Origin of the sequence: Streptococcus sanguinis SK355 (assembly GCF_000212855.1) — a bacterium.
Taxonomy (GTDB): Bacteria; Bacillota; Bacilli; order Lactobacillales; family Streptococcaceae; genus Streptococcus; species Streptococcus sanguinis_A.
Window position 1 is genome coordinate 2097939 of the sequence record NZ_GL890993.1, and the last position, 56675, is coordinate 2154613.

Annotated in this window: 59 protein-coding genes and 1 pseudogene (1 of these 60 only partly in view); 20 read left to right on the forward strand and 40 right to left on the reverse strand. The window is 42.4% G+C overall.

The annotated features are described in order from the left end of the window. Positions 1–56: 56 nt before the first annotated feature. The 7 genes from HMPREF9389_RS01350 to HMPREF9389_RS01335 form a co-directional block, all read right to left on the reverse strand. Entirely contained in the window at positions 57–332 is a 276-nt protein-coding gene (locus HMPREF9389_RS01350) for a hypothetical protein (protein ID WP_002931012.1), read from the reverse strand. Positions 333–503: 171 nt separating this feature from the next. Next, positions 504–1589, reverse strand: coding sequence for an Eco57I restriction-modification methylase domain-containing protein (locus HMPREF9389_RS11415; protein WP_002931014.1), 1086 nt, complete (start codon positions 1587–1589; stop codon positions 504–506). Between the two features lie 14 nt (positions 1590–1603). Beyond that, complete coding sequence (locus HMPREF9389_RS12185) at positions 1604–1846, reverse strand: hypothetical protein (RefSeq protein WP_002931015.1); 243 nt, start codon at positions 1844–1846, stop codon at positions 1604–1606. Continuing rightward, positions 1833–2996, reverse strand: a complete 1164-nt coding sequence (locus HMPREF9389_RS11420) for a DNA cytosine methyltransferase (RefSeq protein WP_002931016.1) — start codon at positions 2994–2996, stop codon at positions 1833–1835. Before HMPREF9389_RS11420 ends, HMPREF9389_RS12185 begins: the two co-directional genes overlap by 14 nt. Positions 2997–4079: 1083 nt before the next feature. Then, positions 4080–5348 carry an ABC transporter permease gene (locus HMPREF9389_RS01345; RefSeq protein ID WP_002931018.1) on the reverse strand — a complete coding sequence of 423 codons (1269 nt, stop codon included), beginning with the start codon at positions 5346–5348 and terminating at the stop codon, positions 4080–4082. Next, entirely contained in the window at positions 5348–6046 is a 699-nt protein-coding gene (locus HMPREF9389_RS01340; protein WP_002897232.1) for an ABC transporter ATP-binding protein, read from the reverse strand. Before HMPREF9389_RS01340 ends, HMPREF9389_RS01345 begins: the two co-directional genes overlap by 1 nt. Then, positions 6030–7193, reverse strand: a complete 1164-nt coding sequence (locus tag HMPREF9389_RS01335; protein WP_002931019.1) for an efflux RND transporter periplasmic adaptor subunit — start codon at positions 7191–7193, stop codon at positions 6030–6032. Before HMPREF9389_RS01335 ends, HMPREF9389_RS01340 begins: the two co-directional genes overlap by 17 nt. Before the next feature lie 209 nt (positions 7194–7402). On the opposite strand from HMPREF9389_RS01335, the gene gorA reads away from it, so the two are divergent. Next, entirely contained in the window at positions 7403–8752 is a 1350-nt protein-coding gene (gene gorA, locus HMPREF9389_RS01330; protein WP_032906617.1) for a glutathione-disulfide reductase, read from the forward strand. A 354-nt stretch (positions 8753–9106) separates the two neighbouring features. Here the strand turns inward: gorA and HMPREF9389_RS01325 are convergent, their stop codons facing one another. After that, positions 9107–9838 carry a cyclase family protein gene (locus HMPREF9389_RS01325; RefSeq protein WP_002931023.1) on the reverse strand — a complete coding sequence of 244 codons (732 nt, stop codon included), beginning with the start codon at positions 9836–9838 and terminating at the stop codon, positions 9107–9109. 471 nt (positions 9839–10309) lie between these two features. Between HMPREF9389_RS01325 and HMPREF9389_RS01320 the strand changes: the two genes are divergently transcribed. Further along, positions 10310–10855: a biotin transporter BioY gene (locus tag HMPREF9389_RS01320; protein WP_032906620.1), complete on the forward strand. Its 546-nt coding sequence runs from the start codon at positions 10310–10312 to the stop codon at positions 10853–10855. A 24-nt stretch (positions 10856–10879) separates the two neighbouring features. On the opposite strand, the gene HMPREF9389_RS01315 is transcribed toward HMPREF9389_RS01320, so the two are convergent. Beyond that, the gene (locus tag HMPREF9389_RS01315) at positions 10880–11092 is read right to left on the reverse strand and encodes a YdbC family protein (protein WP_002897227.1); all 213 of its coding nucleotides are present in this window, start codon (positions 11090–11092) and stop codon (positions 10880–10882) included. 90 nt (positions 11093–11182) lie between these two features. Between HMPREF9389_RS01315 and HMPREF9389_RS01310 the strand changes: the two genes are divergently transcribed. Then, positions 11183–11539 carry a hypothetical protein gene (locus tag HMPREF9389_RS01310; RefSeq protein ID WP_002899965.1) on the forward strand — a complete coding sequence of 119 codons (357 nt, stop codon included), beginning with the start codon at positions 11183–11185 and terminating at the stop codon, positions 11537–11539. A gap of 26 nt (positions 11540–11565) precedes the next feature. On the opposite strand, the gene HMPREF9389_RS01305 is transcribed toward HMPREF9389_RS01310, so the two are convergent. The 3 genes from HMPREF9389_RS01305 to HMPREF9389_RS01295 form a co-directional block, all read right to left on the reverse strand. Then, positions 11566–11889 carry a CHY zinc finger protein gene (locus tag HMPREF9389_RS01305; protein ID WP_032906622.1) on the reverse strand — a complete coding sequence of 108 codons (324 nt, stop codon included), beginning with the start codon at positions 11887–11889 and terminating at the stop codon, positions 11566–11568. A gap of 67 nt (positions 11890–11956) precedes the next feature. Continuing rightward, positions 11957–13243: a peptidase U32 family protein gene (locus tag HMPREF9389_RS01300; RefSeq protein ID WP_032906623.1), complete on the reverse strand. Its 1287-nt coding sequence runs from the start codon at positions 13241–13243 to the stop codon at positions 11957–11959. A 227-nt stretch (positions 13244–13470) separates the two neighbouring features. Further along, positions 13471–14400, reverse strand: coding sequence for a peptidase U32 family protein (locus tag HMPREF9389_RS01295; protein WP_032906624.1), 930 nt, complete (start codon positions 14398–14400; stop codon positions 13471–13473). A 130-nt stretch (positions 14401–14530) separates the two neighbouring features. Here HMPREF9389_RS01295 and HMPREF9389_RS01290 point away from each other — a divergent pair, with 130 nt between their 5' ends. Next, positions 14531–14833 carry a DUF3270 domain-containing protein gene (locus HMPREF9389_RS01290; RefSeq protein WP_002931029.1) on the forward strand — a complete coding sequence of 101 codons (303 nt, stop codon included), beginning with the start codon at positions 14531–14533 and terminating at the stop codon, positions 14831–14833. 118 nt (positions 14834–14951) lie between these two features. On the opposite strand, the gene HMPREF9389_RS01285 is transcribed toward HMPREF9389_RS01290, so the two are convergent. The 8 genes from HMPREF9389_RS01285 to HMPREF9389_RS01250 form a co-directional block, all read right to left on the reverse strand. Then, entirely contained in the window at positions 14952–15434 is a 483-nt protein-coding gene (locus HMPREF9389_RS01285; protein ID WP_002931032.1) for a YtxH domain-containing protein, read from the reverse strand. A 15-nt stretch (positions 15435–15449) separates the two neighbouring features. Then, positions 15450–15848, reverse strand: coding sequence for a DUF948 domain-containing protein (locus HMPREF9389_RS01280; RefSeq protein WP_002931034.1), 399 nt, complete (start codon positions 15846–15848; stop codon positions 15450–15452). Positions 15849–15905: 57 nt separating this feature from the next. Then, complete coding sequence (lgt, locus tag HMPREF9389_RS01275) at positions 15906–16691, reverse strand: prolipoprotein diacylglyceryl transferase (RefSeq protein ID WP_002931036.1); 786 nt, start codon at positions 16689–16691, stop codon at positions 15906–15908. Next, positions 16684–17619 carry an HPr(Ser) kinase/phosphatase gene (gene hprK / locus HMPREF9389_RS01270; protein WP_002894971.1) on the reverse strand — a complete coding sequence of 312 codons (936 nt, stop codon included), beginning with the start codon at positions 17617–17619 and terminating at the stop codon, positions 16684–16686. The genes lgt and hprK overlap by 8 nt, the downstream gene beginning before the upstream one ends. Positions 17620–17757: 138 nt before the next feature. Beyond that, positions 17758–18249 (reverse strand): NUDIX hydrolase, encoded by a 492-nt coding sequence (locus HMPREF9389_RS01265; protein WP_002931042.1) that lies wholly within the window; start codon positions 18247–18249, stop codon positions 17758–17760. A 205-nt stretch (positions 18250–18454) separates the two neighbouring features. Next, complete coding sequence (locus HMPREF9389_RS01260) at positions 18455–18730, reverse strand: PspC domain-containing protein (RefSeq protein ID WP_032906743.1); 276 nt, start codon at positions 18728–18730, stop codon at positions 18455–18457. Between the two features lie 138 nt (positions 18731–18868). Continuing rightward, positions 18869–19306 carry a SprT family protein gene (locus tag HMPREF9389_RS01255; RefSeq protein ID WP_002931047.1) on the reverse strand — a complete coding sequence of 146 codons (438 nt, stop codon included), beginning with the start codon at positions 19304–19306 and terminating at the stop codon, positions 18869–18871. Further along, a complete protein-coding gene (locus tag HMPREF9389_RS01250) occupies positions 19293–21425 on the reverse strand; it encodes a Tex family protein (RefSeq protein WP_002931050.1) in 2133 nt (710 codons plus the stop codon). Before HMPREF9389_RS01250 ends, HMPREF9389_RS01255 begins: the two co-directional genes overlap by 14 nt. A 178-nt stretch (positions 21426–21603) precedes the next feature. Here HMPREF9389_RS01250 and HMPREF9389_RS12170 point away from each other — a divergent pair, with 178 nt between their 5' ends. From HMPREF9389_RS12170 to zwf, 4 genes are all read left to right on the forward strand, one after another. Further along, positions 21604–21741, forward strand: a complete 138-nt coding sequence (locus tag HMPREF9389_RS12170; protein WP_002931053.1) for an SPJ_0845 family protein — start codon at positions 21604–21606, stop codon at positions 21739–21741. Then, positions 21738–22643 (forward strand): permease, encoded by a 906-nt coding sequence (locus HMPREF9389_RS01245; RefSeq protein ID WP_002931054.1) that lies wholly within the window; start codon positions 21738–21740, stop codon positions 22641–22643. The genes HMPREF9389_RS12170 and HMPREF9389_RS01245 overlap by 4 nt, the downstream gene beginning before the upstream one ends. After that, the gene (locus HMPREF9389_RS01240; protein WP_002914763.1) at positions 22640–23458 is read left to right on the forward strand and encodes a TIGR03943 family putative permease subunit; all 819 of its coding nucleotides are present in this window, start codon (positions 22640–22642) and stop codon (positions 23456–23458) included. Before HMPREF9389_RS01245 ends, HMPREF9389_RS01240 begins: the two co-directional genes overlap by 4 nt. Before the next feature lie 175 nt (positions 23459–23633). Continuing rightward, positions 23634–25094 (forward strand): glucose-6-phosphate dehydrogenase, encoded by a 1461-nt coding sequence (gene zwf / locus HMPREF9389_RS01235; RefSeq protein ID WP_002931057.1) that lies wholly within the window; start codon positions 23634–23636, stop codon positions 25092–25094. Between the two features lie 50 nt (positions 25095–25144). Here zwf and ftsY read toward each other — a convergent pair whose 3' ends face one another. The 9 genes from ftsY to yycF form a co-directional block, all read right to left on the reverse strand. Then, entirely contained in the window at positions 25145–26683 is a 1539-nt protein-coding gene (gene ftsY, locus HMPREF9389_RS01230) for a signal recognition particle-docking protein FtsY (RefSeq protein WP_002931059.1), read from the reverse strand. 3 nt (positions 26684–26686) lie between these two features. After that, positions 26687–27505 (reverse strand): Cof-type HAD-IIB family hydrolase, encoded by an 819-nt coding sequence (locus HMPREF9389_RS01225; protein ID WP_002931062.1) that lies wholly within the window; start codon positions 27503–27505, stop codon positions 26687–26689. Next, on the reverse strand, positions 27505–28299 hold the full coding sequence (locus HMPREF9389_RS01220) for a Cof-type HAD-IIB family hydrolase (RefSeq protein ID WP_002931063.1): 795 nt from the start codon (positions 28297–28299) through the stop codon (positions 27505–27507). The genes HMPREF9389_RS01225 and HMPREF9389_RS01220 overlap by 1 nt, the downstream gene beginning before the upstream one ends. Position 28300: 1 nt before the next feature. Continuing rightward, complete coding sequence (gene smc / locus HMPREF9389_RS01215; protein ID WP_002931064.1) at positions 28301–31837, reverse strand: chromosome segregation protein SMC; 3537 nt, start codon at positions 31835–31837, stop codon at positions 28301–28303. After that, positions 31828–32526: a ribonuclease III gene (gene rnc / locus HMPREF9389_RS01210; protein WP_002903151.1), complete on the reverse strand. Its 699-nt coding sequence runs from the start codon at positions 32524–32526 to the stop codon at positions 31828–31830. The genes smc and rnc overlap by 10 nt, the downstream gene beginning before the upstream one ends. A 121-nt stretch (positions 32527–32647) precedes the next feature. Then, positions 32648–33007 (reverse strand): YbaN family protein, encoded by a 360-nt coding sequence (locus HMPREF9389_RS01205; RefSeq protein ID WP_002931065.1) that lies wholly within the window; start codon positions 33005–33007, stop codon positions 32648–32650. Between the two features lie 91 nt (positions 33008–33098). Then, positions 33099–33899 (reverse strand): MBL fold metallo-hydrolase, encoded by an 801-nt coding sequence (locus tag HMPREF9389_RS01200; protein ID WP_002931067.1) that lies wholly within the window; start codon positions 33897–33899, stop codon positions 33099–33101. Between the two features lie 9 nt (positions 33900–33908). After that, positions 33909–35258, reverse strand: a complete 1350-nt coding sequence (gene vicK / locus HMPREF9389_RS01195) for a cell wall metabolism sensor histidine kinase VicK (RefSeq protein ID WP_002899938.1) — start codon at positions 35256–35258, stop codon at positions 33909–33911. After that, entirely contained in the window at positions 35251–35952 is a 702-nt protein-coding gene (yycF, locus tag HMPREF9389_RS01190; protein WP_002894937.1) for a response regulator YycF, read from the reverse strand. Before yycF ends, vicK begins: the two co-directional genes overlap by 8 nt. Positions 35953–36292: 340 nt before the next feature. Here yycF and HMPREF9389_RS01185 point away from each other — a divergent pair, with 340 nt between their 5' ends. The 6 genes from HMPREF9389_RS01185 (at position 36293) to HMPREF9389_RS01160 (ending at position 40812) form a co-directional block, all read left to right on the forward strand. Continuing rightward, complete coding sequence (locus tag HMPREF9389_RS01185; protein ID WP_032906625.1) at positions 36293–37054, forward strand: amino acid ABC transporter ATP-binding protein; 762 nt, start codon at positions 36293–36295, stop codon at positions 37052–37054. 14 nt (positions 37055–37068) lie between these two features. Further along, positions 37069–37881 carry a transporter substrate-binding domain-containing protein gene (locus HMPREF9389_RS01180; RefSeq protein ID WP_002931069.1) on the forward strand — a complete coding sequence of 271 codons (813 nt, stop codon included), beginning with the start codon at positions 37069–37071 and terminating at the stop codon, positions 37879–37881. Between the two features lie 12 nt (positions 37882–37893). Continuing rightward, a complete protein-coding gene (locus tag HMPREF9389_RS01175) occupies positions 37894–38574 on the forward strand; it encodes an amino acid ABC transporter permease (RefSeq protein ID WP_002906090.1) in 681 nt (226 codons plus the stop codon). 10 nt (positions 38575–38584) lie between these two features. Beyond that, positions 38585–39244, forward strand: coding sequence for an amino acid ABC transporter permease (locus HMPREF9389_RS01170; protein WP_002912899.1), 660 nt, complete (start codon positions 38585–38587; stop codon positions 39242–39244). Positions 39245–39352: 108 nt separating this feature from the next. Further along, on the forward strand, positions 39353–39751 hold the full coding sequence (locus tag HMPREF9389_RS01165; protein ID WP_002931071.1) for a hypothetical protein: 399 nt from the start codon (positions 39353–39355) through the stop codon (positions 39749–39751). 332 nt (positions 39752–40083) lie between these two features. Next, complete coding sequence (locus HMPREF9389_RS01160; RefSeq protein ID WP_002931073.1) at positions 40084–40812, forward strand: TraX family protein; 729 nt, start codon at positions 40084–40086, stop codon at positions 40810–40812. A 279-nt stretch (positions 40813–41091) separates the two neighbouring features. On the opposite strand, the gene HMPREF9389_RS01155 is transcribed toward HMPREF9389_RS01160, so the two are convergent. Continuing rightward, positions 41092–41469, reverse strand: coding sequence for a carboxymuconolactone decarboxylase family protein (locus tag HMPREF9389_RS01155; protein WP_002931074.1), 378 nt, complete (start codon positions 41467–41469; stop codon positions 41092–41094). A 77-nt stretch (positions 41470–41546) separates the two neighbouring features. On the opposite strand from HMPREF9389_RS01155, the gene HMPREF9389_RS01150 reads away from it, so the two are divergent. Beyond that, positions 41547–41909 (forward strand): MerR family transcriptional regulator, encoded by a 363-nt coding sequence (locus tag HMPREF9389_RS01150; RefSeq protein WP_002931078.1) that lies wholly within the window; start codon positions 41547–41549, stop codon positions 41907–41909. Between the two features lie 54 nt (positions 41910–41963). On the opposite strand, the gene thrS is transcribed toward HMPREF9389_RS01150, so the two are convergent. The 6 genes and pseudogenes from thrS to ccpA all read right to left on the reverse strand — a co-directional run bounded on the left by thrS (position 41964) and on the right by ccpA (position 48923). Next, positions 41964–43907, reverse strand: coding sequence for a threonine--tRNA ligase (gene thrS / locus HMPREF9389_RS01145; RefSeq protein WP_002931080.1), 1944 nt, complete (start codon positions 43905–43907; stop codon positions 41964–41966). Beyond that, positions 43904–44545 (reverse strand): ATPase AAA, encoded by a 642-nt coding sequence (locus tag HMPREF9389_RS01140; RefSeq protein ID WP_032906626.1) that lies wholly within the window; start codon positions 44543–44545, stop codon positions 43904–43906. Before HMPREF9389_RS01140 ends, thrS begins: the two co-directional genes overlap by 4 nt. Before the next feature lie 260 nt (positions 44546–44805). Next, a pseudogene (locus HMPREF9389_RS01135) lies at positions 44806–45287 on the reverse strand (hypothetical protein). Between the two features lie 71 nt (positions 45288–45358). Next, positions 45359–46681: a glycosyltransferase family 4 protein gene (locus HMPREF9389_RS01130; RefSeq protein ID WP_002897194.1), complete on the reverse strand. Its 1323-nt coding sequence runs from the start codon at positions 46679–46681 to the stop codon at positions 45359–45361. Position 46682: 1 nt separating this feature from the next. Then, on the reverse strand, positions 46683–47681 hold the full coding sequence (locus HMPREF9389_RS01125) for a glycosyltransferase family 4 protein (protein WP_002931086.1): 999 nt from the start codon (positions 47679–47681) through the stop codon (positions 46683–46685). A gap of 237 nt (positions 47682–47918) precedes the next feature. After that, a complete protein-coding gene (gene ccpA / locus HMPREF9389_RS01120; protein ID WP_002894913.1) occupies positions 47919–48923 on the reverse strand; it encodes a catabolite control protein A in 1005 nt (334 codons plus the stop codon). 162 nt (positions 48924–49085) lie between these two features. On the opposite strand from ccpA, the gene HMPREF9389_RS01115 reads away from it, so the two are divergent. The 5 genes from HMPREF9389_RS01115 (at position 49086) to HMPREF9389_RS01095 (ending at position 54175) form a co-directional block, all read left to right on the forward strand. After that, entirely contained in the window at positions 49086–50168 is a 1083-nt protein-coding gene (locus tag HMPREF9389_RS01115) for a M24 family metallopeptidase (RefSeq protein WP_002931087.1), read from the forward strand. Positions 50169–50614: 446 nt separating this feature from the next. Next, positions 50615–51661 carry a FecCD family ABC transporter permease gene (locus HMPREF9389_RS01110; RefSeq protein ID WP_002931088.1) on the forward strand — a complete coding sequence of 349 codons (1047 nt, stop codon included), beginning with the start codon at positions 50615–50617 and terminating at the stop codon, positions 51659–51661. A 1-nt stretch (position 51662) separates the two neighbouring features. Further along, a complete protein-coding gene (locus HMPREF9389_RS01105; protein WP_002931089.1) occupies positions 51663–52418 on the forward strand; it encodes an ABC transporter ATP-binding protein in 756 nt (251 codons plus the stop codon). A gap of 55 nt (positions 52419–52473) precedes the next feature. Beyond that, the gene (locus tag HMPREF9389_RS01100; protein ID WP_002931091.1) at positions 52474–53502 is read left to right on the forward strand and encodes an ABC transporter substrate-binding protein; all 1029 of its coding nucleotides are present in this window, start codon (positions 52474–52476) and stop codon (positions 53500–53502) included. Continuing rightward, a complete protein-coding gene (locus tag HMPREF9389_RS01095) occupies positions 53483–54175 on the forward strand; it encodes an alpha/beta hydrolase-fold protein (RefSeq protein WP_002931092.1) in 693 nt (230 codons plus the stop codon). The genes HMPREF9389_RS01100 and HMPREF9389_RS01095 overlap by 20 nt, the downstream gene beginning before the upstream one ends. 109 nt (positions 54176–54284) lie before the next feature. Here the strand turns inward: HMPREF9389_RS01095 and HMPREF9389_RS01090 are convergent, their stop codons facing one another. The 4 genes from HMPREF9389_RS01090 to HMPREF9389_RS01075 all read right to left on the reverse strand — a co-directional run. Next, on the reverse strand, positions 54285–54788 hold the full coding sequence (locus HMPREF9389_RS01090) for a methylated-DNA--[protein]-cysteine S-methyltransferase (RefSeq protein ID WP_002931093.1): 504 nt from the start codon (positions 54786–54788) through the stop codon (positions 54285–54287). A 36-nt stretch (positions 54789–54824) separates the two neighbouring features. Then, positions 54825–55682 carry a VOC family protein gene (locus HMPREF9389_RS01085; protein WP_002931095.1) on the reverse strand — a complete coding sequence of 286 codons (858 nt, stop codon included), beginning with the start codon at positions 55680–55682 and terminating at the stop codon, positions 54825–54827. A gap of 232 nt (positions 55683–55914) precedes the next feature. After that, entirely contained in the window at positions 55915–56367 is a 453-nt protein-coding gene (locus HMPREF9389_RS01080; RefSeq protein ID WP_002931101.1) for an Rrf2 family transcriptional regulator, read from the reverse strand. A 55-nt stretch (positions 56368–56422) separates the two neighbouring features. After that, positions 56423–56675: the end of a metallophosphoesterase family protein gene (locus HMPREF9389_RS01075; protein WP_002931113.1), read on the reverse strand. Its footprint extends 596 nt past the window's final position; 253 of the gene's 849 nt are visible here — the last part of the coding sequence; the start codon falls outside the window, past its right edge — the gene reads right to left on this strand; its stop codon occupies positions 56423–56425.

The window sequence follows — 56675 nt, forward strand, 5'->3', positions numbered from 1 at the left end:
TTTTAAATAGAGTTAACACACTATTCTTGAAAAATATCCCTTTTAACGGCTAGTTTTTAATCTATTATTTCGTCATATAGTTCTTTACAATTTATCCTTCCAAAGCAGCCTTTATAACCAGCAGTTAGATTTCTCCTAACTCCTACAGGCATATTGGGATCATCGTCTTTTATGATGAAACGTTTTTCACTCCCCCATGCTCCCTGTTCTTCATTGTGCTCAAGTACAGTAACAACATTGCTTGAACTTTTTAAATAATTAATAGCCTCTATTTTTTCTGATTCATCTAAAAATTTCACTTGATCTTTTTTCCCATAAGTTAATTTAGTCATATTTTTACCTCATTAAATTTTTAATTTCCTAAATAATAATTGGTAATGATAAACTCCTTTTTTATCAAATTCTCTTATAAAGTTATTCCCCCCCTTTTATGACTCACTATCTCTTACTATTTTATCATGAAAACTCTCAAAAATCTATAAAAATAAGTGATATAAAAAATATTACTTATAATAGAGACCAAAAAATTTAACAGAATTCTTATCAATGTTTAAACTTCGTGTACTATAGTTTCGTGCAATTGAATAAAATCTTTCAAAAGTTTCGCTACACAGGAAATCAATATGCTCTTTTTTTATTTCTAAATTGGATTTGTTTATTAAAACTGCAACTGATCCATTTATTAAAGTATTTTTCGGTTTTTTAATTACTCTTGGGTAATACGTCATGTTTGGACTCAAATAAACATCTTCCCTTTCAAAATATTTTCCGACAGCATATTTCTCTATCTCATTTTTGTCAATAAAGCTATCGTATCCGTTAATTGAAATAATAGAACTTCCATCTCGTAAGATATTTCTACTTTTTATAACAGGAACTTCTCCAGAAATTTTTAATATAGAATTAGTCAATTGTCTATCTCTGAAGACATCAAATATATCAAACTTCATTTTCGAAGCTATTTCATTAAAAAAATCATTTCTATAAAGTAACCAACTTGGAAACGCAGAACTCGTTAAAATTTGCTGATTTTGAACATTTTCAATGTCTTTAGTTAACGAATAACTTATTGTCTTATCAGCTTCATGTAGCATATCAATATATAGTGCAATAGTTTCTATCAATACGCCCTTAAAGCCTTTTTCTCCAAAATCTAAAATTCGTTCAATTTTTTTTGCTTTAGTTCTATTTCTTGTAACTAAAAAATCCGGAGCATTCAAAAAATACTTAGGTAAAATCATCACTACACGATCTGAAATATCCATACATTTTTGTAAAAAGAAACCAGATAAATTTGTTGTGTTATTATCATTGAAAATAATTGAGTAATCTAATAAACCATTTTTCTTGTTTAATTTTGTAAATGGAGGATTTCCAATTGCTAAATCATATTTCGTTTCAAAATTTGGAAAAGAAGAACTAAGAAAATCTTCATTTGAATAAATTATCTCGACATTGTCAGGTATATTTCTATGTTTATTTAGAGCTTTAAGAAGTTCAATACTTTTTCTATCAATATCATTTACTTGAATGATTAATTTCTTAGCATAAGAATACTTTTTAATAATAATTTCTAAGAAATTTCCCACACCCGCAGATGGTTCTATAATTTAATTACCGATTTATTTATCTTAGGTAAATATTTCTCTATTTCAGTTAGAATTGAACCATCAGTATAGTAAGCTGATGTATTTATCCGACCATTGTTAACAAGTTCCGCAATTCTAGAAAGTGCTTGAAGATCTAAATCATCAGGATTCTTATTAATAAATTCAATAACATCCTCTCTATGATTCAAATTATGGTCATTGATAATACGTTTTATTTGTTGTTCAGTTAATTTCATTTAGAGCATCTCTCAAATTTCTAGCAATTTTTTGAATGATTATTGTTGGTATAGCTTCTCCTATACTTTGTCTAATATTCATCTCATGTTTTTTTAAGTATAGTTTTTTTTCTTCGTAGCTCATAGCATTTAACTTTTTTTCAGGAATAACTGACCATTTAAATGTTTCTGGAATGTTCATCATCTTCATTAATTCTCTGATACTAAATACTCTATCGTCTTCAGGATGAACTGTGTTTTGACTGGCCATAATATCGTTTCTAGTGTGAATGCATGGAGCGACTGCTTCCCACTTTTGTCTTGTGTATTTGCCTCCATTTTTCTGGGCGTTTTCTATTCTCTTACCATTCACTATTTTATGAGGCCTATTGATTGCCTCCTTATTTTCAAATGCTGAATGACCAGGTTTTACATTATGGATCCAATTTCTCATATCTTCTCGATACACTTTGAAATTATGGTATATATCATTTTGATCAATTTCACCCATATCTTTTAGCCTAGGTAAATCATAAATTATTTCTTTTAAAGTTTTTGGTTCTTCTCGCGATGGAAAAATCTTGTCAAGGACAACCGAATTTGATAAATCTCTTCGTACACCAATCACTAATGTTCTAGTTCTACTACTATTAGCTCCATAATCTTTAAAATTGATAATCCTTGACTCGAATATATAATCGGTCTCCAACCAATCGTCAAAAGCTTCTGAGATCTTTTTCTCTTCATTATGATCTATACATTTAGTATTCATAAATGATCTCACATTCTCAGCAATGAAAAATTTGGGTTTTATTTTATTTACTATTTCTAAAGCTTCAACTACTAATGAATTTCTTTCAATAGTTCCATCATTTTTTTTGTGGTTTGCAACAGACATACCTTGACATGGCGCAGTGAAAATAATTACATCAACTTCTTCTTGTTTTTTTCTTTTTTTGAAATTTTCTACAGCATCAAACAAATTTTGTTTAACTATTTCATCTGTTATATCTCCAAGTATATATCCATCATCATATTTTAATTTATTATTTGCTTTTTGAACTTCAAGACGTCGTTCAATAAGTTCTGAACTTGCAATACATTCAAACCCCTCTTCTTTAAAACCATAGCATCCAATACCAGACGAGCTAAACAAACTTATATAATTCATATCATTCCTCTCTTTTATATTTCTAATTTACTTTAAATCTAATTTTCACAAATTTTACTAAGAATTTCTATGGATGTCTCCTCATTTTCGAATAATTAAGAAAGTGTATAACTCATGATACCGAACTGAACTCTCAAAATAGTTTTGTTTAATTTCTTTTTATATACAAGACTCCATAACTTATATTAGCAAAAAATTATACTTCCACTTGAAGAGGATTTTGTACGAGTTTTATTATAACAGAATCAAAATTTTCTTACTAGTATTTAAAATAAATCTCTGAATTTTTATAGCGATAATGCCTAGATTTATAGAAGCGGATAGCAAAATAAAATAGCAATTAAAAAAAACTGTAAATTTTAATAAAAAGCTCTTTTGTATAGTTTATTCAATAGACTTGTTTGGAAACTAAAAATAATATAGTTAAGCAATAACAAGCATCTTTTTCTCTCATAAGATTAAGTCGTAATAACTGGAAATAATAATCAGGATCAGAAAAGGTATCTTTTAGGTCATACTTGAGTACATAAACTCACTTATAAGAGAGAGCAGCACAGAGGCAGTTACCCACAACGTTTATGGTTAATTTAGAGACAAAACAAGCTCGTCAGTTGGATGCTTCTGATGTGTATTTCCATTATTTAGCACTTTTTAAGGAGAGCATTGAAGATACATTACTGAAAGACTGCTTAATTTTTGTAGACTTAATTAATTTAAAACACCTTAAATTCGGATAATAGTTGTTCTAAACTGCATTCATTACCTTAGAACGAGAATCAGGTCACTTTTACCTTATTATCAACTCGGATAAAAGTAGAGTGCTTAAATGCCAAATTTAAAACTGATTATAAAGAAACATAGAAAAAGGTTTGATTAGCGAATCAAATTAAATTATGACATTATTAATTTTGAAAGAGATTAATTTTAAAAATTAAATATCTATAATAAAAATAACCTAACAAAATTAATTATATTTCCTAATTTTTTATTTCCTGAATTCTAGCATTTTTGTCTTTTTCATGTAACTATTCCATTTTTCTTCCAAATCCCAAAAAAGTCTGGTTCCCCAGACTTTTTGTTGTATTATTCATATCTCAGTGCTTCAATTGGATCCAGTTTGGAGGCCTTGTTAGCTGGCAAGATTCCGAAGAGGACACCGATAGTCGCTGAAAAGAGAAGGCTGATGATGCTGACTGGCAGGGATACCGTTACTGGTGTTCCTTCCAGCATTTGACTCATGGCTGAACCTAGTACAGACGCAAGTCCTGCAGCTAGAAGCAGGCCAATCAAGCCACCAATCAGTGTCAAAATCATAGACTCAATCAAAAATTGCATCAAAATATTTCCGCGTGTTGCTCCCAAAGCTTTCCGAAGTCCGATTTCTCGGGTTCGCTCAGTGACAGATACTAGCATGATATTCATAACGCCGATACCTCCGACAAAGAGTGAGATTCCGGCGATGGCGCCGATAACTCCTGTCATGGCACCATAAATATTTTGCACTTCCTGATAGAGGGCACTATCATCTGTCACTTGATATTCTCCCTGTTGGAGACCAGCAATTTCTGTTAATTTCTTGGCAACCTTAGGACCAAGTTCTGGAACTAAGCTAGTATCATTCACTCGAAGAACAATCTCTGAAATTTCATCAACTCCAAAGTTTGCAGCTATGAGAGTATTGGTCGTAATGGCATTACCACCATAGACCTGCATGGAGCCAGATGCAGCAGCAGTCTCAGGATCTCTATAAACCCCAATCACCCGATAGTTACTAGCCCCCACTGTCACAATCTTATTGATTGCTTCTTCAGCGGAAGAAAAGAGGTTCGCAGCCAGATCCTCGTCCAGCAGCACTACACTGGCAAAGCCTTGATAGTCTTGCTGCCTCAGAGCGCGACCAGCAATGATTTTGTATTTTTTCACCTGAATATAGGTCATGTTTGCACCGACAAAGTTAACGCGCTCAGCCTGCTTATTTTCGTAGCTAAAGGTTTCCATAGCTGAGTTGGTCACATAGTAGCCGTCCACTCCCTTGATATGGGTCAATTCCTTAACCCATGCTTCCTGGACCTTGGGTGGCTCCACCACTTCTTCGCTTTCATCTTCCACATTTACGGAATAGAGATCAGCCGTTTGCGTGTAGGAACCGTCCTTGCTCTTTTTAGGAGAAAAAACAAGACGCATGTTTTTCTGACTTTTGGTAAAACTTTCATTGACCCGCCGGGTAATGGAATCTCCTAAGGCCATGATAACCACAACTGAAGCCACTCCGATAATAATCCCAATCATGGTCAGGAAAGACCGCATCTTGTGTCCAAGAATGGAGCTAATGGCAAATTTCCAGTTTTGCATTAGGCTAGTCCTCCTTCCTTAGCGCTATCAGATGAGATGACACCGTCACGAATGACGATCTGCCGCTTGGCATAGGCAGCAATCTCAGGCTCATGGGTTACCATAATAATGGTTTTCCCTTCTCGATTGAGCTCAGTTAAGAGCTCCATAATCTGCTCACCAGTCTTGGTATCCAAGGCTCCTGTTGGTTCGTCAGCCAGAATCAGCGAAGGATTATTGACCAAAGCACGCGCAATGGCTACCCGCTGCTTCTGTCCTCCGGAAAGCTCTGAAGGCAGATGGTGCATCCGCGTGTCCAACTCCACCTTGGTCAGAAACTGCTCGGCCAAGGACTTACGTTTAGATAGACCGACACCTGCATAAATCAATGGCAGTTCCACATTTTGCAAGGCATTAAGCTTAGACAAGAGAAAGAACTGCTGGAAGACAAAGCCGATTTGCTTATTCCGAACCTTGGCCAGCTTCTTATCACCTAGCTTAGCTACTTCTTCGCTTCCCAGATGGTATTCACCAGTGGTCGGACGATCCAGCATCCCAATGATATTCATCAGAGTAGACTTACCAGATCCAGACGGTCCCATGATGGCAACAAATTCGCCCTCTTCAACCTCCAGACTGATGTCTTTTAATACCTGCAGTTCCTGGTCTCCATTGCGATAGCTCTTATTAATATTTTTTAACTCAATTAGCTTCTTCATAAGATTTCACCTCTTGACCGTCTTTCAAGCTATCTGTCGGATTGATGATAACTTTACTATCCTTTGTCAAACCAGATGAGATTTCTTGATTTTCAGCATCAGCATTTCCGAGCGTCACTTCTGTTTTCTTGGCAACTCCTTTTTCCAAGACCCAAACATAGTTCTTGTCTCCGTCCATTACCACACTGCTTACTGGAACAATGAGTCCCTGAGTATTGTTTTTAACTTCAATATTGACTGAGAAGCCTTGCTTGAGCTCACCAATCTCGCTGGTAATGTCAATTGTAAATGGATATTTGGAACCTGAAGCTGTTCCGCTGCCACCTGTTCCAGACGGTTGAGCTGCTGCCTGCTGGCCGTCTTTCGGATAGTTGGAAATGTAGCTGATTTTACCAGTCCATTTCTTATCTGGATAGACCTTTGATGTAATGGTCACTTCTTGACCGACAGACAAGTTAGCCAAATTGTATTCGGATAATTCACCCTTAATCTGCAGATTACCATTGCTGACGATGTGAACCAAGGTTTGAGTGGCACCTGTTGTTGATTTTGAAACATCGCGGTTGACTTCTACGACCGTACCATCTGCTGTGCTGGTCACTGTCAAGGCATTAAGAGTAGCTTGTGCTTTATTCATATTATCAACTGCATCAGCTCGAGCATCGCGCAAGTCAGCTGCCTGAGACTCCACAGAACGCTGAGCCTGAGCTTCAGACGCCCCATCAGCTTCTTCGTCGCCAGTTGTATTTACAGTCACACCATTGGTTTGCAAGTCATGCAATTGACGATCGGCTTTGCTAACCGCCCGAGCAGCTGCATCGTAAGCTGCCTGAGCCTCTGCACTTTTATAAGTTACCAAAGCTTGACCGGCAGTCACCTGGTCACCGACATTGACCAACACATTTTCCAAGTCACCCTTGGTGCTGTCATAGTAGATGTACTGCTCGTTGCTGGCTGTGACATTTCCTGTCAGTAAGACTGAAGAAGCCACTGAGCCTTCCTTGGCTTTCTGAACCAGCGGAGTTGTGTCAACAGGCATCTCAGAAGGATTCCCTCCGTTTAGAAACATGAAGAGAATTGCTCCTGCAACAACTGCAATCGTAGCTCCAATAATGCTAAATAATTGCCATTTCTTTAACTTTTTCATCTTTTTTCCTCCTCTTGATGAAAACGATTTTCTTTTGTTATATTATATCACAAGGCTATCATAATTCTTCTAAAAAAATTTACAGTTTTTCACAAATGGTTGCTATTTTATCTCAGATAGTCGCTCCACTCAAATCCGTAGCAGATTTTTGCATTCACCTGCTAAAAAAGGTACAATTACCTCATATAATAGAAGGAGATTCTAACAAGATGAAAGAATTTGATATGATTGCTATTGGCGGTGGCAGCGGGGGAATTGCTACCATGAATCGGGCCGGCGAATACGGTGCCAAGGTTGCCGTTATTGAAGAAAAGAAACTGGGTGGCACCTGTGTCAATGTCGGCTGTGTCCCAAAGAAGATTATGTGGTACGGAGCTCAAATAGCTGAAGCTATCCAGTATTATGGACCAGACTATGGCTTTACCTCTGATAATCAGGCTTTTGATTTTGCTACCCTTCGGAAAAATCGCGAAGCTTATATTGACCGAGCACGTTCGTCCTACGATGGTAGCTTCAAGCGGAATGGTGTTGAGCTGATCGAAGGCCGTGCCCGCTTTGTTGATGCAAACACTGTCCAAGTCAATGGAGAGCTAATCCGGGCCAAGCATATCGTTATCGCGACAGGTGCTCATGCTGCTATTCCAAATATCCCTGGCGCAGGTTACGGAGAAACTTCCGATGATGTCTTCGCTTGGGAAGAGTTACCTGAATCTGTTGCCATTGTCGGAGCAGGCTATATAGCAGTTGAGCTAGCCGGAGTGCTCCATGCTCTGGGAGTTGAAACAGACCTTTTTGTTCGTAAGGACCGACCGCTACGCAACTTTGACAGCTATCTGATTGACGGTCTGCTCCAAGAAATGGAAAACTCTGGACTCCAGCTTCATACCCATAAGATTCCGCAAAAGCTTGAAAAACTTACTGATGGTCAGCTCAAGCTCTATTTTGAAGATGGCAGCAGCCACACAGCCCAGCATGTTATTTGGGCCATCGGCCGTAAGCCAAATGTTCAAGACCTCAATCTGGAAGCAGCTGGCGTAACTCTCAATGAACGTGGCTTCATCGCTGTCGATGAGTACCAAAACACTGTGGTTCCAGGTATCTATGCTCTAGGCGATGTAACAGGTGAAAAAGAATTAACTCCTGTTGCTATCAAGGCTGGACGAACTCTGTCTGAGCGTCTTTTCAATGGTAAAACAAATGCTAAAATGGACTACTCAACTATTCCAACTGTTGTCTTCTCCCATCCCGCTATTGGGACAGTCGGCCTGACTGAGGTAGAGGCTATCAAGACTTACGGAGCTGAAAATATCCGTGTCTATACATCTAGCTTCACATCCATGTATTCAGCTGTTACCCAGCACCGCCAACAGGCCAAGTTCAAGCTCATCACTGCCGGTGAGGATGAAAAGGTCGTTGGACTGCACGGCATTGGCTACGGAGTAGATGAGATGATTCAGGGCTTCGCTGTCGCTGTCAAGATGGGCGCTACCAAGGCTGACTTTGATGCCACAGTTGCTATTCACCCGACTGGCTCCGAAGAGTTCGTGACCATGCGATAAAAAATTCAAAATCAGAAGAGGTTTGGTATTCCAGCCTCTTTTTGACTTCTGCTACCATTTTATAATAAAGATCATGACCATTCCATAACTTAATCTTTCATTTTACAGACGAATCTTACATTTTTGTAAGATTGTAAATTTTGGCTATTTCAGATTCATTTGATATTCCTTTCAAATATCAGTCTAATGGAAGAAATTCAGATTTTTTTCAGACCATAGATTTCTGCATCCCTATTTTAAAGGGTAAATTGTCAAATATCCATCAAGAAATTCCAAAGATTATAAAAAGCGATCTATTTATTAGTTATTATATGAGACAAGGAGCCTGAAATGAAACCTCAGACTCCTTTTTCACTATGGTAAAATAGCTACAGCCCTCACTGGTGAACCGCTGGCTTGATGCCAGTTGGGAAAGCTAATCGAGATGAGAGCACCCTTAGCCGGCAATTGATCCAGATTGGTCATAACTTCTAACTGATAAATGTCCTGCTCCAAAAGATAATATTCATTGAGCAGTCCATGCTCCGCTGTGGGGATACCCGCATCAGTGTCAAACGTCTCATGACCCACAGCTTTGACACCACGCTCCTTTATTAGAAACTCAAGAGCATCTTGTCCCCACCCAGGCGTATGCTGAATCTCCTGATCATCCAGATTGCGCATGGCAGATTGACTTGGCCAACGCTTGGACCAGTCTGAGCGAAAGGCAACAAAGGTTCCCGGATCAATTTGTCCGTGCTCCGATTCAAAGTCCAAAATATCCTGCTTGCCCAGAATAAAATCTGGATTCTCTGCTACTTCCTTAGACTTATCAATAACCACCAAAGGCAGGAAAAGATCTTTTAGCTCAATCTCTTCCAACCAGCGACCACCCTCCACAAAGTGAATCGGAGCATCAATATGAGTCCCGTACTGGCCAACTACAGAAAACTGCTGAACATGAAAACCGTCTTTCAAAGTGAAAATATCTTTTTTCTCCAAGGCAGGTAAAGCTGGGAAATGCGGACTGTCTTCCTTAATCTGATGGGATAAGTTGACCCATTTTTTCTCTTGTAGTTCCTGATAAATTTTTAATAAATCTGTCATATGCTTCTCCAATCTAGTCTGTCTTGCTTTGGAAAGATGTTGATTACGCACCCACACCTCTAGCAAAAACTCTTATTTACTTTTGCATTATTATATCAATCAAAGTGTGCTGCTGCAATTCTTTATAGCTTTTTTAGATAATCCTTTTTTATTGATAATAATATAGTTTGAAGCTATAGCTATTTTTTCTAATGAATCCTATTCAAACATTGAAAATTTTGATATGATAGAACAAAGCAATCCAGAAACGAGGAAAACAGATGAGTAAAACGAAAAAGCTTCTTGCAGCCTTGGGCATCCTTTTCTTTAATATTTTTGGTCTTATCGCCTTCATCATCTTGCTCATCAGAAGCAAGAAACGGAAATAAGAATTTATCTGTCTAATTGTCTCGTCCGATTAAGAAGGGCTTGACTTTTTTTTATTTAGCTTTTAAAATAGTTACCATAAAAATAAAAAGAGGTTTACTGTTTATGAACAAGAACAAAGCATTTCTTCTTGCCCTCCCAGCTATCGGAGCTGCCTTCCTAGCTGTCCTGTCCCAATTAACTATCTCCATTGGCCCTGTTCCCATTACTCTGCAGACTTTTGCTGTCGGTTTGATTGCAACGATTTTCAAACCTCGCGAAGCGGTTTTGTCAGTCTTTATTTATCTGCTGCTGGGAGCTATTGGCCTGCCGGTCTTTGCTGGAGGAAGTGGTGGTTTTCAGGCTCTCTTTGGCCCAAGCGCCGGATATCTCTGGTTCTACTTACTCTTTGCATTTGTGACATCCAGTCTGACCCATAAGGACAGTCCTTTCTATATGATTTTTATAGCCAATGTATTGGGTGATGCTCTCGTCTTTGTCGGCGGTATCCTAGGACTGCATTTCTTGGGAGGACTTGATTTCTCTAAGTCAATCGCGGTTGGCCTAACTCCTTTTATCCTGCCAGACTTGCTAAAAATGGTTGCCATCACCATTATCAGCATCCCTATTTTTAAGAGTCTAAAATTCCATTCCTACTTTTCAGAGAAATAGAAAAAACTGATAGAGCTTTCTCTATCAGTTTTTAAATGCATCCACGAGAACTTGAAATTCTTCATTAGAAAGTGTAATTCCCTTGCCCATTTTGCTGTGGTCTGGACTCCAAGTCCGAATATCGTACTTAGCTGGTGCTCCGTTAAAGCTAACTCGGTTGAGTTCCTTGGTCCAGCCCTTGTCATTTTCAGACAGGACCAGAAGTTTTTCTTCGATTTCGAATGTAAATTCAGCCATATTTCACCTCTTGTTTTATTTTCCAACTAATAATTCGTAAAAGAATTTACAATTTAGGGAATTTTGTTATATAATATATTGTAACAAGTTATGGAGATTTTAGCTATGAAAAAATATCTCGAAATGATTTTACAAAGAGCCAACGAATTTATCAGTGGCAAAAAGAATGAACAGGGACCAGAGGACAGCGGCCGCATTCTGCGTACCATTGAACTAGCTCTGCGAAAACAATCTGGTGTCCACGTTATCTTCCTGGATAAAAGCTTCACCGGCGATATTGTCAAATACGATCGCGAGCGCCTGCAGCTGATTATCAAGAATTTCAAGAAAAGTATGACCACTATTATCCGCGTGCAGGACATCAAGCGAATCAGTCTCGTACCCAATAATATCCGTGAAGCCCAAAAGAAAGACATTCGCATCACCAACCGTCGTTTCAAAAGATAACTCTTCTATCCAGCTGGATGGAAGAGTTATTTATTTGTCTGAAAATAAATTGATCGATGCTTCTTGCATCCTTGATTAAAAGGATGAGTACAGATAGGACAGGCATCCTCACAGCCAAGATATTGAGAAATAGTCAACTCGGTCCTGCAATAGCCACAGAGAACTACTCGATCTTCTGACCGACTCATGGGATAGGCCAGAAAAGCATGGTCTTCGTAGCGGTCATGACAGAGAAAGCACGGATAATATTTCTGACAAACAAAGCACTTAAGGGCTATGATATCTCTCTCACTGTGATAATGCTGGCAGCGAGTCTCCTCATCAAGAATATCTCCGTAAACCTGAATCATGCTATTTCCTCTCTGAAAACCTGTATTCATAAAAATAGCTTTTAAAAAGCCGCCTATGAATAAAAGATTAAGCCCGGACGGTCACGCTAGTGCCATCTTCCTTATAAAGATTAATCAAACCTTCCTTACGAGCCCGCACCATATCGCCAGCCTCTACGGGCTGCTCCAAGTGAATGGTCAGGAGTTCCATCGGATTAGGAGCCCGATCAATTTTGTTACCATCAGCATCTCGGAGGTCTGTGATAAAGGTTTCAAAATGACGGAAGCCTGGTCCGTAAAACTCAACTTGATCCCCTTCATGGATAACGTTACGCTGACGAATAGTCGCTGTCTGACTGTCTGCGTCATAGGCTACTACTTCTGCTACAAATTTGTATTCTGGAATCTTGCGTCGCGCTCCGAACAGCTGCTCATTTTCAGTTGGAGTATGATAGTAGAATCCTGTGGCCAATTCGCGTTGAGCAACTTTCCACATCTCATCGACCAAATCCTGCTTGATAGCTTCGAACTTTTCAGGACTTTCTAGATAAGCATTCACAGCTGCTTTATAGCAGTTAGTCACCGTAGAAACGTAATGAATGGACTTCATCCGTCCCTCAATCTTCAAGCTATCCACCCCATTTTCAATCATGTCTGGTATACGGTCAATCATGGACATATCAACTGCGGACATAGAAAATTCTTCTGGAACTTCACCCTTCAAGCTCTTACGTTCTTGTCCGAAAGGCATGTCGTAGAGGTCGTATTTCCAACGACAGGATTGCGAGCAGCCTCCTCGATTGGCATCGCGCATACTCATGTGGTTGGACAGTGTACAGCGGCCAGAGTAAGAAATACACATGGCTCCATGAACAAAGGCTTCTATTTCAACGTCAGTCCGTCGGCGAATTTCAGCCAGCTCAGCCATAGAAACTTCGCGGGCTAGGACAACTCGAGTCAGTCCTAAATTTTTCCAGAACTCCAGCGTTTCATAGTTGGTCGCACTAGCCTGAGTTGACAGGTGGATTTCCAGACCTGGTGCTTCTGATGCTGCAATAGCAATCAAAGCTGGATCTGAAACAATGACAGCCGCAATCCCGATGTCCCGCAAACGGCGGAACCACTCACCAGCTCCCTCTTCATTGCCCTCGTGCATGACCATATTGGCCGCGACATAGACCTTAGCACCATAACTAGCCGCAAACTGAACCCCTTCTTCCATCTGTTCAAAGGTAAAGTTCCCAGCCCGGCTGCGCAGACCATAGGCCTGTCCGCCAATAAAAACAGCATCTGCTCCATATCGAACAGCTACTTTTAGCTTTTCCAAAGTACCAGCAGGTGATAACACCTCTGGTCGTTTCAACTTTCTTGCCATCATTTTCTCCTATTTGCAATATAAAAGTGTTGATGTCTAATCCTTATTATTTTATAGTAATTTACCCCTAAAAGCAAGGTCCTTTGAATTATTTTCACAATTCTAATTTTCGGATTTTTTCGAATTAATTCAAAAAATAGTTTGAAACATATATTTTTTAGTTCTATTTTATAAATATCAATTTTGTGCTCAAAAAGAACTCCTAAAAGGAGTTCTAATTTCGATATTTATTTTACCATATCAGGATCATAGTCATAAAATCCTGTATCGAGAAAACGATTTTTCGGATGCAGTTTATGAATCGCCTCATCCAGCACAAAGGCTTGATCTGAGCTAAACTTGCCTGCTTCAATCAAATCTCTTGCCTCTACAAAAATCTTAGCAATCTCAACAAAGTTGTGACCAGGTGTGTAGAGCCCTTCCAACTTCCAGTGGCAGAATCCATGGTCAACCAATTCTATTAGCTTGGTCATCAAATCCAAGTCATTATTGGCAAAAATATGAGTACCATGATTGTCCTCAAAAATCGAATAATGGCTCTGCGGGTCACTAGGTTCCGCCAGAAAGAGATCCCGTTCTCTAGTCTTCTCATCATCAATATGAGTAAAGTTGTAGTAATTTTGCAAGAGAGGACGCTTGGAGTGATGGATAACACTGGCCCCATAAACTAAGACTTCAGCAGGAATTTCCAGAATCTCTGGCATCTTAAAAAGCTCAGCAGAAGGAATCTCACGCGCCAAGACAGCTTCTGAAACACCAGCGTTCTTAGCCCAAAAATTAATCTGACGGCTGCTGGTAACCATGGTCGAAGCGTCGTAAATGGTTTTTAATTTGTAGCCATCTCGCTGCAGCACATAGAAAACACCAGCATCGCCAACGGTAATATAATCTGCCCCAATCTCCTGAAGAAAATCAAGATAGGGCTTGATCTTATCCATCATTTCTTGATGCATGAGAGCGTTCACCGCAACGGTCAACTCTTTTCCTGCTTGGTGAACCAAATCAGAAATTCGATTTAATTCGTTTGAACTAAAATTATGAGGTAAACGAAGGCCATAATTTTTCTCGCCAACATAAATTCGATCGACATTTGCCTCCAAAAGTTCCTCAACTTGCTCTATACTTTCAGCTGTTGCTGTAATAATTATCTTTTTCATAAAACCATTATAGCAAAAAAATATAAAGGAGTGGTTCTTCATTCGAATTTATTCGTTTTGTAACGTTTTTGTAATATATAAAACTGCAAAAAAATGGTAGAATTAGAGGGTACTGTAAGGAGAGAGAATTATGCATGTAAGAAAATACCAACAATATGATGACCCAACTGACTACTACTACCAAGAAATTGAATCTGAACAAACACCACTCTATCAAGAGTACTTGCCTGAAGCAGAAACATCACCAAGATTAAGCGAACTCTTTTTCTTCTTGAATATTGCTGTTTTCTGTGTCTTGACAGTTTTGTTTAGCTTTGTATTTTTGAGCTTAAAAATGAATACATTTATGTCTTTCGCTTTGGCCATTGCTTCCAGCCTGATTAGCATCCAATCTTATCGCCTGTTCGCAAAGAAACACCAAACTAACAAATAAACCAACCTTGTGATTCTACGATTTTAAAATATAAGAAAAAACCGAAGACACCTTATGTCCTCGTTTTTTTCATTCTAGCAAACAAAGAAGCTTAGCAAAATTGCTAGGCTTCTTTGTTTTATTTTTCTTCTTGATTATCAGTTTCAGCAGTCTTTTCTTCTTGACCTTCTGTCGCTTCTGCTCCGAAGTCAATGATGATTTCTTCTGAAGGTTCCTCTTCTTCCTCTTGGAAGATCACAGGCTCTTCCTCTGCAAAGCTGCTTTCTTCTTTATCAAATTTTTCTTTGATTTCGTTAAACTTATCTTGTGAGTAGTCAACGACTGATTTTGTCGTTTCTTTGACAGATTCAAGAACTGTTTCTGTCGTGATTTCGCCTTTCTCAACCTTTTCTTTGGTCTGTTGAATTGCGCTAACAGCTTGATTTGAAAAGTCTTTAGCAGACTGAACGACAGCTTCATGAATATCGTCAGGATTTTCTTGGTAATCCTTAACAAACTCCCGAACCTTGTCTGTCGTTTCCTTTCCTTTCTTACTGGTCAGGAAATAGGCAGCAGCTGCACCTGTAATGGCACCCAATAACAGTGATGAAAATTTTCCCATGGTAGACCTTCTTTCTTATTTTTTAAACAATTTTGAAGCAAAACGCAAAGCAGATAAACCAGCTGTAGTTTTGACGGTTCCCTTACCAGCAGACACTGCTTTTTTACTCAGTGTACGCGCCTGATCGTTTAAATCTGAAACGGACTCAGACAGGTCCGCAACAGCTGTAAACAAAGGATCAATGGTTGCGACTTTTTGATTGATGTCGTCAGTTAAGACATTGACCTTGGCCAGTAAATCATTGGTTTGGTGAAGGGTCACGTTGACATCAGAAGTCAAGACCTTGATAGTATTTTCTGTTTCATCTAGCATCTTACCAGCTTTCTCGCCCAGATTTTTGACAGTAATCGTCAAGTAAATCACGAAGATAATGAGGGCTAGCGCCAGTAAAGCATAAGCAATTTCAATTATCATATTTCTCTCCTTTCATTGCAGACATCTCTTACAAGAGTCAGCGGCTCTAAGCATTTCTTATTCTTGATAATAAGGAGCTTGCTTTTTTCTTTGGTAAATGATAATGCCAATTCCGACAAAAATAAGAATCAGCGACAGCCATTGGGAAACACGCAGACCAGCAAACATGAGACTGTCCGTCCGCATACCCTCAATAATCATCCGACCAAATCCATACCAGATTAGATAGAAGGCGGCGATTTCTCCCTGTCTCAGCAACTTAGGCCGACGGCGTAGAACAATAATCACGATAAAACCAAGTAGGTTCCATAGAGATTCATAGAGGAAAGTTGGCTGTCTGTAACTGCCTTCGATATACATATTCTCACGAATAAAGCTTGGTAGGTAGTTCAAACTCTTAACTGCCGCACCATAGGCCTCATGGTTGGCAAAATTTCCCCAGCGTCCAATACTCTGGGCAATCATCACACTTGGTGCTGCGATATCTAGAAAATCAACCGGATGAATCAGCCTTCTCCGACAGAAAAAGTAGAGAACAATGGCACCAGCTATCAGCCCGCCGTAAATGGCAATACCTGCTATTCCGCCATTCCAGAAATCAATGATTTTTATCAGATTCTTACCGTAATAATCCCATTCGAAGGCCACGTAATAAAGCCGGGCACCAACGATAGCTACGGGAAAAGCCACTAGGATAAAATCCAAAATATCATCAGGAATAATCTTCCGACGCGGAGCTTCTTTCATGGCAAGATAAACGGCTAAAACTAAGCCCGTGACAATACAGATGGCATACCAGCGAATACTGATAGGCCCTAGTTGGATAGCTACTGGATCAATCATGTTTCACCTCATTCCGGCTAATTAAATCGGTGAGGCGCTCTTCAAAGATCTTAGTAGCATCATAGCCCATTTGCTTAGCTCGATAGTTCATCGCTGCAGCCTCAATCACGACTGAGATATTGCGACCAGTCTTTACAGGAATCCGAATACGTGGAATTCTAACACCGGCAACCTCCAGCTCCTCTGTATCATTACCTAGACGGTCAAAAGTTTTTTGAGTATCGTAATTCTCCAAATAGACAGCTATCTGAACTTGAGAAGAATCTTTGACTGCACTGGCTCCGTATAAGCTCATGACATCAATGATACCAACACCACGAATTTCTAATAGATGTCGCAAGATTTCAGCCGGCTCTCCCCAAAGGGTCACTTCATCCTTAGCATAGATATCCACTCGATCGTCCGCAACCAAACGATGGCCACGCTTAACCAATTCAAGTCCTGTCTCACTTTTACCAATTCCACTGTCCCCTTGGATGAGAACTCCCATGCCATAGATATCCATCAGGACCCCATGAACACTGGTTCTCTCAGCCAGCCGAGAATCAAGATAACTGGAAATTTCTCCAGACAAGCGGCTAGTAGAGGCTTTGCTTCTAAGAATAGCAACCTGCTTCTCATCAGCCGCATCAATCATTTCTTTAGGAATCTCTAAATTTCGAGCAATGATAACCACCGGCGTCTCAGGCTGGAACATTTTCAGCAGTACTTGATGGCGATTATGAGAGCTCATCTTCATCAGATAAGACCACTCTTTCATCCCAATCAGCTGTATCCGCTCGGGTGTATAAAAATCAAAATATCCAGTCATTTCAAGTCCAGGCCGAGAAATATCTGAAGTTTTAATTTCTTTCTCCAGTAAAACTTTATCTCCGTACTCCTGAGACAGACGAGACATTTTTAAGAGGTCTTTGACCTTTACTGACATTGTCTTCTCCCTTCAAATTTGTCTGCTTCTATTATAGCAAATTTTTACCTCAAAAGAATCTTTAAGATTGATTTTAGGTCGAAAAAATATTTTGATTTAAATCAACTTTTTAGTAAAAATAGAAAAACAGCCATGGTCTTAGTCAAGCAGGCTGTTAAGAATCTTCTTTTGGTTATTAAAACAAGGATGGTTTTCTACAAAATCTGGGACCTCTTTCAGAGGCAACCAGACATGGGCATCTGTTTCGCCTTCCTGATAGCGGACTTGACTCTTATCGCCAGATACAACCACTTCAAAATAGTCGAAATGGCACTGATCTTTGATAGAGCACACCTGCTCCAAAAGTCTGATGCTGTCAGGAACCAAGCCTGTTTCTTCTTCTAATTCACGTAAGGCGGCTGTCAGACTATCCTCTCCAGCCAGCACACTGCCACCTGCTCCGAACTCATAATAGCCAGGATAAAGGCTTTTATTGGCTGATCGCCGCATAAAGAGAATATCACCATCCTGGTGACGAACCAAGACATTAACACATAGATGAAACTGTCCTTCAGGAATTTTTTCTCCTCGAACCAGGAGATGAGGGAGTTGATTTCGATTTAAGTCATAAGCATTCCAAATTTCTGCCATATTTCCTCCTTGGATGAATTACTAATATTTTAGTGGAGTTTTTAAGTGTAAATTTACCTGGTTTTCTAGCCTGCTTCTTTTTGAAAGTTTATCTAAAAGAAGCAAGCAGAAAATTAATCAAGGCATAGAAAAGTCTTACCCCAACATTCCCGACTTCAAGTAAAAAATCGGGAGTGCATCCCGAAATTTTCTATCTTATTAAGAATTACCAAAACCAGCCGTCTTTATCGTCTTTGATAGCTTCCGCTTCTTTTCGTTTGCGTGGGCCAGTTCCGTACATTTCCTCTTCTATGTCTTCTTTATAAGGCATAACCATAGCTAGCAGGATATAGATGAGAATTCCCAAGCCGAAATTGACCACAGTAAAGATAATAAAGAGGAAGCGCACTAGGCTCAGATCAAAATCAAATTTATCAGACAGACCAGACAAGACACCGGAAATCAGTCGATTCTTTTTCAACTTATAGAATTTCACGTTCATGATAGAGACCTCAATGATCATATTTACTTTATTCTACCATATTTCACAGAAAAACAATCGGGCCAAAGGCTGATTATAGTTTAGAAAATTCATTCTTTTAAAAAAGAGAGTTCTTCAATGAACTCTCTTGCTGGTTTATCAAGCGTTCTCCGACAAACGGAGCTTGCCCATACAGCGTCCGCACCGGTATTTTTGAAGATTGACTCTGCGTCTGCGACGGATAAGTGCTCCGCAGCTCAGGCATTCATAGATGAGAAAGGTTTGCAAGTTGGACAAGGATGGAGCGTAGCGTAGACCATCAACTCGCTTGAGCAGGTCTTTAAAATCTCTATCCCCATGGCGGTAACCTTTGCCCTGATAATAGAGGTGATAGTGAGCTAACTCATGGCGCACAATTTTTCGAAAGGTCGCCAGCCCAAAAGTTTCATAGATTTTTGGGTTGAAATCCAGATGACCATCTTTAGGAAAGAAGCGTCCCCCTGTAGTGCGGAGACGCTTGTTCCAATAGGCTTGGTGGCGGAATTCCCAGCCAAAATCTTCAACTGAAACCCGCTTGACGTACTCAGTTAGATTCATTTGGTGCTATCAGAGAGAGGTTGACCTTCTCCCGCTCCACATCCAATTTATCCACCCAGACTGTGACTAAATCACCAACAGATAGGACCTGACTAGGATGCTTGATATAGTCTGTGCTCAGCTTGGAGATATGAATAAGACCATCTTCGTGGATACCGATATCCACAAAGGCTCCGAAATCAACGACATTGCGGACGACCCCTTCCAGCTTTTGACCGATGCGCAGATCCTTGATATCCAAGACATCTTGCCGCAGAACTGGTGCGTCAAAGGAATCTCGCAAATCTCTGCCAGGCTTGAGCAAATCAGCAATAATATCTTTGAGGGTTTCTTCTCCCAATCCTAGCTCTGCAGCCAAACTAGCAGTCTGCACTGCTTTTAATTTGGCTTGGGCTGCTTCATCCAAACTGCTAATTTCAAGACGCTTAAAGAGCTCCTCCACTGCCTTATAAGACTCTGGGTGAACGCCTGTATTGTCTAGCAAGTTATCACTTTCGGGAATACGCAGGAAGCCGGCTGCCTGTTCAAAAGCCTTTGCGCCTAGACGCGGCACTTTCTTGATAGCCTCGCGAGACCGAATCAAGCCTTCCGTTTCCCGGTACTTGACAATATTTTCTGAGATAGTTTTATTAAGACCAGCTACGTGAGCCAGAAGGGCAGGACTAGCGGTGTTGATATTGACCCCGACTTGGTTAACCACGGTATCAACGACAAAGTCCAGACTTTCAGACAGCTTTTTCTGGCTGACATCATGCTGGTACTGACCAACCCCGATAGACTTAGGATCAATCTTAACCAGCTCAGCCAAAGGATCCTGCAGACGGCGGGCAATGGAAATAGCTGAGCGCTTTTCAACAGTCAAATCTGGAAACTCATGACGAGCCAGTTCACTAGCAGAGTAGACAGATGCTCCGCTCTCATTGACGATGACATAGCTGACATTTGGATGAGATTTCAAAACTTCTGCTACAAAGGCTTCGCTTTCTCGGCTGGCCGTTCCATTTCCAATGGCAATGATTTCCACGCCAAACTGCTCAATCAGCTCCGATAACTCTTTCTTAGATGCTTCAATCTGAGCTGGCTTTGCTGGTGGAACGGGATAGATGACATGAGTCGTCAGCATCTTACCTGTTGCATCAACAACAGCTAGCTTGGCTCCTGTCCGAAAGGCTGGGTCAAAGCCCAGTACTACACGACCTTTGAGAGGAGCAATTAGGAGGAGATGACGGAGGTTATCTGAGAAGAGTTGAATCGCCCCATCCTCAGCAGCCTCAGTCAGCTCGGTCCGAATACGGCGCTCCATGGCTGGAATGATTTTCTTTTTAACCGCTTGCTGAACTGCTTCAATAATATAGGCATTTTTCACCTTGAAGCGTACTTCAAAGAAGCGCAGAATTTTCTCAAGATTGTGCTCAAAACCAACCTTGAGAATACCTAGCTTCTCACCACGGTTAAGAGCCAAGGTACGGTAGCCTTGCATGATCGCTACTTTTTCGGAAAAATCATAATAAATCTGGAAGACCTGCTTTTCATCCAAATCCCCGTCTTTGAGACTGGATACGATAGAAGAATTGGTCTGCATCTCATAGTAGGTCCAAGCCCGCAGCTTGGTATCTTCAGAAATTGCTTCAGTCAGAATATCCACTGCTCCAGCTAGAGCTGCTTCTGATGTTGGAAAGGCTTCACTAGTAAGTTTCTCAGCTTCTTCCTTCAGATTAGCCGCATCCTGTAGGATTAAGCGGGCCAAAGGAAAGAGACCTGCTTCACGGGCAATGGTTGCCTTGGTACGGCGCTTCTCCTTGTAAGGCAGATAAATCTCTTCCACATCTGCCAGCTTTTCAGCAGCTTCAATCTCAGAGCGCAGAGCATCCGTAAGTTTTCCCTGCTCCTCAATCTTAGCTAAAACCGTTGCTTTACGCTCTGCCAAAGCAGTCATGCTCTTATCTAGGTCAATGATTGCCTTAATCTCGACCTCATCCAGATTTCCTGTCATTTCCTTACGGTAACGAGCAATAAAAGGAATCGTATTTCCCTCAGCGGTCAGATCTAGGACCTGTGATACTTGGCTTTCTTTAAGGCCCAATTTCTGGGCAATCTTTTCAATATTTATATTTTCCATAACAATCCTATTATATCACAAGTGCTTTGAAAGATAGGCAGTTTTAGAACTATTTAGTACTATTTGTACAAAAAAATTTAGGGTAAATTTTATGTATTGAGTGAGCTATGTTTCAAAATTTCATTTTTTGATAATTGGTAGTATAATAGAATTATTATTTTAGAAATGAGGTGCCTTTATGGCTGTTAAATTTACTAGATCAGATGATTTGGACAAGATGTTCGAGGAGTTTGCGACCCTGCCCAAGATTGAAAAAGTAGAGTTCCCTGGGGAAGACAAGAAAAAATCTAAAAATGAGAAGGATAAGAAAGAATGAGCTTCTTCTCTCAGCTGCCGGCCAGTGTCTTGCAAGCCGGCGCCATCTTTCTCTCCATTATCATTGAAGCCCTGCCTTTTGTCTTGATTGGAAGTATCATTTCTGGCTTTATCGAGGTGTATGTCACGCCGGACAAGGTTTATCGTTTCCTACCCAAGAACAAATGGGCTCGGATTTTCTTTGGGAGCTTGATTGGTTTTGCCTTCCCCTCTTGCGAGTGCGGAATTGTTCCCATTATAAATCGGTTTCTTGAAAAGAAAGTTCCCAGTTACACGGCTGTCCCTTTTCTGGTAACGGCTCCAGTCATCAACCCCATCGTGCTCTTTGCGACCTATTCAGCCTTTGGTAATTCCTTCCGAATGGCTCTGCTTCGTGCTTTAGGTTCTATGGTCGTGGCTATTCTTTTAGGGATTTTTCTGGGCTTCTTTGCAGACAGCAATATTCAAAAAGAAAATCGCAAGGCTGTTCATGAGCATGACTTTTCACATCTCAGCAAAGGACAAAAGCTATTTCAGGTATTTGTGCAGGCCATTGATGAATTTTTCGATACAGGCCGCTATCTGGTCTTTGGCTGTCTCTTCGCCAGCCTGGTCCAGGTCTATGTTCCAACCAGAATCCTGACCTCTATTAGCTCGACACCGGCTGTTGCTATTCTCCTCCTCATGCTGCTGTCCTTCCTGCTCTCACTTTGCAGCGAAGCTGATGCTTTTATCGGGAGCTCCTTGATTGCTAGCTTCGGCTTATCGCCAGTCTTAGCTTTCTTGGTCATTGGGCCTATGCTAGATGTCAAGAATCTTCTGATGATGAAAAACTACTTTAAGACACGCTTTATCTGGCAATTTATCAGCCTAGTTACCGTCGCCGTCTTTCTTTACTCTTGGCTTGTGGGGGTGGTGCTATGATTCGATTTCTAATCTTAGTCGGCTACTTTGAGATCACCATGTATCTGCAGCTGACGGGCAAGCTAAATCAATATATCAATCTCCACTATTCCTATCTGGCCTACTTGTCTATGATTCTGTCTTTTGTCTTGGCAGTTGTGCAGCTTATCATCTGGATGAAGAAGATGGAGGTTCACAGTCATTTAAGCACTCGCTGGGCCAAGTTAGGCAGCGTGCTGCTCCTTGTCATTCCGCTTTTTGTAGGAATTTTCTTTCCAACTGTAACCTTGGATTCGACAACAGTTTCGGCTAAAGGATTTCATTTCCCGCTGGCTGAGGGAACTTCAACTGCTATTCAGCAGGACGAAGGCACAACCAGCCAATACCTGAAGCCCGACACCAGCACCTACTTTACTAAAGGGGCTTACGAAAAAGAAATGCGGGCAGCCGCTAAGAAATATGTTAAGCAAGATACCATTCAGGTCACAACTGAGAACTACATGGAAATCATGGAAGTCATCTATGATTATCCCGACGAGTTTGTGGGTAAGACGCTGGAGTTCACCGGCTTCGTCTACAATGACCCCAGCGACCAGAAAAGTCAGTTTCTCTTTCGCTTCGGTATTATCCATTGTATCGCCGACTCAGGTGTCTATGGCCTCTTGACGACTGGAAATACCCAGCATTTCGAGAATAATACCTGGATTCATGCCAAGGGGAAAATTACCATGCACTACCATAAAAGTCTGGGGCAAAGCCTTCCAACTCTAGAAGTTGAAAGCTTTGATAAGGTAGAAAAACCGGACAACCCTTACGTTTATCGGGTATTTGAATAAAGAAAACGAGGCTGGCACAATCGTGTCTTAGCCTCATTTTTTTTTATTTGAATATGTTTCAAGCAGCGGTCAAATTCTTTCCATTTGTCTCCCTTTTCAGAAACCGAATTTCTGAATACAATCTTTAGAAAAATTGTGATAAAATAGAGACATCATTTAGAAAATAGGTATCAGGATGTCTTCAAAAGTTATTGTAACAATTTTCGGAGCCAGCGGTGACTTGGCCAAAAGAAAACTCTATCCATCCCTCTTCAGGCTCTATAAGTCTGGCAATCTTTCCAAGCATTTTGCAGTTATTGGAACAGCCCGCCGGCCTTGGAGCAAGGAGTATTTTGAGTCTGTCGTCGTCGAGGCAATCGCTGATTTAGCTGACAGCCCAGAGCAAGCCCAAGAGTTTGCCAGCCACTTCTACTATCAAAGTCATGATGTGCAAGATACCGAGCACTACATTGAGCTGCGCAAGCTTCAAAACCGACTCAATGAGCAATACCAAGCCGAGCACAATAAACTCTTCTTTCTGTCCATGGCTCCGCAATTTTTCGGTACCATTGCCAAACACCTCAAGTCTGAAAACATTGTAGATGGCAAAGGATTTGAACGTCTGATTGTCGAAAAACCTTTCGGAACAGACTTAGCAACTGCCAGCCAACTTAATGAAGAACTCTTGGCTGCCTTTAATGAAGAGCAGATTTTCCGTATTGATCATTATCTAGGCAAGGAAATGATTCAGAGCATCTTCGCTATCCGCTTTGCCAATCTTCTCTTTGAAAATATCTGGAATCGTGACTACATTGACAATGTCCAGATTACCTTTGCCGAAAAGCTTGGTGTCGAAGAACGCGGCGGTTACTATGACCAGTCCGGTGCTCTACGGGATATGGTGCAGAATCATACCTTGCAGCTCCTGTCACTCTTAGCTATGGACAAGCCGAAAAGCTTCAGCAAAGAAGACATTCGGGCAGAGAAAATCAAAGTTTTTGAGCGCTTGGTACAGCCCGATAAAGAAGACTTAAAACGCTTCTTTATCCGCGGTCAGTATAAGTCTGGCACAGTCAAAGGCAAGAAATACATCTCCTACCGAAGTGAACCTAATGTCAATCCTGACTCCATGACCGAGACTTTTGCTTCAGGAGCTTTCTTTGTAAATAGCGATCGTTTCCGTGATGTTCCATTTTTCTTCCGAACTGGTAAACGCCTCACTGAAAAAGGCACTCTTGTCAATATTGTCTTTAAGCAGATGGAGTCTATCTTTGGTGAGGAATTAGCACCAAATGTTCTGACCATTCATATCCAGCCGACTGAGGGCTTCTCTCTCAGCATGAATGGCAAAGAGGTTGGCGAGCGCTTCAGCTTAGCTCCTCTCTCTCTGGACTATCGAACAGACGCAACAGCCAGCGGTGCTTCCCCTGATCCTTACGAAAAATTAATCTTTGACGTCCTCAACAATGACTCAACCAACTTCAGCCACTGGGATGAAGTCCGCTCCAGCTGGGAGCTGATTGATCAGATTGAAGAGCTCTGGCATAGCAATGAAGTGCCTCTCCATGAGTATCCTGTCGGTTCTATGGGACCAGATGCTTCCTTTGAACTCCTTAGAGAATTTGGAGCTGACTGGCAGTGGTCTCCAAACAAATAAAATTTAAAAATTGTTCATAAAAAGCCAGTACGTGTACTGGCTTTTTTGTTTTATACCAAGCCTTCAAGCAGGCCTTTCATAAAGTTCTCTGAGTTGAACTCACCGATATCATCAATCTTTTCTCCAAAGCCAATCAGCTTGACCGGAATATCCAATTCCTGACGAATAGCTAACACAACCCCGCCTCGAGCTGTTCCATCAATCTTCGTCAGTACAATTCCTGTGACTGGGGTGATTTTAGAAAATTCCTTGGCCTGAACCAGAGCATTCTGACCAGTTGAAGCATCGAGAGCTAGGAAAGTTTCATGCGGTGCTTCTGGATCCACCCGCTTAATAATACGGCCAATTTTCTCTAGCTCTGCCATGAGGTTGTCCTTATTTTGCAGGCGGCCAGCCGTGTCAATCATAAGAACATCAACCTGCTCTGCCTGAGCACGCTCCATACCGTCATATACCACGCTGGCAGGATCGCTCTTCTCAGGCCCCGTCACTACAGGAACATCTACGCGCCGACCCCATTCAGCCAGCTGAGCTACTGCTCCAGCTCGGAATGTATCTGCTGCTACTAACATGACTTTCTTGCCTTGTTGTTTGTACTTATAGGCTAGTTTGCCGATAGAGGTCGTTTTACCGACTCCGTTGACCCCAACAAAGAGCATGACAGTCAGCCCATTTTGGAAATTGATTTTTTCATTAAAGCGGCCATCTTTCTCATAAATGTCCACCAATTTTTCAATAATCAGCTGGCGCAGAGCAGCTGGTTTTTTAGCATTTTCCAGACGGGCTTCATAGCGTAGTTCCTCAGTCAGACTGGAAGCCACTTGAACTCCTACATCACTAGTGATGAGCAGCTCTTCCAAGTCTTCGAAGAACTCTTCATCTACTGAGCGGAAATTAGCAAAGAAGGCATTGAGCCGTGCTCCAAATCCTGTCCGAGTCTTCTTTAGGCTGCGGTCATATTTTTCCTGAGTGGATTCCTCTTGAGGAAGTTCAGCAGAATCTTCTGTAGCTACTGCTTCTGATTCTTCAGCAACATCAGCTGATTGATCGACCTGTTCAGATTCTGTTAGTGGCCCAGCTTCTGTTTCTAGCTCGAACTCATTAATTGAATCAGTTGTCACCTCGTCATAAGAAGTAGCTTCATGTTCAGTATGAGATAATGCTTCATCTGACAGGTCTGTTTGTTCAACAAGTTCTTCTACCGTTTCGTCACTGCTTTCAGGCTGGTGCTCTTCTAGAGTTTCTTCAGTCTGAGTTGCTCCTTGAGCCACTTCTTGATTTTCTGCAATAGTTTCTCTTTCATGCTCTGGCCCCTTGCTTTCTTCTTGGATAGCTTGAGATGCAAGCTCTTCTGTTACTAACTGCTCTTCAACATCAGCCAAACTATCTTTTGTATCCGAAATTTGGTCATCAAGTGGCTGCTCGTCCTGATAGGACTGAACAGCTTCCGCTTCAAGATTTTCTCCTGCTTCTGGAACAGACGCTGTTTCTTCTTCAAGCTCGCCAATGTTTTCCAATGCTTCCTTGACAACTTCTTCAATCGGCGGTTCTTGTTTTTTTCGGCCGAAAAGGCGGTCAAATAATCCCATCGGCTAATCCTCCTTTAGTACATATTCTTCAATAGCCCAAGCCACTGCATCCTCATCATTGCTCATAGGTGTCACCACATTGGCTGCTTCTTTGACGATGGCTACTGCATTCTGCATGGCCACTCCCAGACCAGCCCACTCAATCATAGACAGATCGTTGGCTTCATCACCACAGGCCATGACCTGACTTCTCTCAATGCCTAAATGGGCAATCAGTTTCTCCAAACCATTGGCCTTATGGACATTTTTAGGGGACCACTCCAGCAGCATTTCTCTAGATTTGAAAATCTCATAGCGCTCAAATAATTCTGGAGAGATTTGTTCAATGGCCGCATCCAGTGGTTCTTGAGCATAAGCGGTGACACACTTATTATAAGTCTGCTGGCTGGACAAATCACTGAAATCAATAGACTCAAAAGTCAGAGCAGGATTGAACTGAGCATAAAGCGAATCTTGATCGGATTGAATCTGATAGACAAGTCCTTCGCAGATAGCATCAAGCGGGATATGGAGCTTGTCCGCCTCCTCATAAATCCGGGCTACATCATCATAAGAAAAGACTGTTTTATCGAGGATTTCTCCAGTGTTGCGCTGAACAAGACCACCATTAAAAGTAATGGTGTACTCATCCTCTCGACCGTCTGTTCCCAGCTCATGCAGGAAAAAGTCCATGGCCTTAAGAGGGCGTCCAGTAGTCAGAACTACCTTAACTCCCTTGGCCTGAGCTGCTTTTAAAGCCGCTAAATTACGCTCAGAAATCTTCTTGTCTGAATTCAGAAGAGTTCCATCCAAGTCCAGAGCTATTAGTTTTATATCTGCCATTATAATCCCTCCATGTAAGTGATAACCGACTGAGCATCATGGTGACCGATGACTTCCTTGGCGACTTCTAAAATCTCAGGGCGAGCATTTTCAGTCGCAATCGGATAGCCAACCACCTGCATCATGTGCAAATCATTGAGATTATCACCAAAGACCATAACCTGAGAAAGATCTATGTCTAGCTTCTTGGCTAGCTCGACAATGGCAACCCCCTTATCCACATGGTCCAGAACGATGTCAATGGACTTGTAGCCAGTTGTCATGGCCTTGACTCCATCGATATTCTCATTGACCCAGGCTTCACCAGCTGCGACTTGGTCCTCAGCAAAATTGGTCGTAAACTTAAAAATATCATCGTCGATATCAGCCAGGCTAGCCACTTTTTGAATGTTTTCATTATAATGAGCACTGAAAGAAAGATAGGTCGGATCCACAGTCTCCAAGACATAGCAGGCACGTTTGCCTGTCAAAAGCAGCTCGTTGACATTGACATAGGGTGATTCCTGCAGCTTGTCAAAAACCTTGAGGTAAAAGTCCCGAGGCATAGTTGCTTCATAGAGATCCTCGCCATGAAATTCCACTAAACTACCGTTTTCAGCAATAAAAATAATCTCATTGCGCACTTCCTCAAACAGCTTTTCCAGCGACAAGAGGCCCCGTCCGCTGGCTACGGCAAAATACATGCCTTTTTCTTTGAAGCGAGCCAAAACTTGCTTGAGGCGATCCATATCAAACTGACCTTTACTGTCTAAAAAGGTGCCATCCATATCCGTTGCTACTAATTTTATACTCATGTTACATACTTTCTAAATCTTTTAACTTGACCGAGACAATCTTGGAAACCCCAGACTCCTGCATGGTAACTCCGTAAATAGAGTCTGCAGCTGACATGGTTCCCTTACGGTGAGTGACCACGATGAACTGGCTGTCCTTGTCAAATCGATTGAGATAATCCCCAAAGCGTTTAACATTGGCTTCGTCCAGCGCTGCTTCCACCTCGTCCAAGATGACAAAAGGAATGGTCTTAACGCGGATGATAGAGAAGAGCAGAGCCAAAGCTGACAAGGCCTTCTCACCACCGCTCATCAGATTAAGCGACTGGATTTTCTTGCCAGGTGGCTGCACGGAGATTTCTACACCAGCCGTCAGCAAGTCTCCCTCCGTCAATATCAGGTCTGCAGAACCACCGCCAAACATCTGACGGAAAGTCACCTTGAAGCTTTCACGAATGGCTTCAAAGGTTGATTTAAAGCGTTCCTTGACTTCGTCATTCATCTCTTCAATCGTCTCTAAGAGCAGATTTTTGGCTGATAGGACATCGTCTCGCTGCTCGTTTAGGAAGTTCAAACGATTGCTGACTTCTTCAAACTGCTCAACTGCTTCCAGATTTACCGGACCTAAAGCTCGAATGGCTTTTTCCAGATCCTTCACCTGGCTTTCAGCAGCTGGTAAACTTTCTAACGGACGAGCCTGGCTGCTCGCTTCTTCGAAGCTCATCTGATAGTCATCTGTCAGATTGCTTGCCAGACGGCGCATGACATCCATGAGCTTATCCTTTTCTGCCTCTGCCTTGGCTTGCCGGCGAATCAATTCTTCATTTTGATGGCGGGCTTGCTCCAAACGACTGGCAATATCGTCAGACTGACCTTCTAAATCTTCAAGCTCAAATTTCAGACGAATCAGTCTTTGATCCAGCTCACTCTTTTCTTGCTTGGCGGTCTCTAATTGACCTTCCAGAATCGTAATATCCACCTTTTGCAAGCTGGACTGCTCCTTTTGCTCCATCAAAAGTTCCAAGGTCGACTGCTCTTTTGCAAGGCTGGCTTTTTCCTTGGACAGACGTTCCAAGTCATTCTTTTCAAAGCGTTGGTTGGAGGTCAGTTCTGTCCGCTGGAGCTTGAGTTCTGCTAGGCGAGAGGAAAGCTTGTCGAAACGAGCCTGAACAGCATCTTTGTTTGACTTAACCTGCTCTATTTCTGCAGTGATGTCCGTTTTTTCTTGCTCAACCTCGGTCAAGCGGGTCTGCAGTCGGTCTTTCTCTTCTGAAATATCCAAAGCAGATTGATCAGCCAACTCCTGTTCTTGTAGATTTTTCAGACTTGTGAGCTCTTCTACGCGCTTGGCTAACTGTTCATAGGCTAGATTAGCCTTTTGCTCAGCCAAGCGAGCCTGCTCACCGTCTGTCTTGATTTGTTCCAATACCTGCTTAGCCTGACTTAGCTGGTTTTGCAGAATTTGCACTGCTTCTTCCTGCTCTTTCAAGCTGACATTTTTCTGCTTAATCTCCTCAAGCAAAGCATCTAGCTCCGGCTTGATAAAGATAGTATTGTTATTGCGGTTGGCACCACCGGCATAGGAACCGCCAGTCCGAAGCTCTGTTCCATCCAAAGTCACCATACGAACCTGATAGCGCACTTGATGAGCCGCTGCTCGGGCATGCTCCACTGTATCAAAAATAGCGGTCGTTCCCAGCAGATTTTGAAAAATACTGTCTAACGATGGGTCATAACTGACTAGAGAAGAGGCTAGTCCCAGAAAACCAGCACTTTTTTCAATCGTAGCACGGTTATGGTCAGGCAGCTGACGCGGCTTGATGGTTGTTAAAGGTAGGAATGTTGCTCGGCCAGCCCGATTTTTCTTCAGAAATTCGATAGCCCGAGTCGCTGCCGCCTCATCTTCCACGATGATATTCTGACTGCTGGCTCCCAGCGCAATTTCCAGCGCTGTCTGATAGTGGGGATCGAAGCTAAGCTTTTCGCTAACAGCTCCAACAATGCCACCTAGACGGCCAGCCTCCTGCAGCACACTCTTAACCCCAGCATAGAAATTGCTGTGATTTTTAAGAATGGCCTCCAAGCTATTGGAACGTGCTTGCTTGTTTTTGAGGTCGTCCAAAAGCTCAAACATCTTAGTCTGCTGATGCTTATAATCAGCCTCTAGCTTCTCTACCAACTGAACCTGACTTTGGTAGTCTGCTAGTAGATTCTTGAGGGCTTGGCGAGCAATTTCTAACTCCTCCAAACCAGCTTGCTCCTGCGCCTGACTAGCCTCCAAATCAGCCTGCAGCTTAGCATAGTCAGCTTTCTTGCTCTCAGCCAATTTAAGCTCACTAGCCAGCTGACTCTCCAGAGAAGTCAAGTCATTAGAAAGATTTGCCTCTTCCTGCATGAGCTTGACATACTGCTCACGCAGATGTTCAATCAGCTGGTCTGGATCATCTGAAAAGTCTACTAATTCTGCTTCCAAAGAAGCGATAGACTGCTCATTGTCACTCAGTTTGGCAGCTATTTGGCTCAATTCAGCCTGCTTGTCTTCTATGTTGCTTTCTATCTGAGCCAGTTTTTCTGACAGAGCAGCCAAGCGTTCTTCATTTTCCCGACGGCTCGTCGCTGCCTGGCTGGACTCCAACTTAGAAAGGTCAATCTGACGCTCCAAATCACTGATTAAGCGGGTCAATTCCAGCAAACTAGCTTGATCATCAGACAAAGTTTGATTGAGCTCATGGCGCTTGGCCTTCAAGGTTTGGTTTTCAACTTCCAGCTCATCGCGCTTGCTGTAGTAGGCTGCCAGCTCCTGCTGGATATTCGTTAAATCTTCTTCAGCCTTGATCAACTTTTCCTTATTAGCTGTCAGCTGAGCGACCAAAACATCCAAGTAAAGCTCTCGGCGCTGGCCATCCAGACTCAAGAAGCGCTTAGCAGTTTCAGCCTGCTTCTCCAAGGGCTTGATCTGGCTCTCCAGCTCGTAGATAATGTCTTCCAGACGGTCCAGATTATCCTGGGTTTGACTAAGCTTGCTTTCCGTTTCCTTACGACGCGTCTTATACTTAAGCACTCCAGCAGCTTCTTCAAAGATTGCCCGACGTTCCTCTGGCTTGCTGTTGAAGATTTCCTCAACCTTCCCTTGGGAAATGATGGAGAAGGAATCTCGTCCCAGCCCTGTATCCATGAAAAGATCATGGACATCACGCAGACGGACTTTTTTACCGTCAATCTTATACTCACTATCACCGCTGCGGTAAATGTGACGCTCCACCCGAATCTCATTGGCAGCATCCTTGATAAATTGGTCGCTGTTATCCAGAACCACTACCACTGATGCGTAATTAAGGGGCTTGCGGGTTTCTGTTCCCGCAAAAATCACATCGGGCATCTTGCCGCCCCGCAGACTTTTCACACTGGACTCTCCCAAGGCCCAGCGCAGGCTCTCTGTAATGTTGGACTTGCCGGAACCGTTTGGCCCAACAACCGCTGTCACTCCCTGATCAAAGACAACTTTAGTCTTATCAGCAAATGACTTGAAGCCCTGAATTTCAATTTCCTTTAAAAACATGAAGAACTTTCCTTTTCAAATGCGTTTTTAGCAGCTTCCTGCTCGGCCAGCTTTTTAGAACGCCCCTGGCCTTGACCGGACTTGCGGCCATTGATAAGAACAGCCACCTCGAAATTTTTGGCATGAGCCGGCCCTGTCTCAGAGACGACCTGATAGGCAATTTCCACATCACCATTAATCTGCAGCAACTCCTGCAGCTTGGTCTTATAGTCCGTCACCCGCTCAAAATCTCCCGCTTCAACCTTGGGAATCATGACTTGATAGAGAAAACTTTTGACTGCTTCCACACCCTTATCTAAGAGCAAGGCACCTAAAAAGGCCTCGAACAAATCACCTAAAATCGTATCACGATTCCGGCCGCCAGACTTCTCCTCTCCGCGTCCCAGCTTGATAAACTGATCAAACTGACAATCTCGGGCAAAGCCTGCCAAGCTCTCCTCCCGAACAATCATGGAACGCAGCTTAGACAGGTCTCCCTCTGGCCTCTTAGGATACTTGGTATACAGATACTCCGAAATAATCAGTTGCAGAACAGCGTCTCCTAAAAATTCCAAGCGTTCATTGTGTGAAATTTTTAAGAGGCGGTGCTCATTGGCATAGCTCGTATGGGTAAAAGCCGTTTCCAACAAGGTCTCATCAGAGAAAACCAAGTCAAACTGCTCCAGCAATGCTTTTTTCAAATTTTCCATTACTATTTTATATCATGCTGGCTTCAGTCAGATAAGCAGCATGATACCTTTTCCTTTCCAAAGATATACAGTCTCTATTATAACAAAAAACAGGCGCAAACGCACCTGCTGACAGTGATTTCTATTCCTTATCCGGAATTACTTTGAACAAATAATAGGTGATAAAAACAGTCAGACCAAACAGTCCAATCTTAACCCAAATAATAGGCGCTAGCAAAATGGAAATGCCCATCAAGATATAGATGGAAACGATGATCTTTTTCTTACGCTCCTTGGCAATCGTTCCTGTCTCTCGAAAATCTGCCACATAGGTCTGATACATCTTTGTATGATAGAGCCAATTTTCAAAACGCTTGGAACTGCGTGAAAAGCAGGCAATGGACAAGAGAAGAAATGGTGTAGTTGGCAGGAGAGGCAGAAAAATCCCCAAAACTCCTAACCCTAAAGATAAGAGACCTACCACAAAGTAAATTGGCCGCATACAAGCTCCTTTGCAAAATAAAACCGTTGCTTTTTAAATATTTAATGGATACCGCACTAGAGCAAGAAAACCAAACCTTTCGGTCTGGTGTCTAAATACTCGTCAAAGGCGTTGCGGTATCAGGTGAGGTATCATAGACCTGAAAATCGTGGCCGACTGCCATATCGGCTTGAGCCAGTTGATTGACCATGGTCATATGAGCCAATTCCTTGATATTATTTTCCTTACTGAGATGCCCTAGATAGATCCGTTTGGTGCGATTGCCTAAAGTCCGAATCATGGTCTCTGCTCCATCTTCATTGGACAAGTGACCCATATCAGACAGAATCCGCTGCTTGAGACTCCATGGGTAGGCACCGCTGCGGAGAATTTCAATATCATGGTTGCTCTCAATCAGGTAAGCATCGGCATTTTCGATAATTCCAGCCATCCGGTCACTGACATAGCCCGTATCCGTCAGCATGACAAAGCTTTTGTCATCCTTCATAAAGCGGTAAAATTGTGGACAGGCTGCGTCATGACTAACACCAAAGCTCTCCACATCCAAGTCTCCAAAGGTCTTGGTCTTGCCCAATTCAAAGATATGCTTTTGACTAGCATCCAGCTTGCCCAGGTCCTTTTCCATAGCCTTCCAAGTGGCCTCATTAGCATAAATATCCAGATGATACTTGCGGGCCAACACTCCAACGCCATGGATGTGGTCCTTGTGCTCATGAGTCACTAAAATGGCATCCAAATCCTCAGGCTTGCGGCCAATTTCGCTCAGCAAGCTCGTAATTTTCTTGCCTGATAAGCCAGCGTCAACCAGAATCCGCTTTTGGTCTGTTTCCAGATAGAAACAATTACCGCTTGATCCTGACGCCAAAATACTGTATTGAAATCCTTTAGTCATGTTTACTTTCTATATATCATCTTCATTATCCCAGTCGTCATCCCGGACGCCATCATTCTCATAAGGCAAGACAATGGTAAAGGTCGAGCCCACACCATACTCACTCTTAGCCCAGATAAAGCCCTGATGCTGCTTGATAATTTCCTTGGCAATAGCCAGCCCCAGACCCGTTCCGCCCTGTGCGCGACTGCGTGCCTTATCCACTCGATAAAAGCGATCAAAAATCTTAGGCAGGTCCTGCTTGGGAATTCCCAGACCTTCATCTGCAATCGAGAGAATCAACTGCTCATCCGTTGTCTTGATGGAAACAGTAATGGTTCCACCATCCGGCGAATACTTGATGGCATTGTTCATGATATTATCAATCACCTGGGTCAGCTTATCTGTATCAATCTCTACCCAAATCGGTGTTATAGGATAATCACGGATAATCTCATATTTCTTGGTCTCGTCTTGATTTTTTATCTTGTCAAAGCGATTGAGGATAAAGGTGATAAAGGCCGTGAAATTCGTCAGCTCCACTTCCAGATGACTGGTCTCATTGTCAATACGGGACAGACTAAGCAAGTCCGTTACCATCCGCATCATGCGGTTGGTTTCATTGAGCGATACCTTGACAAAGTCGGGTGCTACAGGCTCAGACAAGGCTCCCTCATCTAGGGCTTCCAGATAGGACTTAACACTGGTCAGCGGAGTCCGCAACTCGTGGCTGACGTTGGAAACAAAGAGGCGACGCTCCCGCTCTTCCTTGTCCTGCTCTGTCGTGTCATGCAAGACAGCTACCAAACCAGAAATGAAGCCCGACTCCCGCCTTACCAAGGCAAAGCGAACCCGCAAGCTCAAGTACTCACCATTTTCATCCTGAGAGTCAATCGTCAGCTCAGGAACATTGGTAATCAGATCCCTCAAATCATACTCGTCTGAAATCGAAAGCAGATCCAAAATACTCATATTTTGGACCTCATCTCTCTTAACTCCCAACTGCTTGGTTGCCATATCGTTGATAGTGATAATCTGCCCCCGGCGGTTGGTCGCAAGCACGCCATCTGTCATATAGGACAGGATACTGGAAAGGCGTTTTGTTTCTTGCTCAAGGTTTTCATGTGTCAGTCGAATGACCTCTGATAGATCATTGATACTGTTGGTCATATCTGTGATTTCTGGACTCCCTTGCATGTCCAGCACTTCAGAATAATCCCCTGCGATCAAATCTTTAACCTTTTGATTAAGTTGTACAAGCTTTTGGTTATCCCGGCGATTTTCCAATAAAAGCAAGGCCACAACTACAATGAAGCCGATAATAATGATTGCAAAGACGAAATCCGCAGAAATCACAAATTGTTTAATTGCTTCAATCATTATTTCTCATATAATAGCCAACTCCGCGGCGAGTCAAGATATACTCAGGACGGCTTGGCGTATCTTCAATCTTTTCACGCAGACGGCGAATCGTCACATCCACTGTACGTACATCGCCAAAATAGTCATAGCCCCATACTGTTTCCAGCAAGTGCTCACGTGTCATCACCTGGCCGATATGTGTCGCCAAATGATGAAGAAGTTCAAACTCGCGGTGGGTCAGCTCCAGCTCCTTGCCATGCTTCTTAGCAACAAAAGCATCTGGCAAAATCTGCAGTTCCCCAATGGTCAGCTCGTTCGGGCCACTTTCTTCTACTTGATTTTCAACAACAAGGTCTGCCCGACGAAGAAGTGCCTTGACACGCGCCTGCAGCTCACGATTTGAGAAAGGCTTGGTCACATAGTCATCTGCACCGATTTCAAGACCGATAACCTTGTCAAACTCACTGTCCTTAGCAGACAATACAATAATCGGCACATTACTAGTCTTACGAATAGTCCTAGCAACTTCCAGTCCGTCCACTTCTGGCAGCATCAAGTCCAGAATCAAGATGTCTGGCTGTTCTGCTTCAAACATTTCCAAGGCTTCCTTACCATCAAAGGCAGTCAAAACCTCATAGCCTTCCTTGGCCATATTAAACTTAATAATATCTGAGATTGGTTTCTCATCATCTACAACTAATATTTTCTTCATATATTCACCTTAACATAAGATTGGGATTGAATCAACTCCATGATAGAAAAGTTGTGACATAGTCAGCTAAGTCGTCCTGCATCAAAACGTGCAAAAGGCAATCTAGTTTGCCTAGCTAGACTCCCAATCCAATTTTATTTATTTATCTAGTCTTATTATACCAAAGTTTTCTTAAAAAACACTAATTCAAGCCATTTTTATTCCACATTTGTAGAAAATGGACAATTCTCATCCAAAAAAATTTTTTTCTAAATGGAAATACTCATTTTTATTCAATTTGACAGTTTATTTATTCTATGGTAAAATCTATGTCATATTATCTAACACAAAGGAGAAAGATATGGCTTTAGTTGAATTTAAAAATGTCGAAAAGTATTACGGAGATTACCATGCTCTGCGCAATATCAATCTCAGTTTTGAAAAAGGTCAAGTAGTTGTACTGCTGGGACCATCCGGCTCTGGAAAATCTACTCTTATCCGTACAATCAACGCTTTAGAAGACATTGATCAGGGAAGCTTGATCGTCAATGGCCACGAGGTCGCGAACACTGCTGCCAAAGATTTGGTCAACTTACGCAAAGAAGTCGGAATGGTCTTTCAACATTTTAATCTTTACCCCCACAAAACGGTGTTAGAAAATGTTACCTTGGCGCCTATTAAAGTCCTAGGAATGGATAAACAAGAAGCTAACAAAATCGCTCAAAAATATCTAGAATTCGTCAACATGTGGGACAAGAAAGACTCTTACCCAGGCATGCTATCCGGAGGACAAAAGCAAAGGATTGCCATTGCCCGCGGTTTAGCCATGCATCCTGAGCTCCTGCTCTTTGATGAACCGACTTCTGCCCTGGACCCTGAAACAATCGGGGATGTTCTGGCTGTTATGCAAAAATTAGCCAAAGACGGCATGAATATGATTGTGGTCACACACGAAATGGGCTTTGCCCGTGAGGTAGCTGACCGCATTATCTTCATGGCAGACGGTGAGGTGTTAGTGGATACTACTGATGTTGATGCTTTCTTTGACAATCCTACCGAACCCCGCGCTAAGCAGTTTCTCAGTAAAATTATCAACCATGAGAGTGATAACGTGCTTTCTTAAAAAGGAGAAGATCTATGAAACTACAAAAAATACTCATTAGCCTACTCTTACTCCTATTGACTCTAGGCTTGATTCACGCCGCTCCTGCACAAGCCGATTCCAGTACCAGCCAACAGGTCAAGGCCATCCAGAAACGCGGAGTCCTCAATGTCGGTGTCAAGCAGGATGTACCTAACTTTGGTTACCTCAATCCTGATAGCAATACATATAGCGGTTTAGAAATCGATATTGCAAAAAAGATTGCCAAGGAACTAGGCGTCAAAATCAACTACGTCCCAGTTACCGCACAAACTCGAGGACCACTTCTGGACAACGGACAAGTTGATATGGTAATTGCGACCTTTACCATCACAGATGAGCGTAAGGAAATCTATAATTTCACAACCCCTTACTACACAGATGCTTCTGGTTTTTTGGTTAATAAATCCAGCAAAATTACAGATGTCAAGGACTTGAATAATAAGACTATCGGCGTCGTTCAAGGCTCTATTACTCAAACCTTGCTGGAAGAAATCGCTCAAGAGAAAAAACTCAACTTCAAATATGTAGAGTTAGGTTCCTACCCTGAACTAGCTGTTTCCTTGCGAGCTCACCGTATTGATGCCATCTCTGTTGACAAGTCCATCCTGACCGGCTATGTAAGTTCCAAGTCAAACATTCTGGATTACAGCTTCAAAAAAGCCGATTATGGTGTGGTAACAAAAAAATCCAATACTCAATTGAATGACTATATAGATGGCCTAATCTCTAAATGGAAGGAAAACGGCAGTCTGCAGAAACTTTATGACAAATATAATTTAAAACCATCTGCTTCAACAGATGATTAGAAAGGAGATCCCATGAGTTTTAGTATTTCTTCTTGGCAGGCCTACTTTGCGGACTTTGGCAAGTTTTTCCAAGGATTCCTCTTTACCTTAGCCATTTCTATCGGTGCTCTAACCTTGGCTCTTTTACTAGGGATTTTCTTCGGAGCTATCAGCACAGGTAAGCATAAAGTTCTACGTGGTCTAGCTCGTGTTTTTGTTGAGTTTTATCAGAACACACCACTCTTAGTGCAATTTGTGATTGTCTTTTACGGTCTTCCGCTAGTCAGCAATTACACCATCATGCCCTCAATCTATTGGACTGCAGTGCTCTGTGTGGGACTGTATCACGGTGCTTATATCGCCGAAGTCATCCGCTCAGGTATCCAGTCCATTCCTCGCGGGCAGACCGAAGCTGCACTCTCTCAGGGCTTTACCTATGTAGAAACCATGCGATACATCATCCTGCCCCAAGCTTTTCGGATTATCCTTCCACCGCTAATCAATCAGGTCGTCAATCTGATAAAAAACACTTCTACCGTCGCTATTATCTCTGGTATGGATCTGATGTTCGTGACCAAGTCTTGGTCTGCTCTGAACTCCAACTACATCCCAGCCTTTGCCGGAGCAGCTCTACTCTACTTCCTCCTTTGCTTCCCAATCGCTAGCTGGGGACGTAAGGTAGAGGAAGCCAATAAACAAGCTTACAGCATCTAAGGAGGTCTCTATGGAAAATATTTTAAAAGTCTTAACCGCAAACAACCTACTCTTTATCCTTAAGGGGCTCTGGCTGACTCTGCAAATTTCTTTCATTTCCATTGTCCTATCCACGATTTTTGGAACTATTCTAGCCGTCATGCGAAATGGGAAAAATAAACTGCTCAAGCTGATTGCCAGCATTTATATCGAATTTGTCCGTAATGTACCCAATCTGCTCTGGATTTTCACCATCTTTTTAGTCTTTCAGATTAAGTCAACACCAGCCGGTATCATCAGCTTCACTGTCTTTACTTCTGCTGCTTTGGCAGAAATTATCCGGGGCGGTCTCAATGCCATTGATCCAGGTCAGACTGAAGCTGGCTTATCTCAAGGATTTACTCAGTTTCAGATTTTGCGTTATATCATCCTACCTCAGGCTATTCGGAAAATGCTGCCAGCCATCATTTCTCAGTTTGTAACAGTGATTAAGGATACCAGCCTGCTCTATTCTGTTATTGCGCTCCAAGAACTCTTTGGTTCTGCTCAAATTCTAATGGGACGCTATTTTGAAGCTGAACAGGTCTTCGCACTCTACCTACTAGTAGCAGCCATCTATTTCCTGATTAACTTCGCCATTTCCAGCTTCTCGCGCAAGCTATCTCAACGCTGGGCTCAAGCTGCAGAATAAATAACTCAAATACAGACCTACTGTGCAAAAGTTGAGTTTACCAACTCAGCTTTTTTATTTTTAATATTTGTGGTAGAATAATATCAAAGGATAGACAAGGAGAACGATATGAAAAAACTAACATGGCTTTTCATCACTTTCTTAACACTAATCTTTCTCAGCGCCTGCGGTCAGCACGCTAGCTTCCAGGGAAAATGGAAGGCTCAGAAAGCAAACGGAGAGGACATTGACATTGTCTTCAATGACAAGACCGGCAAGCTAGGTGATAAAGAATTTCACTATAAGATAGATAAGTCAGGCTATCAAGATAATACTAAATATTATAGTATCACTGTCAGCGACACCTATCACTACACCATCCTTTTCCCAGATGATGATATGAAAATAGCTACTCTTCTAGAACCTGACGACCCGTCTAGCGACCCTCTCTATGGGGAAATTCTCTATGCCATGAACCGAAATGAGTATCCTGATTTTGATGATTATGTGGATAAATACTTGAATTAAAACTAGAAAGGGGCTGGGACAAAAGTCTAACTTTAAATATAAAAAGCGAACAAAACGGAGTTATCTGACACTCAGAATTCTGTCTTGTTCACTTTTTTGTCTAATCTATCGATTTTAAAAATTTATAATAAAGAATTCCTAAAATCAAAATCTTTTTGTCCCAGCCTCGTTCAGTCTTATTTGTCAAGAAAAAATCAGAAGTATTCATTGAAGAGGTAAAAAGGCGAAATTCCAACTTACAAAATTGTAAGAAAAATGAGAGAAATGTAAGCTAAAGAAATGGAAAGAAGAACCTCTTTCTTGTATCATAGGAAAGGAAAAAGGAGGATCCTATGAAAAAAATGATTGACAATAGCAGTTTGAAACTGTTTGCTATGCTTGCCATGCTGATTGACCATATCGCCTGGGTATCTTTTCCACTGGCTACCAATATGAATATTCTCTCTCCTAACTGGCTGGCCAATAGTATGCACATAATAGGCCGCCTGGCTTTTCCAGTCTTTGCCTTTTGTATCGCGGAAGGCTATCGGCACAGTCATGATGTGAGCAAGTATATGAGACGATTGGGGCTACTGGCTCTTATCAGTATCATCCCTTTCTCTCTGATGGGCTGGGTTACTGGTCTTGGCTTTATCATGCAAAATACGGTTGTTACTCTCTTTTTGGGGCTCTGTGCTCTTTATTACAGTGATCAGCAAACAGCAACCTGGAGAAAAGTTCTAATTATTCTACTCTGTTTTACCCTGTCCATTATCGCTGACGGCGGACTGACGGGAGGAGTTTTTGGTATCTATGCCTTTGCAAAGATTAAAGACCCAATCTTCCGAAAGATTGGCGGTGTCTTGGCACTGAACAGTGTGCAAATCCTAATTTTGGCCTTCAATTTCTCCTATGATGGTTTGGCTGATCTGGCTGCCACCTGTCTTCTGTTTCTCCTCGCGACCTCTTTCTACAACGGTCAAAAAGGGGCCAATATTGGAAAAGTATTTTACTGGTTTTATCCCCTGCATTTGCTCGCTCTGTCTCTATTTCGAATTGCCTTTCTCTTATTTCTAATGTAGTTAATGAATGTGTTAAAAGTTTCAGTAGAATACCTGTTAAGTTAATTTTTCTTTTGGTAAGTCTCAATAGTAGAATAAAAGAATCTGGGACAATAGTCTCTTTGCTACAAAAAAGAGTTTGGGACAAAAAGATTTCAATTTTTAAAAATCTTAATTATTAAGCCCTTCTAATCTAGAATATAATGCGAAAAGTGAATAAAGCAGAATTCTGATTACCAGAAAAGTAGTTTTATTCGCTTTTTATATTTGAGGTCGGACTTTTGTCCCAGCCTCTTTTTATTATTCTTTTTTAAATAGTTTCTCAGCTAGAAAAACAGCATTTAGTACTCTAGGAAATCCAACGTAAGGGATGCACTGCAAAAAGCATTCTATAATCTTTTCGGGGGTTAAGCCAACATTTAAAGCCGCTTGAATATGTACTTCCAGCTGTGCTTCACAACCTCCCTGTGTCAAAAGGCTAGCAAGAGTGACGATTTCTCGCTCCTGTAGATTCAGTCCCTCACGACTATAGATATCACCAAAAGCAAATTCTACAATATAGTCTCCTAAATCGGGAGCTATTTCTTTCAGAGAGGAAATGACCTTCTCACCGCCCTCACCATCAATCTGATTGAGTCTTTCCAATCCACGTTCAAATCGTTTGTTTTTCATTTGCATTTACCTCCTTAAATGATTACAATGACATTATAAATCTTAGACCATACTCTAAGTCAAGAAATCAAAGGAGCTTTTTTATGAAAATCGGTCCATTTGCCCAAAAAGTGAATTTATCAACGCATACGCTCCGATATTATGAGAAACGAGGACTGATTAAAGTTGATAGGGATCAAAGCGGTCAGCGTTTCTATGACGAGAACGATCTTGCTTGGGTTCAGTTTATTCAGCGTTTAAAAGATACGGGTATGCATTTGAAAGATATTCAGAAATATGCTGACTTGCGCTACCAGGGTGATAGCAGCCTGAAAGAACGCCTAGAAATGCTGCAGAAGCACCGCAGTTTTGTTCAAAAACAAATTAAAAATTGGCAAATATCACTAAAAAAATTAGATAATAAAATTGAATGGTATCAAGCAGAAATCAAGCATCTTCCTAAATAGTCTATAAACGAAACCCGAGCTAATTGCTCGGGTTTAATCGTTAGCCAATGAATTCTACTCTTCAACGCGGGATTTGCTGGCAATGTCTGCTAAGATCTGCTCTACAAATTCGTCTACTGGTATTGTATGTGTTTCTTTTTGACCATAGCGGCGGACATTAACAGTACCGTCTTCTACTTCTTTGTCACCAACGATGAGTTGATAAGGAATTTTGCTAGTTTGTGAGGCACGAATCTTGTACTGCATCTTTTCATTACGCTCATCTACATCAGCACGGACACCCTTGTCACGCAACTTCTTAGCCACTTGCCAAGCGTAGTCAATATGTGCTTCGTTAGAAACAGGAATCAAAGTCACTTGATGCGGAGCCAGCCAAGTCGGGAAGGCACCCTTGTAATTTTCAATCAAGATGGCTGTGAAGCGCTCCATGGTTGAGATAACTCCACGGTGAATCATAACTGGGCGATGCTCTTCACCGTCAGCTCCGACATACTTGAGGTCAAAACGCTCTGGCAAGAGGAAGTCCAGCTGGATAGTTGACAGAGTTTCCTCATTTCCTAGGGCTGTTTTAACCTGGATATCAAGTTTAGGACCGTAGAAGGCTGCTTCTCCTTCTGCTTCAAAGTAGTCCACACCCATTTCGTCCAAGGCTGCTCGTAGCATGGTTTGGGCATTTTCCCACATCTCATCGTTATCAAAATACTTATGCGTATCCTGAGGGTCTCGAAGAGACAGACGGAAACGATATTCTGTCAAGTTGAAGTCAGCGTAAACATCGATAATCAACTGCAGCGCACGCTGGAATTCTTCTTGAATCTGTTCTGGCGTTACAAAGAGGTGACCATCGTTCAAGGACATTTCACGCACCCGCTGCAAACCAGTCAGGGCACCAGATTTTTCATAACGGTGCATCATGCCAATCTCAGCGATACGGATTGGCAACTCGCGGTAAGAGTGAACATGGTGCTTGTAGACTTGGATGTGGTGAGGGCAGTTCATGGGACGAAGAACAAACTCTTCTCCATCACCCATATCCATGGTTGGGAACATATCCTCTTGGTAGTGCTCCCAGTGGCCAGAAGTCTTATAGAGCTCCACAGAAGCCAAAGGCGGAGTGTAGACGTGTTGGTAGCCTGAAGCCAACTCTTTGTCAACGATGTAGCGCTCCAACTCTCGACGAACCGTCGCACCATTTGGCAGCCAGAAAGGCAAACCTTGACCCACTTCTTGAGAAATCATGAAGAGATCCAGCTCTTTACCTAACTTACGGTGGTCACGTTCTTTGGCTTCTTCCCGCATTTGCAGATATTTCTTCAGGTCTTTCTTGTCAAACCAAGCAGTACCATAGACCCGCTGCATCATAGCATTGTCGCTGTTCCCGCGCCAGTATGCTCCTGCCACGTTCAAGAGGTGGAAGATTTGGATACGGCCTGTAGATGGAACGTGAGGTCCACGACAGAGATCCACATATTCACCCTGACGGTAGATGGTCAAACCGCCCTCATCTTCTGAGTGCTCTTCAATCAATTCCAACTTGTATGGATCGTTTTTGAAAATGTCACGCGCCTCATCCTTGGTCACTTCTTCACGGATGGATGGGAAGTTTTCTTTGACGATTTTCTTCATTTCTTCTTCGATACGAGGCAGATCTTCATTTGAAATTTGCCCTGCTTCATTATCTGTATCATAGTAGAAACCATCCTGAATGGCAGGACCAACACCCAAGTGAATATCTGGGAAAAGGCGGCGAGCTGCTTGCGCAAACAAGTGGGCTGCAGAGTGACGCAAGATATCTAAAGCATCTTCGTGATCAGGTGTCACGATTTCAATGGCACCATCTTCAGTGATAGCACGCGTCGTATCAATCAATTTGCCGTTGAATTTACCAGCCAAAGCTTTTTTAGCTAGGGAATTGCTGATAGATTGAGCAATTTCAAAAGTTGTCACGCCAGATTCGAATTCACGAACAGCGCCATCTGGGAAAGTAATCTTAATCATGAGTTTTCTCCTTTAATATCTATTCTATTTATATTGGATAATTTAAAGATTCGAGCAATCTCTTCTGCAGTCTCCTTTTCCGATCGACTGCCATCTGTCATGAGACTAGGATAGCCTAATTTTTTTGCTTCCTTCCGCACCATTTGGGCAAACAGAATGTCCCGCTGCATCCAGTTTTCAAAAGCTTGCTCAGGATTGGATGTTCCCTCTAAGACATAAGGAACCCATTCTCTCTGTTTATAATGCTTTTTCTGAAAATCAGCTGTCGGAGTCAAGCATAGATAGGAAACCGCTGGTTCTTCAAGACTTTTTATCAGGTGAGGCAGAAGCCCTGCTCCCTCCACCAAAAGGGCTTTGTCTTGATTTTTTATCAAGCAAGATTTTACATAAGGAAAAATCTCTTCATAAAAGCGCCATTCTTCATCTGCCATCTCTTCTGGATTTCTCATCCAGATTTGTTCCGGATTTCTGTCCTGTCTAAGAAGGCAAATCGGCTGTGAGTCTGCACTTGCTTGACTCATCATCTCGTCTACCAAATCATCCAGTTTGATATGAAGTAGCTGATACTGTCTAGCAAGAAGTGAAGCAATTGTTGACTTCCCACTACAAGGCGATCCGCCAATCATATAAAGCACCATTCTCCCTCCTTCTGACAAAAGAAAAACGACATCCAAAAGGACGTCGCAACGTGGTTCCACCTTCATTTATGCAAGTCAAAAGACTCACACCTCGAATCGGCTCTAACGTAGCCACCGTTTTATGTTTGCATAAAAGCTAATAGAGTAGTCCCAACTGCATCCTCTACGCGATTTCCAGCTCCACGCGCTCTCTAAAAGATTTCCTGCAGGTGATTTGTCTCTAGAAAACATTATAGCACGATTGGAGAAATTTGCAAGAGCTATTGACCATCAAAACCAGAAAACGATTGAGAGTCTCTTGACTCAAAGTGGCTACTTGACGTTTTTTACGATGTTGCTCTGCCAGCAGCATTCCTCCCAAAGAAAGGAATAACAAGACATGAATATCCCTAGCATTGTAAAGCGTGGAAGTGATTGGATTATAAATCTTGTCTCCTGAGTAAAAAAGGCCATTAAAAAAATTTTTGAATAAATAATAATAATGAACCCCTGGAATCAAAAGGAGAAAAGGCAGTGAAAAGCCTTGCATCCGAGTATTTATATAAGCAATCCCTGCACCAACCAAGGGCAGCAGTAAAAGATAATACAAAATATTAAGGTTTGAAAGCCAGTTCAAAACACTTTCTACACTTTCTGTATTGTCTATAAGATATCTCCAAAGCTCTTGCCAAATCCAATCTGAAGCAATGAAAATGCCATAGAACAAAAGTAGCCAAGGCAACTGTTTGAGATATTTTTTCATAAGATTTCTCCTCTATTTCTAAACAAAACCTTGCATAAATAGCTATTGCCACAATGACGCAAGGCATGTTTCTATTCTAATAACTTAGTAATATTCCTGATTTTTTTCACTTGCTTACTCGAAGCTTTGAGGATACGAACGGATCCATTGATTGGTAGAGAAATGACTTTTCCAGGCAGATAGGCCACTGTCTTGGCCAGACGCTTGGCAGCACTTTCCTCTGGGCTGAGCTCGTTATGGAAGTCCTTGGAAATAGTTAAATCTAGATAAAACTCATAAACCCTGCGACCAAAGTTCTCCGCTGAAATCTCGTAGAGCTTGTCTGCTAGCTTCTGCTCATCCATGTCAGGCGTCGCAATAATCGCCTCTAAAATAGCGCCTGATAAATCCCGCTCTTGGTAATAAAGGGTCCCAAAAATCTTGTCGCTGATAACATTATCCAGATAAGGATTTCCATGGGCAATAATCGGTGTGCCGCTGGCTAAGCTTTCCAGATAAGTCAGACCTTGAGTCTCACTAGTTGAGGCAGATATAAAGAAATCCGCAGCTTTGTAGTAAAGGGCCGTATCACTTGGAGCAATCATCCCCGTAAAGATGACAGCTTCTTCAATCTGAAGCTTAGCAACCAGTTCTTTCAAGTCTTCCGCATAGGGACCGTCGCCGACAATGACTAGCTTGACTTTGTCATTTTCTTCAAGGACGGCAGGCATCGCCTCAACGATAGCTTGGATATTCTTTTCATAAGAAATACGGGACAGACTGAGTAGCATAATCTCATCTTCAGCCAGTCCTAGCTTGAAACGAAGCTTCTTGATATCCTCACGAGAAATTTCCGGCCGCTCAAACTTCGCCAGCTCAATCCCTGTCGGAATCACCCGCTTTTCTGCTTCGATTTTATAATTAACCAAGAGGTCATAAACAATCTCACTAGGGCAGATAACCCCATCCAAGTCACTCATAAAACCACGGACGATGTACTTGACCATGCTAGGACGGATGACCATCCCCTTGGCAATATAGTGCACATAATCTTCATACTGAGTATGATAGGTATGTACTACCGGAATCCGCAGCTCTTTAGCAATCCAAATCCCCAGCAGACCTAGTGAAAACTCAGTCTGGGTATGGATAATATCCAGCTGGTACTGACGAGCAATTTCTAAGGCATGAGAAAAGCCTCGGTAAGCCACTCTTCGGTCCTTAAAGGCAAAGAAAGGTACGCTGGGAATCCGAATAATCTGCCAATCCTCATAACGATTGACATCCTTGTCCGTCGTCGTAAAAATAAATACCGTGTGACCTAATTTTTCCAGCTCCGTCTTCAAAGTCCGAATACTGGTAGCAACCCCAGAGACCTGAGGAAAATAGGTATCTGTAAAAAGACCAATACGCATCTTACATCTCCAAAACTGTTTGATAAGCCTTAACTAACTGATCTGCAACATCGTCAATAGACCGGCTTTTAGCTACCTGATAGCCTGCTTCGCGCTTGTCCACCTTTTTATCTAAGATATTTCTCAGAGACTGGACAAACTCATCTACATTGTTGCAGAGCTCGGCTGAACGCTCATCCACCCAGCCCTGATAGACCGGGATATCACGCAGCACAACATTCTGCTCACTGGCCAAGGCTTCCAGGACAACAATTCCTTCAGTTTCCTCATAGGACGGGAAAAAGAAAGCATCCGCTCCAGACATGGCTCCCTGAAATACTGCTCCCTTAAAATAGCCAGGGAATTCGACATTATCAGGGTGGTCAAAGAGGACCAGACGGCGAATCTTACGCGGAATCAGCCAGAGATTGATAGAGCCCAGCCAGATAAAGCGCACATCTGGCATCCTGCGGGCAACCTCTACAAAATCCTCAATCCCCTTGCGGCGGAAATAAAGGCCAGCACAGACAACCACCTTCTGCCCTTCTTCAATCTTAAAATACTTTTTAAAAACTTCTTCCTTGCGAGCATCTTTCTTATACTTAGGCAGGTCAATACCGTTTGACACAGCCACCATAGGCGTAGTGACTCCATAAGACTGGATCAGCTGCTTAGAATACTCCGAAGGCGTGATAATGAAATCCGCCTTTTTATACATGTGAGTTAGGTATTTACCAAAAAGCGGAGCAAAAAGATTGGATCCAATAAAGGAATTTTCAAAGTCCTCCTTGGTCGAATGCCCATGCATAATCACTTTTTTATTGCCCCTCTTGGCAGCATGCAGGAGAAGCAAGCTACGGGGACCATAGGTATTGATGTGGACCACATCATAATCTCCTAAAACGTCCGTCGTATAAGGAATCCCAGCCAAATCCAAGGCATGCATCTGATGCTGGAGGGCTCGGCCGATTCCTGATTTCTCCAAAACGGACTTTCCTTCAAGATACAGTAATACTTTCATACTTCCTATTATACCTAAAATAAAATAAAAAGGAAAACCACAAGGGCAAATGAGGTAAAAAATCTATCCAAAGCCTGAAGCTACTTAGCTAAATTGCCCTGACTGAAGATTAACAAAAAGGCTGAGGTAAGATTACCCCAGCCTTGATTCATTATCCTATAAAGTCCTTGATATGCAGCTTTTTCGAGTTTTCAGCCAATTTTTAAGTTCAGAAAAGTTGCTAATCAGACTTATCTTTTATTTACGAGTTGATTTACGCTCGCTAATGCTGTGAGCCAGGAGAACTTCGCGTTCTTCCAATTCTTCCTTATGCATAATCTTAGTCAGCATGCGCATACTGATAGCACCGATGTCATAGAGGGGCTGACCGATTGTGGAAAGGTTAGGACGAGTGAAACGAGCTACTTGCGAATCATCACTGGTAATGATTTCAAAATCTTCTGGAACCTTGATGCCTTGATCAGACAGACCATTTAAGAGGCCTGCTGCCAGTTCATCTCCTGTGACAAAAGCTGCAGTTGCTTTGGAAGCAATGACACGCTCTGCCAAGTGGTAGCCATCATCATAAGAATATTTTGATTCAAAAACCAAGCCTTCGCTGTATGAAAGTTTCTTGTTCTTCAAGCCATCTTTATAGCCTGATAGACGGATTTTCCCGTTGATATCATCTACAAGCGGTCCGCTGACAAAGGCAATTTTCTTATTGCGCTTAGCCAGTAATTCTACAGCATCAACCGTTGCTTGCTTGTAGTCAATATTGACGCTCGGAAGCTGATGCTCCACATCGACAGTACCCGCCAAAACGACCGGTGTGCGCGAACGTGAAAACTCTGAGCGAATTTTCTCCGTCAGATGATAGCCCATGAAAATGATACCATCCACCTGCTTAGAAAAGAGAGTATTGACAACGGAGACTTCCTTATCATCGTCCTCATCACTGTTAGCTAAGACAATGTTGTATTTATACATTTCAGCAATATCGTCAATCCCTTTTGCCAAGGTTGAGAAATAGCTATTGGTAATATTTGGAATGACAACGCCGACGGTTGTAGTCTTCTTGCTGGCTAGTCCACGTGCTACTGCATTTGGACGATAGTCAAGACGATCAATGACCTCTAAAACTTTTTTACGTGTGTTTTCTTTGACGTTCTTGTTTCCATTCACTACCCGACTGACTGTCGCCATCGAAACTCCCGCTTCACGAGCGACATCATAAATGGTTACTGTGTCGTCTGTGTTCATATAGTTTCCTTTCTTCTATTGAAAATATCGTTTTCACTTTCCTACATTCACCATTTTATCACTTCTTGTAAACACTTTCAAGTATTTTGATAAGTTTTTGAAAAGTCTTGCTTTTTTTGACATTTTTTGCCAAAATAGAGGCATAGAAAGAAGGTTGTGACCATGACAAAAATCCAACAAATCATCCACTATCTCGAGAATGAAAAGCTAGATGCTGCTGTCCTGTCTGATCCAGTCACTATCAATTATCTGACTGGTTTTTATAGCGACCCGCATGAGCGGCAGATGTTTTTGTTTGTCTATCCTGACCATGAGCCCCTGCTCTTCGTACCAGCTCTAGAGGTTGAGCGCGCTTCAGGTTCTGTTCCCTTTTCAGTCCTTGGCTACATGGACTCCGAAAATCCTTGGCAGAAGATTAAAGTTGCCCTGCCGGCTCACTCTTTTAAGACTGTCGCTCTTGAGTTTGATAACTTGATTTTGACCAAATATCATGGATTGAAAACTGTCTTTGATAGCGCAGAATTTACCAACCTGACACCTTACGTCAACCGCTTGCGCCTGATTAAGTCTGCCGATGAAATCCAGAAAATGCTGGTAGCTGGCCAATATGCTGACAAGGCTGTCAATATCGGTTTTGACAATATCTCACTGGACAATACTGAAACAGATATCATCGCTCAGATTGACTTTGCCATCAAGCGAGAAGGTTATGAGATGAGCTTTGAAACCATGGTGCTGACGGGAAATAATGCAGCTAATCCGCACGGAATTCCCGGTGCCAATAAAGTCGAAAATAACGCCCTCCTGCTCTTTGACCTTGGCTGCATGGTTAATGGCTATGCCAGCGATATGACACGGACCGTTGCTGTTGGCCAGCCGGACCAGTTCAAAAAAGATATCTACCATCTGACATTGGAAGCCCAGCAAACTGCTCTTGACTTTATCAAGCCAGGGGTCACAGCTCATGAAGTAGATCGCGCAGCTCGGCAAGTCATTGAAAAAGCTGGCTATGGTGAGTATTTCAACCACCGTCTCGGCCACGGCATCGGTATGGATGTTCACGAATTTCCATCCATCATGGAGGGCAACGACATGGTCATCGAAGAAGGCATGTGCTTCTCTGTTGAGCCTGGTATTTACATCCCTGGCAAGGTCGGTGTCCGCATCGAAGACTGCGGCCATGTCACTAAGAATGGTTTTGAACTCTTCACCGAAACTAGCAAGGACTTGTTGTATTTTGAATAGAATTTTATAAGCCTATATTATGTCTTGAATGATTATTAGGCTTGGCAAAAGCCATCTGACTATTTTAGCTATCATTGTTAAATATCGTTATAGTTATCTTAGTCTTTACGCATTTATAATTTCAAAAAACGATAGAAAAGTTTCTGTCGTTTTTTCGTGTTTCCTAGTAATTATACTAAGTCATTTAGGTTCACCTGCTTTTCCTCCAATGACGTCGTCTGTCAGAGACATTCCGAAAAACTCAATTACTCCGCACTAACCAGTTCTTACACCAGAAACATGTTTTCATCACTGAAAAGATTTAAAAATTTTTTACCAATAGAAAGCGACATTAAGCCTTATCATATCAGAGTTTTTTATCCCTTCTTGCCCTTCTGATTTAAAAATGTTATAATTTTTTATGAAATTATCTAAAAATTCTAATCTTTGCTGTTAAGGAGGTCTGGATGCTCTTCAAAGGGTCAGAAAATCAAGTATTTTTTCGCTATATCTGCCTGCTCTTGCTTCTCATCATTTTTCTGGCTTTCTCCCTCTTTTTAGCTGTATCTTTGGGATCGGTCACTATTGATATACAGGATACTTACCGGATTATTTTCAGCAAGCTCAGCTTTAACCTTGGCACAGGCAAACTATCGTCGTCTACAATCGCTATTGTTTGGAACATGCGGGTTCCAAGAGTGCTCTTGGGAATCCTAGCCGGTGCTGGCCTTTCTGTCTGTGGCAGCGTCATGCAATCTACTGTCAATAATCCCATCGCAGAGCCTTATATCCTAGGAATTTCAGCGGGTGCAACCTTCGGAGCCACACTGAGCATTATCTTAGGGCTCAAATCCATTACTGGCACAGGTGCCTTTATAGGAGCCATTCTGGCATCGGCAGTGGTCCTTTTTATCGCATCCATGCAGGGAAAAATGACGACAAGCAGTCTGATTTTATCAGGAACAGTTGTAAATGCCCTTTTTATCGCCTTTTCCAACTTTATCATTTCTGTCGGTGCTAATGCTGACAGCCTTATGACAATCAAGTTCTGGACCATGGGCTCACTGGCCGGAACTTCTTGGTCAGATCTTGCCTTGCCGGCTCTTGTTGTTGGTCTCTCCTTTTTGTTTTTCTGTTCCCAGTATCGAATTTTCAATGCTATGATGATGGGGGACGAAGCAGCTTTGACACTGGGGGTACCTCTACATTTTTACTGGTTCCTTTATATCACAGTTGTCGCTATAATGACTGCGGTACTGGTTGCCTGCTGCGGTATTATCGGCTTTGTCGGACTAATCACTCCGCACATTGCTCGAAGATTAGTCGGTACCAACTACAAAAGGCTCTTTCCTATCGCTACCCTGCTCGGCTCTCTCTTTCTGGTCTGGGCAGATGTTTTGGCTCGAATTTTGGTCAAAAATGCCGAGCTGCCGATTGGAATCTTCACTGCTTTGGTCGGTGCACCCTTCTTTATCTACATTGTAGCCAAAAGCCGAAAGGAGGTAAGCAGCTGATATGGATCTAACTTGCCAAAATATCCACTATGCTGTCGGCCAAAAAGAAATCTTAAGAGGGATTTCACTCACGGTCGAGGGAAATCAGTTTCACACCATTTTAGGGCCCAACGGAAGCGGCAAAACTAGTCTGCTCAAAACCATCTACCGCCAAATCAAACCTGACAGCGGGGACATTTATCTAAACGGTAGACCACTTGAACAGGTCAGCATAAAAAAAGCAGCCCAGAAAATAGCCGTTGTAACTCAGTTTAACCATCTTCAATTTGACTGCACTGTCCAAGAAATCGTTATGCTGGGCAGGACGCCACATCTGTCCCTTTTTCAAAAAGAAAGCGAAAAAGACTATGCCCTTGTTCGTCATGCCTTGAGACAGGTGGACATGCTGGATAAGGGAGAGCGAACCTATCTCTCCCTGTCTGGTGGTGAGAAGCAAAGAGTCTTGCTGGCACGTGCTTTAGCCCAGCAGCCAAGCCTATTGCTCCTAGACGAGCCGACCAATCATCTGGATATCAAATACCAGCTGGATATGCTGCGTATAGTCAAAGACCTGAACATCAATGTTTTGTCTGTTTTACACGATATCCAACTGGCTTGTCGGTATTCAGACTATTTGTATCTCATGAAAGGAGGTGAGATTGCATACCAAGGCGCTCCAAAGGAGGCCATCACCCATGATTCACTGCAAGCCGTTTACGGTATTCAGAGCAAAGTAATCTGGACCAAGGATCGACAGGCCATGATTCAGTATCTATAAGAGCCTGCTCTCAGCTTTATCTATACAAGCTCCAAGCCCAAGAAAGGAAGGCAATATGAAAAAAACATTTAGTATCTTACTCGTCGCAACTGCTGCACTGACAATGGCAGCCTGCAATTCTTCATCTAAGGAGAGCACGAAAGAAAGCTCAACTTCACAATCTTCCTCCAAAACAGAAAGCGCGAAAAAGAGCACAGCAGAGACAAAATATCCAGTGACAATCAAAACTTACGATGCCGAAGGCAAGGAGATTGACCAGGTCTTTGAAAAGGCACCGGAAAAGGTCATCACCAACAACCTTTCAACGACCGAAATCTTAATCGAACTAGGATTGAAAGACAAAATCGCCGGTATGCTCAATCCAGACAATGATGTTACAGATAAATACAAGGCTGATATTGCCACCATTCCGCAAGTCGGCGACAAGAAAACCGTATCACAGGAAACTGTGCTATCCTATGAGCCAGATGCTCTTCTTGGCCGAAACATGATGTTTTCCGAGAAGTCTTTGGGGACAGTCAGTGCCTGGAATGAAAACAAAATCCCTGTCTATACACAGAAAGCTTCCCTGTCCAATACCAAGCAAGACCTAGGCAATATCGTTGAAGATGTCAAGAATATAGGAACCATTTTTAATGTCCAAGACAAGGCCAATCAGTATGCTGACCAGCTACAGGCAAGAATTGACAGTGTCAAGAAGACCAATAAAGCTAGTCAAGGGGAAAAGAAAAAAGCACTCATCATGTGTGCCTACAACGATGAGACTTTCGGTGCCTATAAATCTGCCCTGCAAGAGAGTCTGCTCAACCAGCTCGGCTATACCAATGTAGCGACTGGAACTTCTGACCTAACCTTGGAAAATCTGGTCTCTATGGATCCAGAAGTCATCATCTACGTAACCAGCGACCGCAACAAAGCCATGGATGAGCAAGCAGTTGATCTAATGAAAGCCAATCCAGTTCTGGAAGATGTCCCAGCGGTCAAAAATCAGAAAATCATGACCATCTCCTATGATGAGTTCATGGATTATGGTCCTGCTGTAATCGACTCACTCGAGAAAATCAATGACTTTATTAATAAATAAGACCTTTGTCTGGGAGGGTATCACTGTCAATATTGCCCTGCCCCAAGATTATGACGGATCACGACCTTATCCAGCAATCTTGCTAAATGATGGACAGACAAACTACCTGAGCAGGCTTTCTTCATCGGTAATCTTGATCGGACTGATATCAAACAACAGGCTGGACGATTATACACCTTGGAAAGCCAATGCTCTAAAGCCTGGCAATCCTGATTTTGGTGGCAGAGCGGATAGCTACCATCAGAAACTATTCAACGGTATATTAGCAGAAATCAGACAACACTACCTACTGGATGACAAGAGAATTGCCTATGGTGGCTACTCTCTCGGTGGACTAGCGGCTGCTTACAGTCTCTATAGTGTCAGCGAAGTTCCCTGTGTTTTTTCTATCTGCGGTTCCTTTTGGTACCCAGATTTTACCGACTTTTGCCAGTCTCAGGAGTTAAAAAACAAGGACTGTCTAGTCTATTTGCAGAATGGAAAGACAGAAGGCTCGAATCACTCAAATCGACTTTCCAACGCTCCTTTTTATGCTGCAGAAATTCATCGCTTGATTCAGAAAAAAATTCTTACCACTTGCTCCGTCTTTGACCCTTACGGTCATCATGAAGCCCTCAAAGAGCGCTATGCTGCCTTTTCCGACTGGCTGGCCACACAATGGCATATTGACTAATGAAAATCCCTTTGTCACTCACAGTAGCTGACAAAGGGATTTTTAGTTTATTGCTGTACGTAAAAAAGACTCTCACCAGTAAAATGGTAAAAGTCTTGAGTAGAAATACTTATTCAGTCTTCTCCCCCGCTTCTAGTTTCAACAGAAAGGCTTTTTTATCAAGGCCTCCAGCATAGCCGGTCAGCTTGCCATCACTCCCGACAATCCGGTGGCAGGGAATCAGAAGGGAAATGGGATTATGGCCGATGGCACCACCGACTGCTCTGGCCGATCCAATCTTACCGTACTCGGCTTGTAATTCTCGTAGAATGTCTGAATAAGTAGCCGTTTGTCCATAGGGAATCTTCTGCAACACTGTCAAAACCTTGCTTCTAAACTCAGTCACTTGAGGTGCCAATGGAATTTCATCTGTCGCGGGATTTTCTCCCTTGAAATAATCATCCAGCCAAGCAGCAACATGCTGGCTAACTTCTGTCTCCTCCTGCTGCGCTTGCTCCAGATCATAGCCTGCTCCAAAATATTTCTGATCCTCAAGCCAAAGTCCCAGCAAGGCATTTGCGTCCGTCAAGATAAGAATCTGGCCAATCGGTGATGCATAATAAGTCTTGTACATATTTTTTTCTTTCTTCGATCTTCTTGATATGCCTTATTATACCACTTTTGTCTTAACTTTTGTCACAATCCCATCTGGGTCTGTGACTTCTAGCTCTTGGGAGCTAATCCATCGGGCTGGTGCCTGCAAGTCCAGAGCATTTTCATAAATAGCTACTAGGTCTTCTTTTCCTTCTACTTGCGCCTCAAAATAGGCTAGTCCCATTTGCTTAGGTTGACGATGATTCAAGTGAGAACCTCCCCATTCATTGACTGCTAAATGATGATGATATTTTCCGGATGCCAGCCAGCTAGCAGAAGGTACAGAAAATTTGTCCTCAAAGCCTAGAAGTTTTTGGTAAAAATGACTGGCTGCTCTGCTATTTTTCACAGATAGATGGACATGGCCCATACGAGTGCCTTCAGCAATACTAAACGGCTGGACTTCCTGACCTAGTTCATAGATTTCTTGAGCCGCTAGAGCTTCCGTCACTCCGATAATGCGGCCATCTTCCCGAATATCCCAATCAGTCTGAGGCTTGTCCCGATAAAGCTCAATGCCATTGCCTTCTGGGTCCTCCAGATAAATGGCTTCACTGTAACCGTGGTCCGCCCCTCCAACCATAGGAACTTTACTTTCTGATAAGTGCTTCAGGATATCCGCCAAAGCTTGACGACTTGGAAGCAAGAGTGCCAGATGATAAAGACCATAAGCAGACTTGACGGTCTGCCGGTCACTGGTTGCTAAAAGCCTCACCAGAACTTGTCCGTCCCTGCCCAAAGCCACCTCTCCATCCTGCTCTTCCAAAAGTTCCAAGCCTAAAACGCGCTGATAAAAATCCCTTTGTCTTGCTAAATCGGCCACATAAAGTGCCACCTTTCCTAGATAAAACTTGCTTTGATATTCAAAAGTCATGTTTTTTACTCCTTTCTTTCAATCCAATCAAAGATTCAGCAGTCCGCTTGCTCAATTTTTTTATTTTCCTAAAACAGATATAGGTTCCTTGAGGCGGATGCCTGCCTTTCCATTTACTCCGAAAGATTATTTTAAATTGTAATTATTTGTGTTACATCTATTAGTATAGCACATTTTAATGTAATGTCAACAATTACATCTCAGAATATTATTCACCAAAAAAACAATCTGCTCACTGGGAAACAGATTGTTCTTTAATTTCTTTCTCGGTTGCTGCGACGACCTCGTCGAGGCTGGTCTGAGCCAATTCAGCTTCCATGGCTGCCTGAATAGCCGCCAAGCGGTCGTCTAAGACATTGTGAATGTTCTTGCCGATAGGACAGTCTGGATTGGGCTTGTCATGAAAGCTAAAGAGCTGGCCGCTCTTGCCCAGACACTCAACCGCGCTATAGACATCCAACAGGCTAATGTCTTTCAAATCTTTGGCAATCTCTGCTCCTCCAGTCCCACGAGCAACGGTAATCATCCCGGCATTCTTGAGCTGGGACAGGGTCTTGCGAATAATAACTGGGTTGACGCCAACACTGCCGGCAAGAATATCACTTGTCAGTTTTTGTTTTTTCCCCTCCAAAGCCAGTACAATCAGCATATGGGTGGCAATGGTAAAACGGCTAGAAATCTGCATTTTTCTCCTCCCTCATCATTTTCTCTCACTATTATATCTCAAAAATGGTGTAACTTCAAGAGTTACGACTGGACTTTAAGAAAGCTGCAATCTCATCTGCATAGCCTTCCCGCTCACTGATTTCCCTCAGCAGGTCGTGGTTATGGGTATGGTGGATACCATTGACCAAGCTCTCCCGATAAATCTCATAGTAAGGCAAGTGGAGCTCCCGAGCCAATCTCAGCTCCTGCTCCACATCATAGGCCACGCGCCTCAGGTCAACATCAGCCAGACCCGTCTCATCTATCTCTAAAATGGCATACTGGGCT

Bases quoted from the DNA above. Each gene is read 5' to 3' on its own strand.
- HMPREF9389_RS01350 (WP_002931012.1), bottom strand. From the start codon at position 332: ATGACTAAATTAACTTATGGGAAAAAAGATCAAGTGAAATTTTTAGAT.
- HMPREF9389_RS12185 (WP_002931015.1), bottom strand. From the start codon at position 1,846: ATGAAATTAACTGAACAACAAATAAAACGTATTATCAATGACCATAAT.
- HMPREF9389_RS11420 (WP_002931016.1), bottom strand. From the start codon at position 2,996: ATGAATTATATAAGTTTGTTTAGCTCGTCTGGTATTGGATGCTATGGT.
- HMPREF9389_RS01345 (WP_002931018.1), bottom strand. From the start codon at position 5,348: ATGCAAAACTGGAAATTTGCCATTAGCTCCATTCTTGGACACAAGATG.
- HMPREF9389_RS01340 (WP_002897232.1), bottom strand. From the start codon at position 6,046: ATGAAGAAGCTAATTGAGTTAAAAAATATTAATAAGAGCTATCGCAAT.
- HMPREF9389_RS01335 (WP_002931019.1), bottom strand. From the start codon at position 7,193: ATGAAAAAGTTAAAGAAATGGCAATTATTTAGCATTATTGGAGCTACG.
- gorA (WP_032906617.1), top strand. From the start codon at position 7,403: ATGAAAGAATTTGATATGATTGCTATTGGCGGTGGCAGCGGGGGAATT.
- HMPREF9389_RS01325 (WP_002931023.1), bottom strand. From the start codon at position 9,838: ATGACAGATTTATTAAAAATTTATCAGGAACTACAAGAGAAAAAATGG.
- HMPREF9389_RS01320 (WP_032906620.1), top strand. From the start codon at position 10,310: ATGAACAAGAACAAAGCATTTCTTCTTGCCCTCCCAGCTATCGGAGCT.
- HMPREF9389_RS01315 (WP_002897227.1), bottom strand. From the start codon at position 11,092: ATGGCTGAATTTACATTCGAAATCGAAGAAAAACTTCTGGTCCTGTCT.
- HMPREF9389_RS01310 (WP_002899965.1), top strand. From the start codon at position 11,183: ATGGAGATTTTAGCTATGAAAAAATATCTCGAAATGATTTTACAAAGA.
- HMPREF9389_RS01305 (WP_032906622.1), bottom strand. From the start codon at position 11,889: ATGATTCAGGTTTACGGAGATATTCTTGATGAGGAGACTCGCTGCCAG.
- HMPREF9389_RS01300 (WP_032906623.1), bottom strand. From the start codon at position 13,243: ATGGCAAGAAAGTTGAAACGACCAGAGGTGTTATCACCTGCTGGTACT.
- HMPREF9389_RS01295 (WP_032906624.1), bottom strand. From the start codon at position 14,400: ATGAAAAAGATAATTATTACAGCAACAGCTGAAAGTATAGAGCAAGTT.
- HMPREF9389_RS01290 (WP_002931029.1), top strand. From the start codon at position 14,531: ATGCATGTAAGAAAATACCAACAATATGATGACCCAACTGACTACTAC.
- HMPREF9389_RS01285 (WP_002931032.1), bottom strand. From the start codon at position 15,434: ATGGGAAAATTTTCATCACTGTTATTGGGTGCCATTACAGGTGCAGCT.
- HMPREF9389_RS01280 (WP_002931034.1), bottom strand. From the start codon at position 15,848: ATGATAATTGAAATTGCTTATGCTTTACTGGCGCTAGCCCTCATTATC.
- lgt (WP_002931036.1), bottom strand. From the start codon at position 16,691: ATGATTGATCCAGTAGCTATCCAACTAGGGCCTATCAGTATTCGCTGG.
- hprK (WP_002894971.1), bottom strand. From the start codon at position 17,619: ATGTCAGTAAAGGTCAAAGACCTCTTAAAAATGTCTCGTCTGTCTCAG.
- HMPREF9389_RS01265 (WP_002931042.1), bottom strand. From the start codon at position 18,249: ATGGCAGAAATTTGGAATGCTTATGACTTAAATCGAAATCAACTCCCT.
- HMPREF9389_RS01260 (WP_032906743.1), bottom strand. From the start codon at position 18,730: ATGAACGTGAAATTCTATAAGTTGAAAAAGAATCGACTGATTTCCGGT.
- HMPREF9389_RS01255 (WP_002931047.1), bottom strand. From the start codon at position 19,306: ATGAATCTAACTGAGTACGTCAAGCGGGTTTCAGTTGAAGATTTTGGC.
- HMPREF9389_RS01250 (WP_002931050.1), bottom strand. From the start codon at position 21,425: ATGGAAAATATAAATATTGAAAAGATTGCCCAGAAATTGGGCCTTAAA.
- HMPREF9389_RS12170 (WP_002931053.1), top strand. From the start codon at position 21,604: ATGGCTGTTAAATTTACTAGATCAGATGATTTGGACAAGATGTTCGAG.
- HMPREF9389_RS01245 (WP_002931054.1), top strand. From the start codon at position 21,738: ATGAGCTTCTTCTCTCAGCTGCCGGCCAGTGTCTTGCAAGCCGGCGCC.
- HMPREF9389_RS01240 (WP_002914763.1), top strand. From the start codon at position 22,640: ATGATTCGATTTCTAATCTTAGTCGGCTACTTTGAGATCACCATGTAT.
- zwf (WP_002931057.1), top strand. From the start codon at position 23,634: ATGTCTTCAAAAGTTATTGTAACAATTTTCGGAGCCAGCGGTGACTTG.
- ftsY (WP_002931059.1), bottom strand. From the start codon at position 26,683: ATGGGATTATTTGACCGCCTTTTCGGCCGAAAAAAACAAGAACCGCCG.
- HMPREF9389_RS01225 (WP_002931062.1), bottom strand. From the start codon at position 27,505: ATGGCAGATATAAAACTAATAGCTCTGGACTTGGATGGAACTCTTCTG.
- HMPREF9389_RS01220 (WP_002931063.1), bottom strand. From the start codon at position 28,299: ATGAGTATAAAATTAGTAGCAACGGATATGGATGGCACCTTTTTAGAC.
- smc (WP_002931064.1), bottom strand. From the start codon at position 31,837: ATGTTTTTAAAGGAAATTGAAATTCAGGGCTTCAAGTCATTTGCTGAT.
- rnc (WP_002903151.1), bottom strand. From the start codon at position 32,526: ATGGAAAATTTGAAAAAAGCATTGCTGGAGCAGTTTGACTTGGTTTTC.
- HMPREF9389_RS01205 (WP_002931065.1), bottom strand. From the start codon at position 33,007: ATGCGGCCAATTTACTTTGTGGTAGGTCTCTTATCTTTAGGGTTAGGA.
- HMPREF9389_RS01200 (WP_002931067.1), bottom strand. From the start codon at position 33,899: ATGACTAAAGGATTTCAATACAGTATTTTGGCGTCAGGATCAAGCGGT.
- vicK (WP_002899938.1), bottom strand. From the start codon at position 35,258: ATGATTGAAGCAATTAAACAATTTGTGATTTCTGCGGATTTCGTCTTT.
- yycF (WP_002894937.1), bottom strand. From the start codon at position 35,952: ATGAAGAAAATATTAGTTGTAGATGATGAGAAACCAATCTCAGATATT.
- HMPREF9389_RS01185 (WP_032906625.1), top strand. From the start codon at position 36,293: ATGGCTTTAGTTGAATTTAAAAATGTCGAAAAGTATTACGGAGATTAC.
- HMPREF9389_RS01180 (WP_002931069.1), top strand. From the start codon at position 37,069: ATGAAACTACAAAAAATACTCATTAGCCTACTCTTACTCCTATTGACT.
- HMPREF9389_RS01175 (WP_002906090.1), top strand. From the start codon at position 37,894: ATGAGTTTTAGTATTTCTTCTTGGCAGGCCTACTTTGCGGACTTTGGC.
- HMPREF9389_RS01170 (WP_002912899.1), top strand. From the start codon at position 38,585: ATGGAAAATATTTTAAAAGTCTTAACCGCAAACAACCTACTCTTTATC.
- HMPREF9389_RS01165 (WP_002931071.1), top strand. From the start codon at position 39,353: ATGAAAAAACTAACATGGCTTTTCATCACTTTCTTAACACTAATCTTT.
- HMPREF9389_RS01160 (WP_002931073.1), top strand. From the start codon at position 40,084: ATGAAAAAAATGATTGACAATAGCAGTTTGAAACTGTTTGCTATGCTT.
- HMPREF9389_RS01155 (WP_002931074.1), bottom strand. From the start codon at position 41,469: ATGCAAATGAAAAACAAACGATTTGAACGTGGATTGGAAAGACTCAAT.
- HMPREF9389_RS01150 (WP_002931078.1), top strand. From the start codon at position 41,547: ATGAAAATCGGTCCATTTGCCCAAAAAGTGAATTTATCAACGCATACG.
- thrS (WP_002931080.1), bottom strand. From the start codon at position 43,907: ATGATTAAGATTACTTTCCCAGATGGCGCTGTTCGTGAATTCGAATCT.
- HMPREF9389_RS01140 (WP_032906626.1), bottom strand. From the start codon at position 44,545: ATGGTGCTTTATATGATTGGCGGATCGCCTTGTAGTGGGAAGTCAACA.
- HMPREF9389_RS01130 (WP_002897194.1), bottom strand. From the start codon at position 46,681: ATGCGTATTGGTCTTTTTACAGATACCTATTTTCCTCAGGTCTCTGGG.
- HMPREF9389_RS01125 (WP_002931086.1), bottom strand. From the start codon at position 47,681: ATGAAAGTATTACTGTATCTTGAAGGAAAGTCCGTTTTGGAGAAATCA.
- ccpA (WP_002894913.1), bottom strand. From the start codon at position 48,923: ATGAACACAGACGACACAGTAACCATTTATGATGTCGCTCGTGAAGCG.
- HMPREF9389_RS01115 (WP_002931087.1), top strand. From the start codon at position 49,086: ATGACAAAAATCCAACAAATCATCCACTATCTCGAGAATGAAAAGCTA.
- HMPREF9389_RS01110 (WP_002931088.1), top strand. From the start codon at position 50,615: ATGCTCTTCAAAGGGTCAGAAAATCAAGTATTTTTTCGCTATATCTGC.
- HMPREF9389_RS01105 (WP_002931089.1), top strand. From the start codon at position 51,663: ATGGATCTAACTTGCCAAAATATCCACTATGCTGTCGGCCAAAAAGAA.
- HMPREF9389_RS01100 (WP_002931091.1), top strand. From the start codon at position 52,474: ATGAAAAAAACATTTAGTATCTTACTCGTCGCAACTGCTGCACTGACA.
- HMPREF9389_RS01095 (WP_002931092.1), top strand. From the start codon at position 53,483: ATGACTTTATTAATAAATAAGACCTTTGTCTGGGAGGGTATCACTGTC.
- HMPREF9389_RS01090 (WP_002931093.1), bottom strand. From the start codon at position 54,788: ATGTACAAGACTTATTATGCATCACCGATTGGCCAGATTCTTATCTTG.
- HMPREF9389_RS01085 (WP_002931095.1), bottom strand. From the start codon at position 55,682: ATGACTTTTGAATATCAAAGCAAGTTTTATCTAGGAAAGGTGGCACTT.
- HMPREF9389_RS01080 (WP_002931101.1), bottom strand. From the start codon at position 56,367: ATGCAGATTTCTAGCCGTTTTACCATTGCCACCCATATGCTGATTGTA.